The 57,671-nt window shown below is 55.4% G+C and carries 48 protein-coding genes and 1 pseudogene (1 of these 49 running past the window's edge); 10 read left to right on the top strand and 39 right to left on the bottom strand.

Going from position 1 to position 57,671, the window contains the following annotated elements; genetic code table 11:
* From purM to tsaD, 3 genes are all read left to right on the top strand, one after another.
* Positions 1-724: the 3' portion of a phosphoribosylformylglycinamidine cyclo-ligase gene (gene purM, locus BUE18_RS20735; RefSeq protein ID WP_073478110.1), read on the top strand. It extends 320 nt beyond the left edge of the window; only the last 724 of its 1,044 coding nucleotides appear in the window; its start codon lies beyond the left edge, outside the window; its stop codon occupies positions 722-724.
* Between the two features lie 365 nt (positions 725-1,089).
* A complete protein-coding gene (locus BUE18_RS20730) occupies positions 1,090-2,847 on the top strand; it encodes a glycosyl transferase (RefSeq protein ID WP_244549358.1) in 1,758 nt (585 codons plus the stop codon).
* A gap of 10 nt (positions 2,848-2,857) precedes the next feature.
* Complete coding sequence (tsaD, locus tag BUE18_RS20725; RefSeq protein WP_073478091.1) at positions 2,858-3,862, top strand: tRNA (adenosine(37)-N6)-threonylcarbamoyltransferase complex transferase subunit TsaD; 1,005 nt, start codon at positions 2,858-2,860, stop codon at positions 3,860-3,862.
* A gap of 429 nt (positions 3,863-4,291) precedes the next feature.
* Here the strand turns inward: tsaD and betA are convergent, their stop codons facing one another.
* The 11 genes from betA to BUE18_RS20670 form a co-directional block, all read right to left on the bottom strand.
* Complete coding sequence (gene betA / locus BUE18_RS20720) at positions 4,292-5,950, bottom strand: choline dehydrogenase (RefSeq protein ID WP_073478090.1); 1,659 nt, start codon at positions 5,948-5,950, stop codon at positions 4,292-4,294.
* A gap of 27 nt (positions 5,951-5,977) precedes the next feature.
* A complete protein-coding gene (locus BUE18_RS20715) occupies positions 5,978-7,831 on the bottom strand; it encodes an aldehyde ferredoxin oxidoreductase family protein (RefSeq protein WP_073478089.1) in 1,854 nt (617 codons plus the stop codon).
* Positions 7,824-8,276: a 4Fe-4S dicluster domain-containing protein gene (locus BUE18_RS20710; RefSeq protein WP_073478088.1), complete on the bottom strand. Its 453-nt coding sequence runs from the start codon at positions 8,274-8,276 to the stop codon at positions 7,824-7,826. The genes BUE18_RS20715 and BUE18_RS20710 overlap by 8 nt, the downstream gene beginning before the upstream one ends.
* Positions 8,277-8,291: 15 nt before the next feature.
* Entirely contained in the window at positions 8,292-9,512 is a 1,221-nt protein-coding gene (locus tag BUE18_RS20705; protein WP_073478087.1) for an ABC transporter substrate-binding protein, read from the bottom strand.
* A 52-nt stretch (positions 9,513-9,564) separates the two neighbouring features.
* Positions 9,565-10,542 (bottom strand): branched-chain amino acid ABC transporter permease, encoded by a 978-nt coding sequence (locus BUE18_RS20700; RefSeq protein WP_073478086.1) that lies wholly within the window; start codon positions 10,540-10,542, stop codon positions 9,565-9,567.
* A gap of 4 nt (positions 10,543-10,546) precedes the next feature.
* Positions 10,547-11,422, bottom strand: coding sequence for a branched-chain amino acid ABC transporter permease (locus tag BUE18_RS20695; RefSeq protein WP_073478085.1), 876 nt, complete (start codon positions 11,420-11,422; stop codon positions 10,547-10,549).
* A gap of 42 nt (positions 11,423-11,464) precedes the next feature.
* Positions 11,465-12,169 carry an ABC transporter ATP-binding protein gene (locus BUE18_RS20690; RefSeq protein WP_073478084.1) on the bottom strand — a complete coding sequence of 235 codons (705 nt, stop codon included), beginning with the start codon at positions 12,167-12,169 and terminating at the stop codon, positions 11,465-11,467.
* Positions 12,153-12,872, bottom strand: a complete 720-nt coding sequence (locus BUE18_RS20685; RefSeq protein ID WP_170868424.1) for an ABC transporter ATP-binding protein — start codon at positions 12,870-12,872, stop codon at positions 12,153-12,155. Before BUE18_RS20685 ends, BUE18_RS20690 begins: the two co-directional genes overlap by 17 nt.
* A 43-nt stretch (positions 12,873-12,915) precedes the next feature.
* Positions 12,916-13,713, bottom strand: a complete 798-nt coding sequence (locus tag BUE18_RS28660; protein WP_073478082.1) for a FadR/GntR family transcriptional regulator — start codon at positions 13,711-13,713, stop codon at positions 12,916-12,918.
* Between the two features lie 825 nt (positions 13,714-14,538).
* On the bottom strand, positions 14,539-16,203 hold the full coding sequence (locus BUE18_RS20675; protein ID WP_073478081.1) for a long-chain-fatty-acid--CoA ligase: 1,665 nt from the start codon (positions 16,201-16,203) through the stop codon (positions 14,539-14,541).
* A gap of 48 nt (positions 16,204-16,251) precedes the next feature.
* Complete coding sequence (locus tag BUE18_RS20670) at positions 16,252-18,477, bottom strand: molybdopterin-dependent oxidoreductase (protein WP_073478080.1); 2,226 nt, start codon at positions 18,475-18,477, stop codon at positions 16,252-16,254.
* 651 nt (positions 18,478-19,128) lie between these two features.
* Here BUE18_RS20670 and BUE18_RS20665 point away from each other — a divergent pair.
* From BUE18_RS20665 to BUE18_RS20655, 3 genes are all read left to right on the top strand, one after another.
* Positions 19,129-20,850, top strand: coding sequence for an amidase (locus BUE18_RS20665; protein WP_073478109.1), 1,722 nt, complete (start codon positions 19,129-19,131; stop codon positions 20,848-20,850).
* Positions 20,851-20,882: 32 nt separating this feature from the next.
* Positions 20,883-21,392 (top strand): IS1096 element passenger TnpR family protein, encoded by a 510-nt coding sequence (locus BUE18_RS20660; RefSeq protein ID WP_073478079.1) that lies wholly within the window; start codon positions 20,883-20,885, stop codon positions 21,390-21,392.
* Positions 21,393-21,474: 82 nt separating this feature from the next.
* A complete protein-coding gene (locus BUE18_RS20655) occupies positions 21,475-22,113 on the top strand; it encodes a macro domain-containing protein (protein WP_073478078.1) in 639 nt (212 codons plus the stop codon).
* Positions 22,114-22,162: 49 nt separating this feature from the next.
* On the opposite strand, the gene BUE18_RS20650 is transcribed toward BUE18_RS20655, so the two are convergent.
* Complete coding sequence (locus BUE18_RS20650) at positions 22,163-23,782, bottom strand: metallophosphoesterase (RefSeq protein ID WP_073478077.1); 1,620 nt, start codon at positions 23,780-23,782, stop codon at positions 22,163-22,165.
* A gap of 319 nt (positions 23,783-24,101) precedes the next feature.
* Here BUE18_RS20650 and BUE18_RS20645 point away from each other — a divergent pair, with 319 nt between their 5' ends.
* Positions 24,102-24,701, top strand: a complete 600-nt coding sequence (locus BUE18_RS20645) for a flavodoxin family protein (RefSeq protein ID WP_073478076.1) — start codon at positions 24,102-24,104, stop codon at positions 24,699-24,701.
* Positions 24,702-25,073: 372 nt separating this feature from the next.
* Here the strand turns inward: BUE18_RS20645 and BUE18_RS27635 are convergent, their stop codons facing one another.
* The 14 genes from BUE18_RS27635 to gatB form a co-directional block, all read right to left on the bottom strand.
* Positions 25,074-25,253 carry a hypothetical protein gene (locus BUE18_RS27635; protein ID WP_139264829.1) on the bottom strand — a complete coding sequence of 60 codons (180 nt, stop codon included), beginning with the start codon at positions 25,251-25,253 and terminating at the stop codon, positions 25,074-25,076.
* Positions 25,228-25,611 (bottom strand): hypothetical protein, encoded by a 384-nt coding sequence (locus tag BUE18_RS20640; protein WP_073478075.1) that lies wholly within the window; start codon positions 25,609-25,611, stop codon positions 25,228-25,230. Before BUE18_RS20640 ends, BUE18_RS27635 begins: the two co-directional genes overlap by 26 nt.
* Before the next feature lie 43 nt (positions 25,612-25,654).
* Complete coding sequence (locus BUE18_RS20635) at positions 25,655-26,197, bottom strand: carboxymuconolactone decarboxylase family protein (protein WP_073478074.1); 543 nt, start codon at positions 26,195-26,197, stop codon at positions 25,655-25,657.
* 36 nt (positions 26,198-26,233) lie between these two features.
* A complete protein-coding gene (thiL, locus tag BUE18_RS20630; protein WP_073478073.1) occupies positions 26,234-27,238 on the bottom strand; it encodes a thiamine-phosphate kinase in 1,005 nt (334 codons plus the stop codon).
* A 114-nt stretch (positions 27,239-27,352) separates the two neighbouring features.
* Complete coding sequence (gene thiM / locus BUE18_RS20625) at positions 27,353-28,159, bottom strand: hydroxyethylthiazole kinase (protein WP_073478072.1); 807 nt, start codon at positions 28,157-28,159, stop codon at positions 27,353-27,355.
* 25 nt (positions 28,160-28,184) lie between these two features.
* Positions 28,185-28,799: a DUF3786 domain-containing protein gene (locus BUE18_RS20620; RefSeq protein WP_073478071.1), complete on the bottom strand. Its 615-nt coding sequence runs from the start codon at positions 28,797-28,799 to the stop codon at positions 28,185-28,187.
* A 186-nt stretch (positions 28,800-28,985) separates the two neighbouring features.
* Positions 28,986-29,867, bottom strand: a complete 882-nt coding sequence (locus BUE18_RS20615) for a dihydropteroate synthase (RefSeq protein WP_073478070.1) — start codon at positions 29,865-29,867, stop codon at positions 28,986-28,988.
* Between the two features lie 12 nt (positions 29,868-29,879).
* The gene (acsC, locus tag BUE18_RS20610; protein WP_073478069.1) at positions 29,880-31,220 is read right to left on the bottom strand and encodes an acetyl-CoA decarbonylase/synthase complex subunit gamma; all 1,341 of its coding nucleotides are present in this window, start codon (positions 31,218-31,220) and stop codon (positions 29,880-29,882) included.
* 100 nt (positions 31,221-31,320) lie between these two features.
* Positions 31,321-33,531, bottom strand: a complete 2,211-nt coding sequence (gene acsB, locus BUE18_RS20605; RefSeq protein ID WP_073478068.1) for an acetyl-CoA decarbonylase/synthase complex subunit alpha/beta — start codon at positions 33,529-33,531, stop codon at positions 31,321-31,323.
* Positions 33,532-33,572: 41 nt separating this feature from the next.
* Complete coding sequence (gene cooS, locus BUE18_RS20600; RefSeq protein ID WP_073478067.1) at positions 33,573-35,594, bottom strand: anaerobic carbon-monoxide dehydrogenase catalytic subunit; 2,022 nt, start codon at positions 35,592-35,594, stop codon at positions 33,573-33,575.
* Between the two features lie 85 nt (positions 35,595-35,679).
* Positions 35,680-37,236, bottom strand: coding sequence for an acetyl-CoA decarbonylase/synthase complex subunit delta (locus tag BUE18_RS20595; protein WP_073478066.1), 1,557 nt, complete (start codon positions 37,234-37,236; stop codon positions 35,680-35,682).
* 351 nt (positions 37,237-37,587) lie between these two features.
* Complete coding sequence (locus BUE18_RS20590; RefSeq protein WP_073478065.1) at positions 37,588-39,549, bottom strand: ASKHA domain-containing protein; 1,962 nt, start codon at positions 39,547-39,549, stop codon at positions 37,588-37,590.
* A gap of 39 nt (positions 39,550-39,588) precedes the next feature.
* Positions 39,589-40,236: a radical SAM protein gene (locus tag BUE18_RS20585; RefSeq protein ID WP_139264828.1), complete on the bottom strand. Its 648-nt coding sequence runs from the start codon at positions 40,234-40,236 to the stop codon at positions 39,589-39,591.
* Between the two features lie 65 nt (positions 40,237-40,301).
* Positions 40,302-41,729, bottom strand: coding sequence for an Asp-tRNA(Asn)/Glu-tRNA(Gln) amidotransferase subunit GatB (gatB, locus tag BUE18_RS20580; RefSeq protein WP_073478063.1), 1,428 nt, complete (start codon positions 41,727-41,729; stop codon positions 40,302-40,304).
* A gap of 213 nt (positions 41,730-41,942) precedes the next feature.
* On the opposite strand from gatB, the gene BUE18_RS28555 reads away from it, so the two are divergent.
* The 3 genes from BUE18_RS28555 to BUE18_RS27630 all read left to right on the top strand — a co-directional run bounded on the left by BUE18_RS28555 (position 41,943) and on the right by BUE18_RS27630 (position 44,295).
* Positions 41,943-42,302: a DUF2065 domain-containing protein gene (locus BUE18_RS28555; RefSeq protein ID WP_244549357.1), complete on the top strand. Its 360-nt coding sequence runs from the start codon at positions 41,943-41,945 to the stop codon at positions 42,300-42,302.
* The gene (gene hflX / locus BUE18_RS20570; RefSeq protein WP_073478061.1) at positions 42,299-43,933 is read left to right on the top strand and encodes a GTPase HflX; all 1,635 of its coding nucleotides are present in this window, start codon (positions 42,299-42,301) and stop codon (positions 43,931-43,933) included. Before BUE18_RS28555 ends, hflX begins: the two co-directional genes overlap by 4 nt.
* Positions 43,934-44,049: 116 nt before the next feature.
* Positions 44,050-44,295: a hypothetical protein gene (locus BUE18_RS27630; protein WP_139264827.1), complete on the top strand. Its 246-nt coding sequence runs from the start codon at positions 44,050-44,052 to the stop codon at positions 44,293-44,295.
* 18 nt (positions 44,296-44,313) lie between these two features.
* Here the strand turns inward: BUE18_RS27630 and BUE18_RS20565 are convergent, their stop codons facing one another.
* The 13 genes and pseudogenes from BUE18_RS20565 to BUE18_RS28550 form a co-directional block, all read right to left on the bottom strand.
* Positions 44,314-44,922, bottom strand: coding sequence for a MotE family protein (locus tag BUE18_RS20565; RefSeq protein WP_073478060.1), 609 nt, complete (start codon positions 44,920-44,922; stop codon positions 44,314-44,316).
* A 2-nt stretch (positions 44,923-44,924) separates the two neighbouring features.
* Positions 44,925-45,374, bottom strand: a complete 450-nt coding sequence (gene fliJ, locus BUE18_RS20560; protein WP_073478059.1) for a flagellar export protein FliJ — start codon at positions 45,372-45,374, stop codon at positions 44,925-44,927.
* 98 nt (positions 45,375-45,472) lie between these two features.
* Positions 45,473-46,801: a FliI/YscN family ATPase gene (locus BUE18_RS20555; protein ID WP_073478058.1), complete on the bottom strand. Its 1,329-nt coding sequence runs from the start codon at positions 46,799-46,801 to the stop codon at positions 45,473-45,475.
* A gap of 11 nt (positions 46,802-46,812) precedes the next feature.
* The gene (locus BUE18_RS20550) at positions 46,813-47,502 is read right to left on the bottom strand and encodes a FliH/SctL family protein (RefSeq protein ID WP_170868423.1); all 690 of its coding nucleotides are present in this window, start codon (positions 47,500-47,502) and stop codon (positions 46,813-46,815) included.
* 28 nt (positions 47,503-47,530) lie between these two features.
* Positions 47,531-48,550, bottom strand: coding sequence for a flagellar motor switch protein FliG (gene fliG, locus BUE18_RS20545; RefSeq protein ID WP_073478056.1), 1,020 nt, complete (start codon positions 48,548-48,550; stop codon positions 47,531-47,533).
* Positions 48,547-50,109, bottom strand: coding sequence for a flagellar basal-body MS-ring/collar protein FliF (gene fliF / locus BUE18_RS20540; protein ID WP_073478055.1), 1,563 nt, complete (start codon positions 50,107-50,109; stop codon positions 48,547-48,549). The genes fliG and fliF overlap by 4 nt, the downstream gene beginning before the upstream one ends.
* A 25-nt stretch (positions 50,110-50,134) precedes the next feature.
* Positions 50,135-50,425: a flagellar hook-basal body complex protein FliE gene (fliE, locus tag BUE18_RS20535; RefSeq protein ID WP_073478054.1), complete on the bottom strand. Its 291-nt coding sequence runs from the start codon at positions 50,423-50,425 to the stop codon at positions 50,135-50,137.
* A gap of 50 nt (positions 50,426-50,475) precedes the next feature.
* Positions 50,476-50,904, bottom strand: a complete 429-nt coding sequence (gene flgC, locus BUE18_RS20530; protein WP_012609809.1) for a flagellar basal body rod protein FlgC — start codon at positions 50,902-50,904, stop codon at positions 50,476-50,478.
* Entirely contained in the window at positions 50,904-51,287 is a 384-nt protein-coding gene (gene flgB, locus BUE18_RS20525) for a flagellar basal body rod protein FlgB (RefSeq protein ID WP_073478108.1), read from the bottom strand. The genes flgC and flgB overlap by 1 nt, the downstream gene beginning before the upstream one ends.
* A gap of 132 nt (positions 51,288-51,419) precedes the next feature.
* Complete coding sequence (locus BUE18_RS20520; protein WP_073478053.1) at positions 51,420-52,751, bottom strand: sigma-54-dependent transcriptional regulator; 1,332 nt, start codon at positions 52,749-52,751, stop codon at positions 51,420-51,422.
* An 81-nt stretch (positions 52,752-52,832) separates the two neighbouring features.
* Positions 52,833-55,460 (bottom strand): tetratricopeptide repeat protein, encoded by a 2,628-nt coding sequence (locus BUE18_RS20515; protein WP_073478052.1) that lies wholly within the window; start codon positions 55,458-55,460, stop codon positions 52,833-52,835.
* A 300-nt stretch (positions 55,461-55,760) separates the two neighbouring features.
* Positions 55,761-57,155: a sigma-54-dependent transcriptional regulator gene (locus tag BUE18_RS20510; RefSeq protein WP_073478051.1), complete on the bottom strand. Its 1,395-nt coding sequence runs from the start codon at positions 57,153-57,155 to the stop codon at positions 55,761-55,763.
* A 380-nt stretch (positions 57,156-57,535) separates the two neighbouring features.
* Positions 57,536-57,671, bottom strand: a pseudogene (locus BUE18_RS28550) (IS1182-like element ISCARN109 family transposase); the annotation flags it as partial.

Here is a 57,671-nt window from a genome sequence, read left to right as displayed (position 1 = left end):
CCTGTCCATGGGAAAACTGAACGAAAACACCGCCGCAGATATCATCGAGGGAGTGGCCGAAGGATGCCGCCAGGCCAACTGCGCCCTGATTGGCGGGGAAACCGCGGAAATGCCCGGCATGTATGAAGACGGCGACTACGATCTGGCGGGCTTCGCCGTAGGCATCGCCGACAATTTCAAGATCGTGGACGGTTCGGACGTGGGCCAGGGCAACGTGCTTTTGGGCATCGCCTCCACCGGGCTTCATTCCAACGGGTATTCCCTGGCCAGAAAGGTGTTTTTCGATCACCTGGGCCTGAAAGTGGACTCCTATGTGGAGGACCTGGGGATGACCGTGGGCGAGGCCATGCTCGAACCCACCAAAATCTACGCGGAAATAGTCCGGAACCTTATCCGGGACATCCATGTAAACGGAATGGCTCATATTACCGGCGGCGGCATCATCGACAACCTGCCCCGAACCATTCCCCAGTCCTGCAAGGCCGTCATCCGGGAAGGCTCCTGGGAGTACCCGGCCGTGTTCCCGTTCATGAAAAAAGCCGGGGACATCGACGAAATGGAAATGATGCGCACTTTCAACAACGGCATCGGGCTGGTCGCCGTCATCCCCGAACCCCAGGTCCAGGAAGCCCTGGAACTGATGCAGGCCATGGGCGAAAAAGCCTATGTCATAGGCGAAATTGCAGCCCGCGGCGAAAATGACGATCGCATAGAATGGAAATAAAAAAATCAGGCGAATCCTGCCGGATTCCAGGTCCAAAAGTCAAGCCCAAGAGCTTTTTAGGACGGTTTTTTGCCTGGATCGCCAAGGGGGCGGAAAATCAGACCTGCGCCTCCTGAGGCCCCAGAAGATCCGGCGCCGGGCAGGCGCCCAGGAAACCAAGATAAGTAGCATTTGATGAATCATGCTGCGATGCGCCCTTTTCGACATAAGGGCGCGTCCTATACCAATAGCGCGGCGTCTTATTCGGCCATGGGGTTAGGCCTAACCAAAAATTCCTATTTGAAATCATAACAAAAATGCTCGCACTATATTATCCCCTCGCCGCTTTTCTGATTTGCCTTGCAGCCACCCCTGCAGTTCAATGGATGGCGCACAAAAGGGATTGGCTCGCCCATCCCACGGCGGACAGATGGCACCAAAAGCCCACCGCCCTCATGGGGGGCATCGCCATTTACACGGGCATCAGCATTCCTTTATACATTCTTTCGGATTTCACCCTGGAAAAGAGCTTTGTCCCGGGCATCGCCCCCATGCACGCCGGCCCCCATGCAGGCGCCGTGCTGTGGCTTGGGGTCACCTTGCTCTTCACCCTGGGACTGGTGGACGATTTTCTGAAAATCAAGCCCCAAAGCAAATTGCTGGGCCAGATTCTGGTGGCTTTGATGGCGACCTTTTTCGGATACAGGCTTTGCTGGTTCGAGTCCATGACCCTGGACACCATGATTTCCGTCTTTTGGATTGTGGGCATAACAAACGCCTTGAATCTCTTGGATAATATGGACGGGCTTTGCGCCGGAGTCGGGGCCGTTGCTTCGTTTTTCCTGGCCATGCTGTTGTGGGACACCAACTTTCTGCTGGCGGTCATGAGCCTGATTTTGTGCGGGTCTTTGGCGGCCTTTCTGGTGTTCAACTTCAATCCGGCCTCCATTTTCATGGGGGACTGCGGCAGCCTGGTGATTGGCTTCACCCTGGCTTTCTTGAGCATCTGCTACGCCGGGTTTTCGGCGCCCCCCCACGGCATCGCGAAATACGCTTGCCCCATCATGGTGATGATGGTCCCCATATTCGACACCTCTCTGGTGACATTCATCCGGCTGCTATCAGGGCGAAAAGCCTCCATGGGGGGCAAGGACCACACCTCGCACCGGCTGGTGCTCATCGGGTTATCGGAAAAAAAGGCGGCCCTGGCCTTGTACGCCATCGCCTCCATTTCGGGACTGGCGGCCATGTTCGTGGACCGGCACGACACCTTGAGCACGCCCCTGGTATTGGTCCCTTTGGCATTGGCCATCCTGCTCATGGGCGTGTACCTGGCGCAGTTGCGGGTGTATCCGGAAAAGGAGTTCTCCGTACTGCGGGACAAAACCTTTACGCCGGTTCTGATGGAACTGACCTACAAGCGCCAACTGGCATTGGTGGTTCTGGATTTCTGGCTCATCGCCTTTTCCTATTACATGTCATACCGCCTGCGCTTTAACATTGACGACTTCAAATTCTACTTCGAGGTTTTCCTCCAAAGCCTGCCCATCATCATCGGATGCAAAATAACGGCCTTTTACGCCATGGGCGTGTATCGCGGCGTGTGGGACTCGTTCAGCTTCAATGATATCTACGTGCACATTAAAGCCACCATGCTGGGCACGCTCTTGAGCGTGGTTTTAATCACCTATGTGTTCCGGTTTCAGGACTTTTCCAAGGGCTTGTTCGTGATCGACTGGCTGGGCCTCACAGGATTGGTCCTCCTTACCCGGGGCTCCTTTCGCTTGTTCATGGACGCCATGAAGCGCAGCAGCCTCAAAGGCGACCGGGTGCTTTTGTACGGAGCCGGAAGGGGGGGAGAAATTCTCCTGCGGGAGATCATGAACAACAAGCACAGGCGCCTTGTGCCGGCGGGCTTTCTGGACGACGATCCCATGAAGGCGGGCAAGCGGCTCCAGGGATACCCGGTGCACGCCGCCAAGGAAGACCTTGACGCCCTGCTCGCCAAAGAGGAGGTTCGGGGGATAGTCATCGCCTATATCAATCCTTCGGAGCAAAAAATGGCGAGGCTCAAGGAGATCTGCCGAAAGAACCAATTATTCTTAAAAAAATTCAGCGTTTGCATAGAGGACGTTGAAGTATAGCTTAAAGCCCATGAAAACAATCCTCGGAATCGAATCATCCTGCGACGAAACCGCCGCCGCCGTGGTTAGCCGCGGAACGGAAATCCTGTCCTCGGTGGTCGCTTCGCAAATCAAGGTGCACGCCCCCTTCGGCGGAGTGGTGCCTGAACTGGCCTCCCGCAAGCACTTGGAAAGCATCGCTCCGGTGGTTGAACAGGCTCTGGAAGATGCCGGAATATCAAGGGATCAGATAGACGGCGTGGCCGTAACGCGCGGCCCCGGACTGGTGGGCGCCTTGCTGGTGGGATTCTCCTTCGCCAAAGCCTACGCCTTTGCTTTAGACGTGCCCTGGGTGGGGGTGAATCATCTTCTGGGGCATATCCACTCGGTCCTTATGTCGCCCTCCCCCCCTGAATTCCCATTCGCCGCGCTGCTGGTTTCCGGCGGGCACACCAGCATCTATAAGGTAAGCTCCCGCACGGACATGGAAGTCATGGGCCAGACCCGGGACGACGCCGCGGGCGAGGCTTTTGACAAGGTGTCCAAGGCCATGGGCCTGGGGTATCCGGGCGGCGAGATTATCAGCAAGCTGGCGGAAAGCGGTGATCCCCATAAAATTTCCTTCCCAAGATCCTGGCTGGACAAGAAAAAATTCGACTTTTCCTTTTCCGGCATCAAAACCGCGGTTGGCCGCTATATGCAGGTCCATGAAGATTCCTGGCACGACGAAAAAGCGGACATCGCCGCAAGTTTTCAGGAAGCCGTGGTGGAGGTTTTGGCGACCAAGTTGATCAATGCCGCGAAAAGCATCGGCTGTCCCAGGGTGGCCGTGGCGGGAGGCGTGGCCGCCAACGCCTGCTTGAGAGACCGGGTGACCCAATTGGCGGCCAAGGCAGGCATGAGCGTGCACTTGCCGGATATCTCCCTGTGCGGAGACAACGCCGCCATGATCGCCGCCGCAGGCTATTACAAACTCGCAGCCGGAGAACGCTCCCCCCTGAATATGGACGTGTTTTCCCGAATGGAAAAGCTCTGATTCATTGGCTGTAAAATCTGGGCGCAAATAGAAGATAACAAGCCCCCGGCGGAATCATCGCCGGGGGCTTTATTCTTTTTGGATGTGGACAGGAAGGACGCTTGGTCTCCGTTTTCGGGACTGCCGGAGCTTTCAGGCCTAGTCATGTTGGGTTTCGCAAGCTCTACCCAACCTACGTCTTTTCGAGTAAAAAATAGTAGGTTGGATTAAAAAGTTCGATTTTTTCGAGTCACGCTAACGGCAATGCTATTGGACTTCGAGCCAAAAAACAAATAGCGACGCATCCATACGGCTGAAATTTCCAAGCGCCATAAAAAACCGTCATTCCCGCAAGGGCGATCCGTTTTTCGGGATCGCACGCAAGCGGGAACCCAGCGTCCTTCTTATTCAGCGCCTTAAGCGGCATAGTTGTTTAAATACAACAAGGGGCTATGCTTCCGCCTCATCCTGCGCCTTGGTATAGTAGGGAACCTCCACCGGCGGCGCGGGGGTGTTGCCCAAAATCAGATCCGCGGCTTTTTCCGCGATCATCATGGTCGGCGCGTAGATGTTGCCGTTGGTGACGTAAGGCATGATGGACGCATCCACCACCCGAAGGTTTTCGATGCCGTGCACCCTGAGCTCGGGATCCACAACCGCCATATCGTCCGTGCCCATCTTGCATGTGCAGCTCGGATGATAGGCGCTTTCCCCTTCCCTGGCGATGAAGTCAAGGATTTCCTCATCGGTCTGGCACTGAGGCCCGGGCGCCAGTTCGTCGCCGCGCAATCCATCGAAGGCCGGCTGAGTCATGATTTCCCGGGTTTTGTGGATGGCTTCCACCCAGTTTTTCCGCTCCTGCTCGGTGGAGAGATAATTGAACTGGATGGCCGGGTATTCCCTGGGATCGGCGGACTTGATCTTGACCGTACCGCGCACGTCCGTGTTCATGGGGCCCACATGCACCTGGTATCCATGCCCTTCCTGGGCCACGGACCCGTCGTAGCGGATGGCGATGGGCAGGAAGTGGTATTGGAGGTTGGGATATTCCACTTCATCGTTGCTGCGGATAAATCCGCCCGCCTCAAAATGGTTGCTGGCGCCAATGCCCTTGCGCATGAACAGCCACTGGAAGCCGATCCAGGGCTGCCTCCACCACTTGAGCGCGGGGGCGATGCTCACGGGCTGTTTGCAGCCGTACTGAACGTAGACTTCCAGGTGGTCCTGGAGGTTTTCGCCCACGCCGGGGAGGTCGTGCACCACGTTGATGCCCAGTTTTTGCAGTTCCTCGCCGTTGCCGATTCCCGAAACCTGCAGCAGTTGGGGGGATGCAATGGAGCCGCCGCAGCAGATGATCTCGCCGCCGAATGCCTGGTTCAGGGTCTTGCCCTTCATGTATTCCACGCCAATGGCTTTTTTACCCTTGAACAGAATGCGGGTAGTCGTGGCCTGAGTCCGCACTTTCAGGTTTTCGCGATGCTTGACCGGATGCACGTAAGCCCTGGCTGCGTTCCAGCGGCGTCCCCGATAGCAGGTTCTGTCAAAGCCGGAAAAGCCTTCCTGCTGGAAGCCGTTCACGTCTTCGGTGATGGGGTATCCGGCTTCCTGGACCGCCCGGAAAAAGGCGGTGAAGAGCGGATTGTCCAGGTCGGGCGAGGTAAGGTACAGGGGACCGCCTACGCCGTGATAGGCGTCCGCGCCCATGCACCGGGATTCAAAGCGCTGGAAATACGGCAGGCAATGGGCGTAATCCCAATTTTCCAGGCCGTCTTCCTTGGCCCATTTCTGGTAGTCCAGGGCGTTGCCGCGGATGTAGATCATGCCGTTGATGCAACTGGACCCGCCCAGCACCTTGCCCTTGGGCTGGTAAACCCGGCGATTGTGCATGTATGGCTCGGGCTCGGACTCGTACCACCAATTATACGTCTTGCCCGCCAGCGGAAAGGTCAGGGCCGCGGGCATATGAATGCGGAAGTCCATTTTATAATCCGGCCTGCCCGCCTCCAGGACCAGCACCTTGTTGGACGGATTGACGCTCAGGCGGTTGGCCAGGACGCTGCCTGCGGAACCGCCGCCTATGATGATGTAGTCGTAATAGTTGCGTGCCATAATTGCTCCTGCTTCATTTTTTCAGGCCTAAGGCCTTTCCATAAAAACCGGCGCCTTGTCCAGGTCCAGTTTTTGTAATGTCTTTTTTTCAGGACGGCCTTCTTCGTCCCAGCCTCGTGTTTTATAATAATCCCGGCGCATATAATCCATGTCGGCCTCGCTCACGCAATGTCCTTTGTGAGGGCCGTCGGGAAGGACTTGTTTGACGAAACGCTTTGGCAGCGTATCGTCCTTTGCCAAAAAGCCTTCCCGGACATTGAACAGCCGGGTTTGATTCCAAATTCGTTCGCCCAGAAGGTCAAAATAATCTTCGTCAACCTGTCTGCCGGTTGCCGCTGACAGCATGGCCGCGAAGCTTTCGGGGGAGACGCCGCATTGGCTGAAGTCGCATTTGACCAGGGCGTCAGTCCCTGCAAGGTAATTCTGCAACTCGATCAGAATGCCGGCGCGGCCTTTGGTTTGATACATCTCCACAGGCACGCCGTTGTATTCGTCGCCTACATCGTAGCCGATCATAAACCCCCGCTGATGGCATCCGCCGCGATCGGCGGTCATGTAGGCCAACCCCATGCCGGGCGTACCTCGCGGCCCCCAGGCCGGGCATTCCAGGCCCTTGACGTGCATGGCGTAGTCCATGGTCTGCTTGCCCAGAACGGCGCTTGCCCGTTTGACCCCCTGGGAAAGCAGCCTGCCCAGGTCCTCTTCCTGAAAGGCCATGGACCTGATCAGGTATTCCGCGCCTTGGACGTTTCCAAAGGCCAGGGTAATGCCTTCGGGCGCTTCAATGACGCCTTTTTCGGCAGCTTCAAACGCAAAACCGATGACGCCGCCGGCGCTCATGCTGTCCAGACCGTATTCGTCGCAGAGCTTGGTCAGGTGGGCCACGGCCCTGGGATCGTGGATGTCCAGGTTGGAGCCTAGCAAAGCCGCGGATTCGTATTCCACAATATCCGTAATGAAATTGGAGTATTTGCCGGTGCGGACCGCTCCCATCTGGCTGCAACGAATGGGGCAGCCAAAGCATGCGGCTTTGCCTAAAAACAGGTGCTTCTTCTGCCCCTCGTCGCCTATCTTGTCGGCCTGGGGGTCGGATTGGGTGTAGTAGTTTTTGTACGGTAGAGTTCCGATTTCGTTGGACCAGGGCACGGCCGAACTTGTGCCTCCGTCCGTGTAAACGGCGCATTCCGTGCTCAGGGAGATTTCCTCGCAGGCGCCCTGGCAGGCCTTGTCAAAGGCTTCCGGATCGTGCACTTTAACCAACCGGCTTCCTTTGATAGCCACGGCCTTGAGGTTTTTGGAGCCCATGACCGCCCCGGCCCCTCCCCTGCCCGCCTGGCGGTTGTATTCGCAACAGATGAGTGCAAACAGAACCTGGTTCTCGCCCGCCTGGCCGATGGTGGCCAGCATGGCTTCGGGCTCTTTGATTTCGTCTTTGATGAGGGCGTTGGCCTCCAAGGCGCTCGTCCCCCAGATATCGCCTGCGGGCCGGATTTCCACCTGATCGTCGTTGATCCAAAGGTAAACCGGTTTGGGGGCCTTGCCGAAAATAATGATGCCGTCGTATCCCGCGTACTTGATTTCAGGCCCCAGCCTGCCGCCGAAAAAGGAATCCAGATAGGTTCCCGTAAGCGGCGACTTGGTGACGGCGCAGGCCCGCATGCTTGGAGCGGCCGTGGCAGTCAGAGGCCCGGGAAAGAACATAAGCGCGTTTTCAGGCGACAATGCGTCCACGCCTTTGGGAACGAGGTCGTAAAGCAGTTTGGCGCCGAATCCCTTGCCTCCCACAAACTGATCCTTTAACCATTGCGGCGTGGGAACCGGGCGGGAGGCCTCATTGGTCAGATCCACAAGCAGGAATTTTCCCATATAGGAATCAGCCATTGGGCGCCTCCTCTTCCCGGTCCGGGACCATGCGCCAGGCCAGTTCCAAAGCGCCTGTGGGGCAGACTTTCACGCAGGCGGGATCGCCGCCGCACAAGTCGCACTTGACCGATTTTTTCAGGTCCGGATCCACGCCCGCCATTTCAATGGGGCAATACTTATGGCACAGGTTGCAGCCCACGCATTTTTCGTGGTCCACCACCAGGGCGCGGGTTTCGGGATCGCGGCTGATGGCCTTGACCGGGCAGACGTTGGCGCAATAGGCGTTTTCGCATTGATTGCAAACCGTGGGAAAGTGGTAGAGATTCTCCGTCTTGTGGGTAATGCGGAGCAACGCCCTGTGCGGGTTGTAGCCCCCCAAGAGGCGCTGGGAGCAGGCCAGTTGGCAGAGGCTGCAACCCGTGCACAGGTCAAAGTTAGTCTTGATAAAAAAGGTTTTGGCCATATACCGATAAAATTCCTATTTACACCACCTGGGCGTCTGGAATTTGAAGTCCTTGTAGGGCTTGACCGGAGGATCGGTGAAGATGGTCACCAACTCGCCGCCCTGCACCTGATAATGTCCGATGGGCACATCCCCGCCAGCGCGCATGACGTTGCTCTCATCCCATTTCCACCAGCCGGTTTCGCCTTTGTAGCCCTTGGTGGAGATGTACTTGCATACGGCTGCGTGGTCTTTTGCGTCGCCCACTGCTTCCACGGCTGCAGCCCAGGCTTTGACGCCGCTATAGGCCGCCCAGGAGCCGGCCTGAGGCTGATGGCCCCAGATTTTCTTGAAGTTTTCCACCCAGGCCTGTGCTTCAGGCGTCGGCGCGATGGGGGTGGGCATGGCCGTGGGAACTTCGCCGATGATGCCGTCGGCTTCCGTGCCCATGGTCTGGACCACTTCCCTGGGGACGATGGAGTAGCCGTAGCTCAGGATGGATTTTGTCGGGGATTCCATGAACTGGCGGAAAAAGGTGATGACTTCCTGGGCGCTGACGATTTCCAAATGAATGATAGCGGGTTTGGCTTTGCGAATCCGGGTGAGGATAGGTCCCCATTCACGGGTGCCGTAAGGCACTTCTTCGTGCAGGGCCACTTTCCAGCCTTCCTTCTTGAAGTTTTTGGCCAGGGTTTCGCCCACGCCGGTTCCCCAGGCGTCGTCCGCGGTGATGATGGCGACTTTCTTGTTGGGGTATTCGTAAGGCAAAGCCATCAAAACCCGGAACATGCTGGAAGCCTGGTTGATGTCCGTATCCGTAAGCTGATAGATGTTGGAGTATTTCTTGGGATCCTGGTTGAATACGTCCACTGCGGACTGGGAGCCGTCGTCAGCGAAGAAAGGAGCGGTATACTTGCCGTAGGCGCGCACGTCCTGGCCCCAACCGGCCCATCCCGCATGCACGGAATCGACTTTCATTTTGCCGCACAGATAGTCGGCGCCCTGCATAACCCTTTCCGGGGCGAATTCCTGGGTGTCGAACCGCACGGGCTCGAGCTGCTTGCCCAACAGCCCCCCGGACGCATTGATTTCGTCGATGGCAATCTTGATGCCCTTCCAGTAATTGTCTCCGGTGTCCGTGTAGGCGCCCGTCATAGCCAGGGGCACGCCCACCTTAATGGTGTCTGCGGCCATGGCCGGAACGGCCAACGCCAAGGCTGCCGTAATCGTCAGAATCAAACTTACCAGCTTTTTCAATGGAACCTCCTTGGTTATAATTAGTGTTGCGGTGAAGAGGACAGACGTCCTGTCAAGCCTCCGCTTCCCGGGTTTTGCGTTTTCCGCCAAAAATGCGGCGTAAAAGGCCGATCACTCCGTCGGGCAGCAAAAGCACCAGGACCACCACCAGCCCCCCCAGGATCAAAGGCCTGTATGGCCCAAGAGGAGACAGCATTTCGTTTAGTGTAACCGTGACTATGGCGCCCAGAATAGCGCCGGGAAACTGCCCTATTCCGCCGATGACCAGCATGATCATGAGGGTGACGAACAGGTCTATGCCCAGCATTCTTGTGGACAGCATGCCCACGTAATGGGCGTAAAAGCCGCCCACCATGCCGGTGAGGAAACTGGTCAGGGCGAACACGGCCAGCTTGTATTTGAAGGCGCTGACTCCCAGGCTGGCGGAAAAATCCTCGCTATCCTTCAGCGCCAGAAAGGCCGTGCCCCAAAAGGAGCGGATGACCATGAGGATAATCACGGAGCAAATCACGGCCAGAACCAGGGTCAGATAAAACACCGCCACTTTGTTGTCCGGCGTGAATGCGTATCCGAAAATATTAATGGGCGGTATGGTCAGGATGCCCCGGGAGCCGCCCGTGCCGATGGCCCGGCCCATGTGTCCCTTCAGGAAAGGTTCCAGGATCATGTGCACGGCGAAGGTCACCAAAGCCACGTAGGCGCCTTTCAGGCGCAAACACGGCAGACCGACCAGGACGCCCAGTATTGCTGCTATGCCGCCCGCGATGAATATGGAAAAAAACGGCGGAATGCCGAACTTGTTGGATACGATAGCCGAGGCGTAAGCCCCGATCACGAAAAAAGCCACCTGGCCGAAGCTGAAAATGCCCGCAAAACCCATGATCAGATCCCAGCACGAGGCCACCACGGCCCAGATCAGAATCATGATCAGGATGTGCATCATGTAATCCACGCCGCCGACAAATAGAGGCATAATCGCCAGCCCGCCGTATATTATGGCCATAAGGCCGCCCATGCGCTGCCAACTCATAATACTACCCCCATTTGCCCATCAGCCCCTGGGGCCTGACCGCCAGGGTGGCTAAAAGAACTGCAAACAATGCAAAAAGAACCCAGGTCATGCCGAACCAATAGCCCACAAAGGCTTCCAGCATGCCCAGGATGAAGGCGGCGTACAGGCCGCCCTGGATGGAGCCCATGCCGCCGAAAGCGGTGATGACCCAGGACTTAACCAGGATGTCCCATCCTCCGGTGGGGGAGACGAAATATTTCTGGGCCAGCAAGACCCCGCCCGCGCCCACCATCACCGTGGAAATGGCGAAGGTGGCGGCGAAAACGCGGTCCTTGGGGATGCCCACAATCCGGGCGCCTTCCGGGTTCTGGGCCACGGCCCGAACCGCCATGCCGATGCGGGTGTTATTGAGAATCCAGCGAAAAGCCAGAATGCCGCTGACCGACAGCACCAGGATGACGATGTCCTGATAGGAAATCACGATATCCCCGAGATCCCAAACCCCATCCACGATGGGCGGCAGGGACTTCATCCGGGATCCGAAAGCCACCTGGTAGAAATTGTCCATGAACAAGGCCAGGCCCAGGGTGATCATCATGACTTTGATTTCCCAGTCAGAGCGGCTTCGTAAAGGCGCGACAATGAGCTTTTCCGTCACGTAGCCGAAGGCCATGAGCAGCGGCAGGGCGATGATGAACACCGAGATGTATCCGCCCCATATTCCGATGCCGGCCAAAAGCACCCAGGCCAGGTATCCGCCCAGACTGTAAAAGGAGCCGTAGGCGAAGTTAAAGGCCTTGGACACGCCGTAGACCAGGGTGAGGCCCACGGCCATGAGGGCGTAGACCGAGCCGTTGGTCAGCCCGCTTATGAATACGTCCGCATATTCGATAAGCATTTTAGGCCCTTGCTTTCATTTTATAAAATGACGTTTTCATCATTACATCCCCAAGAAAATTTCCTTTAAATGTTCGTTTTCCCCGGCTTCCTGGGCCGTGCCTTCAAAGGTGATCCGGCCTTCCTCCAGCATGTAAATGCGGTCGGCAAGCTCAGCAATCTGGGGAATATTCTGCTCCACCAACAGGATGGATTTGCCCTGCTTGTTGATTTCTTTAATAATATTGAAGACTTCCACCCGTAAATTGGGCTGGAGCCCCAGGGATGGCTCGTCAATGCACATAAAGTCCGCGTTGCTCATGAGCCCCCGGGCGATGGCCAGCATGCGGGCTTCGCCGCCGCTCAGGGTGCTGGCAAGCTGTTTTTTCCGCTCTTCCAGCCTGGGAAAAAGCTCCAGAACCTTGGCCAGGTTTTTCTTTTCAAACGGCCGGGCGTTTTTGGAATAGGCGCCCAGCTTGAGGTTTTCCAGCACGCTCATTTCGGGAAACAATTCCCGGTTTTCCGCAATATAAATGACGCCGTCATTGACCAGCTTTTCCGCGGGCCTGCCTGTTATGTCCCGGCCCTTGTAGGAGATGGCGCCCTGCACCTGATCCACCAACCCGCAGATGGATTTCAGCAAGGTGCTTTTGCCGTGGCCGTTGGGGCCCAGGATTGCCGCCACCTCCTGCTCCCGGACGTGGATGGAGACGTCGTGAAGCACGTGAAACTGGCCGTAAAAGGCGTTAAGTTCAGTTGTCTGAAGCATAGGCGTCCCCCAGGTAGCATTCCACCACCTGCTCATTGCTGGTGACCTTTTCAGGATCTCCGCTGGCGATTTTTGCACCGGACTCGATGATGAGCAGGGTTTCCGTCAACTCGGTCAACACCTTCATAAAATGCTCGATGATGATGATGGTGACGCCCATTTCCTCGTTAATCCGGCGGATAAAATCCATCAGTTCCTGGATTTCATGGGCGTTGGAGCCCGCCATGGGCTCGTCCAGCATAAGGAGTTTGGGCCGGGTGGCCAGGGCGGCGCCCATCATGAGCTTTTTTTTGCCCAAAAGGTCCAGGGCGCCGGTGTTACGGGAGCGCTCCTCTTCGAAATCCAGGAAATGCAGCAAAAAATCCACGTATTCGGAATCAAAGCCCTTGTCGTCCCCAAAGCGCGAGCCCACGCTCAACGCCTCCTCCACAGTGAGGGAGGGAAATGTGCGGGGGACCTGAAAGGTGCGGGCTATGCCCATTTTTGCTATTTGGTGGGGCTTCTTGCCGGCGATGTTTTTTCCGTTGAAAAGGAGCTTGCCCTCAAAGGGGTAAAATCCGGTGATGAGGTTGTATACGGTGGATTTTCCTGCGCCGTTGGGGCCGGCGATGCCGAAAATCTGGTTTTCGTCCACCTTGAAGCTCAAGTCGTTGACGGCAACCAGTTCCCCAAATTTTTTGGTGAGATGGATTGCTTCTAGCACAATATACCTTCCTCGCCCGGTTTAACGGGCTGACGCCCTATTCTTAGGGCCCGGGGATGTCGGGCGTGGACGCCCAAAAATCCGCGTCCTGTCCCTCGGCCCTCTGGTTGTCTTCCTGGACTTCCCTATCCTCCAGGCATTTTTGCAGCATGACGTAATGGTACCCTATATAAGACAACGCCTTTAGGGGCTCGTTGTCGGCAATGGCCTGGGCGGTCTCCCGCCAGTTGCCCGCCGTCCTGGAGCGGTACTCGTCGTCTTCATACAAAACCGCATCATGGGAGCTTAACCCCAACTGCACGGCCCGCATAATCCATTCAAAAACCGGATTCTTGGTCATCCTGGCCAGCCTGATGTTCAGCCTCCGGTCCAGTTCATGGACCGCATCCATGTCCGGATCATCCTTGTTGAGAAGGTTTCCCAGTTGGATGGCGCCCTCCAGAAGCTCTTGCTTCTCTGCGGCTTCGGCTCTGGTGATGGCCAGGGTAGTGATGGTCCGGTCCATGCTTTCGCGGAACTCAATCAAGGATTGGGCGCTGATGCGTTGGAGCTTGAGGAACAAGCCCAACGATTCGCTGGCGTTATGTAGCTCCGCCTCTTTAATGAAGGCGCCGCCCTTGGCGCCTTTCTTGATTTCAATGAGCCCTTTTTGCTTGAGCGCCCGAAGGGCCTCCCGCACCACGCCCCGGCTGGCGCCGAACTGGACGTGCAAATCCCGTTCGCTGGGCAGGCGTTCTCCGGGTTTCACCCGGCCGTCCATGATGGCCGCTTCAATTTGCAAGGCTACGTCTTCGCCGGCCCTGCCCACCCTGACGGGGGAGAACATGGGGTTTTCATTCATAAATTCGGGTTCCTATCGGTAGAACCATTTATCCCAAAAGGTCCTACATTTAAAAAAGACCAAATTCTCGAAAACAACTTTGCCATGGAAAAATATAACTTGTATTTTATTGAAGTTATACCCGCACGGCAAGACATTTTCACACAAGAACGGAGAAAGCCTCCTCCTGAATGGTCCTGCCATTCAACACTGACACAAGACCGGCGCCTTGTCAAGTCGCCTTGACAGAAAGGCTTGCCAGACGAGTATTATTTTAATATTATGTATTAAAACGGATAATTAACGAGTAAATTGGACGGTAGTTTCGTGGTTTTTTAATGGTCGGACCGAAAAAATATTCAAAGACCCAAAAAACCCGCTCCCCAATATAGGAAAGCGGGTTTTTTATATATGGCGCTATTGCGGCACTTGCCGGGACGCCGCGGAAAGGTTTTTTAACGGGTTGACGTCATTCAAGCAAATTGAAAGCCACTTTTGAACAAGCAACACTCGAAGCCCCACAGCGTTTTTAACAAGACGCTGGGTCCCCGTTTCCGGGAAGGCGTCATGATGATTGCTAAACAACCGCAATCATCCCGCCGCCTCCCTCCACGGGGATGACGGGGAGCGGAGGCGCTTGCAGCGAATTGGTTTTAAGGGCTTTTCCTGGTTGCAGCCTTTGTCGGCTATCCTCCCCAGAATTATTCATAACCCAAGGAGATCGTCATCCCCGCAAGGGCCGGTCCGATTTTCAGGATCGGCCCGCAAGCGGGGACCCAGTGTCGTTCAGAGTATGGTTTGATAGGATGCCTACTGGCTTCCTACATATTCAGGCGTAGCTCAGCCCTACTGATTCTTCTTGGCTTCGTGCTCGGCGCGAAGCACCTTGCGGAGCAGCTTGCCAACGGCGGACTTGGGCAGTTCCTCCCGGAATTCCACCATCTTGGGTTGCTTGTAAGGGGCCAGTTTTTCCTTGCTGAAGGCGATGATGTCCTGCTCGGTCAATTCCTGGCCTGGTTTGGGCACCACGTAGGCCTTGACGGTCTCGCCGCGGTATTCATCCGGGATGCCCACGGTCACGACTTCCGCCACCTTGGGATGGGTGGACAGGACTTCGTCGATTTCCCGGGGATAGATGTTGTATCCGCCGGCGATGATCATGTCCTTGGTGCGGTCCACGATGGAGAGGTAGCCTTCCTCGTCCTGGATGGCCACGTCGCCGGTGTGGAGCCAGCCGTCCTTAAGCTGTCCGGCGGTTTCCTCGGGGTTGTTCCAGTATTCCTTCATGACCACGGGGCCCTTGATCAAAAGCTCGCCCTTCTGGCCCGGACCCACTTCGGTAACGCCGTCTTCGGGGTCGATGAGCTTGATTTCCATGTTGGAAATGGGGATGCCCACGGAGCCGGGCTTGGTGGTCCCTTGGACCGGGGTGCCCAGGCCCACAGACGTTGTTTCGCTCATGCCCCAGCCTTCGGACATGTTCACGCCCAGGTCGCGGCCTTGTTCGAGCAGGCTCACCGCGATGGGAGCGCCGCCGCTGTTCAGGAAGGTGAACCGGCGGTCCAGCTCCAGTTCCTTGGCCTTGGGATGGTTCAGGATCGCGTTGATCATGGTGGGGACCGCGGGCAGGAACATGGGGTTTTCCATGAGGCCGATGATGCCCATGATTTCCTCGATGTCAAAGCGCGGAACCACAATCTGGGTGGCGCCGGTCATGATGGACATGTTCATGGCCACCACGTCTCCGTATACATGGAAGAAAGGCAGGACGGACAGGGTGTAGCGCTTGTCCACGGACAGCATTTCCCAGGCCGGATCGCACCAGAACTTAAGGTTGAAGCAGGCGGCGATCAGGTTGTTATGGGTCAGGACCGCGCCCTTGGGCAGGCCGGTGGTGCCGCCGGTAAACTGAATGAGGGCGGCGTCTTCGCCGTCGATCCGGGGCCTGTTGGGGGTTGTATCCGTGCAATCGGCCAGGAACCGGGAAAAATGGAACCATTCCTTTTCCAGCTTCAACTCTTCGGGCGTGCTCTGGGGCATGCCGTTGATGAAATCCGTAACCTTGGTGATGATGACCCGTTCGATATTCGCGGCTTTGGCCACTTCCTGGATCAGGGGCACAACCATATCAAAGGAAATGAGCGTGCTGACGCCGGTGTTGCTGCACAGGGCGGTCAATTCTTCCGGGGTGTACATGGGGTTCAGGTTGACCACGATGGCGCCCAGGCTCAAGGCTCCGTAATAGGCGATGATGTACTGGGGGCTGTTGGGCAGGTGCAGGCCCACCCGATCTCCCTTTTTAACGCCCGCATTTTTCAAGGCGTTTGCAAAACGGGAGGACATTCTTTTCAGTTCGATGAACGTGGTTTCGGTCCCGAAAAAAGAAGTCGCTACTTTATTGGGGCAGGAAAAAGCCGTCATGGACAAAATCTCATGGGCTCCAACCTTGGGATAGTTAATGAAAGCGGGTACGCCGGGATCATAACTTTTGTGCCAAAATTTTTCTTCCATCTTGCAGTCCTTTCCAAATCTGGGTCTTGGGGGATTTGGGAGGAGGCCCTAATCCAGGGCGCGCACCTCCACAGGTATACCATTCAGAACAGAATTGTTGGAGACCGGGTCAAAAGCCTGGTCGTCCGTCAAAAAGTTGCTGTTGATGCCTCCGTAGGCGCGCGCCGCCTTCATGCGGACGCCCGGAAGGTCGTGTCCCCAGCCGTGGGGCAGACTGACCACCCCTTGCCTGAGGTTCTCCGTTATCTCCACCGGGACGGTCAATTTGCCGACCCGGCTTTCTATCTCCGCCATGCCTCCCTGCTTGAGTCCGAGCCTATCCGCGTCCTGGGGATTGACCTGCAAGACGCTGCGCGGGGGGCCTTTCAGCAAAGAAGGTATGTTGGGCAGCCAGGAATTATTGGTGCGGATATGGCGCCGTCCAACCAGAACCATCTCATCCTGGGGGGAGGCCAGGGCCTGCGCCAGGCGTTCCACATCCTTGACCAAAACCTCCGGGGCCAGTTCCACCTTGGCCGAGGGAGTCTTTAATATCCCAGGCAAACGGGGCTCCAAATGCCCCAGGTCCAGGCCGTGGGGGTTTTCCAAAAGCGTCTCCAGGCTTAGCCCTTGGGGATTCAGGCCGAACCCGTCGCCGCGGCAGCCGGTCCTGAGCATAAAATCCAGCATGCGCTCCATGCCTTTGTATTGGCTCAAGGCCTGGAGGATTTCATCCTGCTTGCCGAAAAGCGGCGAACCTTCCCGCTTGCAGGCGCCGCCCACCATCATGGATATGATGAACTCGTCCATGGCCGCCGGATCCCCGGCCGCGCCCTGGCCGCTGAAAATCATGGCCAGCTTGTAAAGAATCTCCCATTTATCCAGTTCATTTTCCGGCTTGGGGATGACCGGCGGGGAGTAATTGGCGATATTGTGGACGGACAGGCCGTAAAAGCCGAAATCGTATTGTCCGGTGGACAATGGCCCGGTCGGAGGCAGAATCACGTTAGCGTGGCGGGTTGAAGCGGTTACGTACCAATCCACGGACACCATGAAATCCAGATTCTCCAGGCATCTTTCCATGCGGGCCGTATTGGGCAGGGCAATGACCGGGTTGGAAGCCACGGTGATGAGCGCCCGGATTTGCCCGTCGCCCGGAGTTTCCATCTCATCGCACAAGGTGCATACAGGGAGTTCGCCCATGACCTCGTGCAAGCCTTTCACCCGGCTTTTCCAACGGCCCAGACTCCACCCTTTGCCGCCCGCCTTGGTCTTTTTGGGCGCATGGGCCGGGGTGGCGAACATGGCGCCGCCGGGCTTGTCCAGGTTGCCGGTCAACGCATTGACCACGTCCACCAGCCAACTGGTGAGAGCGCCGAAAGGCACCGTGCAGGTTCCCATGCGGCCATATACCACGGCGGATTCGGCGGCGGCCAATTCCCGGGTCAGGCTGCGGATTTGATCCGCCGCCAGGCCGGTGCGGTCAGAGACGGCCTCGGGCGTAAAAGGCTGACACAAGACCTTGATTTCCTCCACGCCGTTCAAAACGTCGTCCAGGCCGCCCAGGTCCACCAGGTTTTCCTCAAATAAAACCCGAACCATGGCCATGAGCAAAAAGGCGTCTCCGCCGGGCTTAATGGCAAGATGCTCGTGCGCCAGTTCCGCTGTACGGGTCTTGATGGGGTCGATCACAATCAGTCGCCCGCCCCTGTCCTTGATATCCCGCAGCCTGCCCGGCCAGTTGGGGGCCGTGGCCAGGGAGCCGTTGGATTCCAGAGGATTTGCGCCCAGTATCAACAAAAAATGGGTGCGTTCAATGTCAGGAAGAGCAACGTTCGCCACAGACCCGAACATAAGCCCGCTGGAAACCTGCTTGGGAATTTGATCCACCGTGCTGGCGGAAAACATGTTCTTGCTGCCCAAAGCCTTGAGCATGGGGCGCAAGGCCAAAATCCCGGCCATGGTATGCACGCAAGGATTGCCAAGGTAGGCGCCCACTGCGTCGCGGCCGTATTTTTCCATCAGGGGCAAGAGCCCGGCTTCCACCGCTTCAAAGGCCTCCTGCCATGAAACTTCCACAAACTCGCCGTTCTTCTTCACCAAAGGACGGCGCAAGCGATCGGGATCATTATGCAATTCATGCAACGCCGCGCCCTTTGGGCACAGGTATCCTTTGGAAAACACGTCCTGTTTGTCTCCGCGAACCTTGACGGCGACGCCGTCCTTCACATCGATTTCCAGCCCGCAAGTCGCCTCGCAGAGAGGGCACGTCCTGATAGCGGTGTATTCGCTCATGAAGCCTTCCTTTCCTTTGCCGCCTGCAATTCAAGTGCGTGTTTAACGCTGGCGCCAATTCAGGCAAATCGTTTTGGGGGATTCGAATTATGGCGTTTTTCCGGCCCCGCCGCCGTCCAAACGGTCTCAAGAGGGAAGGTGAATTATACTGAACGGTATATTTATGTCAACCGAATAATTCGGCTGACAAAGGACCTGTTCCATTTCAGACGGACTTAAATTAATCCCCCGCCAGCCTGCTGAAATGATTTATAGCGTTGAGCTATACTATATAAAATTCTTAGTCAGAGGGGGGGAAAAGGTCAAGGCAAAATATTCATTGGCTATACGGTCCCGATTTCGGATTGACCGGGATTTTTAAAAGGTGTTGAAATTATGCGGTATCATAAGGCGAGTTCTTGAAGGCCTTGGCAATTCATAAAATCCGGCGTTACGATTCTAATTTACCGATAGAGGAAAACGGCAATATTCCAAAGAATAACCTCTTCCTGGCCGTTTTTTCAGCGGCAAAATCTTAACTTGAAAAATTGGGAGTAAGTTTAGGCTAATATTCTGAAATCAAAGGAATATCAAAAGGAGGCCTGGACATTGGGAGCCAAAGGGGTTATAGGAAAAGGCAAATTTTCATTTTTTTCTTCCAGGGGGCTCGCCATGAAGCCTGACAACGTCGCAAGTAAAGGAGTGAATCGCCGCTGTTTTCTAGCTGTGTGCTCGGGTTTGGGGCTTGCCTCTACAGGCTTGCCTGCTGCTTTGGCGGCGGTGGCGCCGGACGGAGAAGCCGTTACATTATCAATGATGGAACAAGCCGAAGCCCTGGCGGGGTTGTCCTTTACGGTTGAGGAGCGCCGGGAGATCGTTGAACGGCTGAGTTATCAAAGAAAAATTTTCAAGGCTCTCAGGGAATTGCGATTGGGCAACCAGACGCCCTATTCTCTGCAGTTTAATCCCCTGCCGATTGGCCAAGGGCTTCCCAATATAAAAGAGGACGCCTCCCCTGCCTCGGCGCCCCGTGTTACAGACATCAAAAGCATTGAAGACGCGGCGTTTTTGCCGGCGTCTGAATTATCGGTCCTGTTGGCTAAGCAAAAAATTTCTTCCCTGGACCTTACCAGGATGTATCTGGCCCGCCTTAAAAAGCACGATCCCACTTTAAAATGCGTTGTAACCCTGACCGAGGATCTGGCCATGGAACAGGCGAAGCGGGCGGACGGCGAAATAGCAGCCGGGAAACATCGCGGGCCTTTGCACGGAGTTCCCTGGGGCGTGAAGGACTTGTTTGCAACCAAAGGGATTCCCACCTCATGGGGCATGGAGGCGTTCAAGGATCGGATCATCCATGAAAACGCGGCTGCGGTGGAACGGCTGGAAAAGGCGGGCGCCGTGCTTGTGGCCAAGCTGTCTTTGGGCGAGCTTGCCACCGGAGATCGCTGGTTCGGAGGCAGAACCCGCAATCCATGGAACCCGAAAACCGGATCGGGAGGCTCCTCGGCGGGTTCAGCAAGCGCCGTCGCCGCCGGCCTGGTCGGGTTCGCTCTCGGCACGGAAACCAACAACTCCCTGGTGGGGCCGGCCATGGTTTGCGGCAATACGGGACTGCGTCCCACCTTCGGCAGGGTCAGCCGCTACGGCGTCATGACCGTGGCCTGGAGCTTCGATAAAATCGGCCCTTTGTGCCGCTCAGCGGAAGACTGCGCATTGGTCTTAAACGCCATCGCCGGCCCTGACGACCGGGACCACTCCACAGTGGATCTGCCTTGCGGCTTTGATCGATGCCCGGACGTCAAAAACATGAAAGTCGGCTACGTCAGGGAACTGCTCAGCATGCCTCCCCAGAATCAATACATGGCGGATATTTTAGAAGCGCACAAGACCGCCCTGAACGCCATTGGGGATTTGGGGGCTCAACTGGTCCCCCTGCCGGCATTCGATCCTGGGCGGCTTGATAAACTGGTATATTCCGCATCCATATGCATGGCGGCGGAAGCCGCGGCAGCCCACGAGGACTTGATGCAGGATCTTGGCCCCGAGGCTTTTCAGCACAGCAACTGGCCGGAAAGGCTTCGGGCGGCCCGATTCATCCCCGCCGTGGAATACGTCCAGGCCAGCCGGGCCAGATCCGTGCTCATGCAGATGGTGGAGGACAAAATGGGCGGCGTGGACGTGTTGCTTGGCAGAATGACCGTTTCCTCCTTGCAAGGCAACCTGACAGGCCACCCGGAACTGGTCATGCCGTACGGCCAGAACGCCCAAGGCATACCTGTGAGCATCATCCTGACCGGAAATCTGTATGAGGAATCCAAGCTCATCGCCTTGGGCCGGGCGCTCCAGAACAACACGAGACATCATTTAGGGCGGCCCAGGGACTTTACATGACCGGTAATCAAAGAAAGACAGGAACAGCATCCATGCCGAACGACACTGCGCGAAAAGGGAGATGGGTCAAGACCGACCCTCGAATTTTTGTTTTGGATGTCTGCATTTTTCAAGGTCCCATGACCGAGGCATTCATGGAAAAGAATCCGTCCATTTGCCGAACCATTGAAATGCGCGGCGACCAGGCCTTGGAAGAACTGCACTTTGCCATTTTCAAGGCTTTCAACCGCAAGGAAGAGCATATGTACGAATTCCAGCTTAACGGAGAAGGGCCGATGGACCCCAAAGCCGACAGATACGTCCTGCCCACGGAGCACGACATGGACTATGGAGGCGGAAAACCGGCCGGAACCGTCCTCCAAGCCGTTGGCTCCCTGGACTTGAAAAAGGATGACATTTTCGGCTATTGGTTCGATTTTGGAGATGACTGGTTTCATCAAATCAATGTCCTGGAAATCAAACCCAAGCCGGGCCGCGGAAAATATCCAAGAATCACGGACCGGATCGGGGCAAGCCCGCCCCAGTACACGGATTGGGACTAGGCGTTTTGACGCAAGAGTAATGATTTTTTCGAGGGCTTATGCCCAACCTTCCTTTGCATAAATGCAATAATCTGGAGAAGTCATGCAAAAATTGACCCTTTGCGGATTAAATAATGAACTCGTCTCAGCATGGGAAGAACTCTGTGGAGACCTGGATTTTGTAGAAGTCTTTCAAGGCTCCATTCTCGACGTGGATTGCGACGCCGTGGTAAGCCCGGCCAATAGTTTCGGGTTTATGGACGGGGGAATCGACGCCCTTTACATGAAGCGCTTTGGCCCTGATTTGCAAATGACCGTGAGAAGGCAAATTTACGAGCATCATGCCGGTGAGCTTATTGTAGGAAATGCCGACATTGTTGAGACAGGCGCTTCTTACATTCCGTTTTTGATTATCGCCCCCACTATGCGAGTCCCCATGATCCTGAAAGACACAGTGCATCCCTATTTGGCGGCCAGAGCAACCTTTCTGTTGCTGCTTAAAGGGAGTTTTGTATCAGGAAATTTTCACGGCGAAAAGGTGTCCGATCATGTTAAATCGGTTGCCATTCCAGGCCTTGGCACAGGAGTCGGTCGCGTTTCCCCATTTATTTGTGCAAAACAGGTCAGGAAGGCTATTGATCACGCCTTTTTTGGACCTTGCAAGATGCCTGAATCCTGGGCGGAAGCCAGTGAGGAGCATCAATTGCTGTACTCGGACAAAGCCGCTGATCTACAATATTAACGATTTCTTTACCTAAGGGAGCTTTCGGAGCAGTTAACCCCTGAGACAATCAATGGGAAACAATTCCAAGAATTGCCAGGACTTCCTCCAAACCCAGCATGGCGTCTCCATTCACGTCCACGTCCACATCCAGATCAATGGCGTCTTCTTGTGGAAATCCGGAGAGAATCCGTAAAACAAGGATGGCGTCCGGGAGGTTGGTTCGGCCGTCGGAATTGACGTCGCAGGACCCCGAGTTGGAGCTTAGGGTAATGCTCACTTCGGAGGAAGCGGGAACAAAGGCCTCCACATACACGGTTTTTACGGCCCCTGCTATGGCAGCCTGGGTGATGGTTCCATAGGACGTTTGAATTTCCACGGCGCTGGCGGGCGTTAGGAATTTAACCAGGCAATGCTCCAAATCCAGGGAAAGGTTGTTGACTATGGTCGCGGTGTTGGAGTAGCGGGTCCCGTCGTTAGGCTGGGAGTAGGACAAGGTAAGATTTTGACCGGCGCTTCCTGCCTGGCATGTCTCCTGGGGAATCAATGCGCCGTCTTGCACTTTGATCAGTCTATAAGATCTTCCGCCGTCGCACACTTTGGCGGTGGCCAGGTTGAAGGGCCTGGCCGATTCGCTTCCGCTGTCGGCATGGATGTGACCCCACAAAGCGCCGTCCACGCCCAGGACTTCAAGATTTATCTGGCTGGAAAAATCATAATGATAAAACAGGACTTTACTGCTTTCGGAGGTTCCGCACTCCGTAATCAGCCAGTTCATCTGGGGGATTGTAAAGCTGAAATCGCCGAAAACGTCAGGCTGAAAGTTCTCGTAATTTTCATAGGCTTCCAGACCGATGAACTTCACGCCATTATATACAAACGAATAGTTTTGCGTCCGATAGGGATACAAGCCGTTGGGGTTTTTCAGGATATCCCACCCGAAAAAGCTGTACCAGTTGTTGCGGGCGGTTCCGTCGGGCGGCGGCGTGGCGTCCCATCCTCCGATGTCGTTGCTGCCGGAAACCAGATAAATGGGAACGTTCAACAGCTGCATGGCGTTTTTGGCAGCCGAAAAATAGCCCATGTTCTGAAAGTCCTCCAACTCGCCTTCATTGACAACATCCCCGGTATGGAGCACGAACTTCGGATTGATGATGTTGATATCGTCAATCACGGCTTCAAAATCATCCAGTTCGGTCATGTCGTTAAAATATCCGCTTTCGTAGGAATACCTGTGCGTAGTCAGGTGGGTGTCGGTAATATGAATGAAACACCATGAGGCGCCTGTTTCAGGCTCAATCCGGACCGCATTGACGGCCGTGTCAGCCTCTACTCCGCCAGCCAGCACAACCAGGTCGAACAATTCATAAAAATCCGGGGTCGGCGTCTGCACTGTCAGGATGTGCCAGCCCGTCGTCTCGTCATAAACGCTTTGCGTAACAGGCAGGTCAATGGAGTACTCTTGGTATTGCAAAAAAGCCTGCCAGCCTGTGGTTTCCTCGGGCGCAGACGCCCGGATTTCAAAAGATTGTCCCGGAAAGGTCAATTGCGGGATGGAGTGGATGGGGCGTTGGATGACGGTCAGTTTGTCTCCCGGGACAAAATTCCCCCTGCATTCAGAAGCGCAGTACGAGCCCCAAAAAAATGCAACAAATAGCAGGCACAAAAATTTTCCGGCAAAACAGCGCATGAAACAAAATTTCCCTCGATAAGCATGGGGACCTAACTCAAGATTGAAACGCCCCTGAATACTTAAGTATAGAGCGGTTTTTTTTACAAGCAGTATATTTCTTGTTTGAATTCAGCAAGGAGACCAATCGCTTAGAAAACCTATAAATCATGTTAAAATACAATATGTTATAAATAAGTAAACCAATGAGTGCATTTTTACCTGTCCGGACTTGCCAAGCTGGAAATCCTGGCTATTTTGTACATAAGCGCTTTGGGGAGGGATGCACGCAAACGGCGTCTGCCGATAAAAACAACCCAACTAGACAGGAGCTAATACTATGTACGCATTGGCCGTGAACGGAAGCCCCAGAAGAAGCGGAAATACGGAAACCCTTTTAAAACACGCCCTAACGCCTTTGGATGCCGCTGGCTGGGAAACGGAGTTGGTTCAACTGGGAGGAAGGCCTATCCGGGGCTGCATGGCTTGCGAAAAATGCGGTCAAAGGCAAAATCTTCGATGCGTTTTCGAGGACGACGTTTTTAACGATATCATGGAGAAAATGCTCAAGGCCGACGCCATTATTTTAGGCTCCCCCACTTATTTCACGGACGTTTCCGCCGAAATGAAAGCACTGATCGACCGGTCGGGTTACGTGGCCCTGGCCAACGGCGGCGCATTCGCCGGAAAGATCGGCGCGGCGGTTGTCGCCGTCAGAAGAGCCGGCGCGGTGCATGTATACGACACCATCAACCACATGTATCTCATGAACCGCATGATCGTTCCCGGCTCCATTTATTGGAATTTGGGCCTGGGCCTGGAGAAAGGCGACGTAAAATCCGACGAGGAAGGCCTTTGGAACATGAAGAACCTGGGGGAAACCATTGCCTGGCTGGGCGCAGCCATGAAACCCAATATGGAGAGTTTTCCCAAGTTTTAATTGGATTTTAAACCCATTTGTTGGGTTTCGCGAGATAAAGTGAGCGCTTTATAAAGCGTAGTATAAGGCGCTTTTTTCCATGGCTAATAAAAGGCTTAACAACGCTCTACCCAACCTACGATTTATCTGAAAAGACAGTAGGTTGGGTAGAGTTAGCACGGATCTCAAAAGGCTGTTTGGGTGAATCTGTTCTTTAGGAAAATCAAAACCCGGAAGGATTCCAACGAAACCCAACATAAAGCGTATGACCGGCAGAAGATCCTAAATCCAAGCAGGGCAAGCCCTGGAACTACATTGCGCCTACAAGCCGCCCGGTTTTAAATCATTTTTTTAGAGACAGGAGGCCCCCGTGCCTGGCATTTGTTGGGCGAATCAAGCTATACGGCCATTTTTTCTCCTGCGGATTTCATCTATAGCATCCAAAGCTGGATGAACATTTCCCGCTCGAATTTGCTGGTTCCCCAACTCAAGAATTCTTAATAAGGCCTGGGTTTCTGGTGGATACCCATCAAGGAGTATATTTTGCTTATCGGACGTTACCTTGTCCTTCATTTTCATCCTCCGAGTAAACGCTCTTTGGAAAAATAACGGGTATGCTAAAGCGTATTTTACTCACATTGCTTTCTTCATTAGCTCCTTCAACCTTACCCGAGATTCCTACATCCAAAACCTGAATTCCCGCCTTGCCTGAACCTTGTACCTTGTTCCCCGCACTAACAGCTATTTCAAATTCAACAGCTTGGGCGATTCTTGAGGTCTTTTTATGCTTAGCAACTGCCATTTCAATTTTTTTGTAATCCAACCCTGTGGGGTTCACTTGACCACCCAGGCTCTTGTATTTTTCTTGCGCCTTTTTAATTCCAGAAGCTATATCCACAAGAGCATTTTCTATGAAATCATCCAATTTCATGTTCTATCCTCCGTAGCTGTCCATGTAAGTTGAGTTAACCGATCTAATCCTCCCGTTTCACACCGGGCTCAAGTTCGACCCCCAGGGACTCCAGGATGCGGGAGACGGCGCCGTAATAGGCGATGGTCAGGGTAAGCTCCACGGCCACGCGATCGCCGAACAGGTCTTTAATCCGGGCGAATTTCTCGTCTGAGGCCCGGATGTTCAGGTTCACGTCGTCCGTGTAATCCAGGATGGCTTTCTCTTCATCAGTAAATATCGTGGAATTTTTCCAATCTTTGACCGCCTGGATTTGCTCGTCCGTCACCCCAACTTGTTTGCCGATGCGCACATGCTGGGTAAATTCGTAATGAGCCTTGTTGACGTACCCTATGCGGAGAATGGCAAGCTCCCGCAAGATGGGATCCAAGTCGCCTTTGGTAAGGATTGCCGTGCCCAGGCGCAGAAAATCCCGGCCCATTTTGGGGCTGTGAGCCACGGCCTTAAACAGATTGAGGACGGGGAATCCGCCTTTTTCGGTTCTCTCGTAGAGTTCCTGCATGATGGGGTCTGCCTGGTCTTTTTCCAACAGGGGAATGCGGGCCATGGGTCCTCCTTATAATTTTGAAAGTGGAAATTCTGCTTAAAAATGCGTCCAACCAGTGGATTTGGGATTCCAGGCGGAGCCGCCGGCGTCCAGAATTCGAACCTTGGGGTCGCCCTCTTCCATCCGGCCGATGATGGTCATGGAAAAACCGGCCTTTTTTAAAACTTCTTGGACGGCCGGCTGATTTTCTTCCGAAAATGTGAATAGCAGTTCGTAGTCCTCGCCTCCGAACAAGGCGTATTCCAAAGGATTCTTGCCGCAGGCTTTTCCGGCCTCCATGCAGGCCCGGGACACAGGAACTTTTTCCGCCCACAAAACCGCACCCAGATTGGACTCCTCGCAAATATGCCCTAAATCCTGGGCGGCGCCATCGCTCACGTCGCAAGCAGCGTTAATCAGGCCGGAAGCGGATAAAACGAGCCCGAACTCCACCCTTGGTGCGGGAGTAAAGTGGGCTTTAAGGACCGACTTTCGAACCTCTTCGGCCACCCGGACCTCGGGCGCCAGAAGCAGGGCCAGGCCTGCTGCGGAATCCCCCAAAGGACCGCTTACCGCCGCCAGGTCCCCGGGCTTTGCATTGGATCGATAAAGCGCCCTGCCCTTTTCCACCTGTCCTAATAACGTGATGTCTATGAAAATGCGCTCCGGGCAGTTGGCCATGTTGCCGCCAATGATGGAAGCGCCGAAACGGTCGCACTCCTTTTTGAAACCTTGATACAAACCGTCCACAAAGGAAACCGGCGTGGTTTTCGGCATGCCCAAGGAAACAAGCATGAATGTGGGCTGGGCGCCCATGGCGGCGATATCGCTGATGTTGATGGCGGCGGCTTTGCGGCCGATTTGCTCCGGAGTCATGGATTCCGGGAGGAAGTGCACGCCCTCCACCTGGGCGTCGCAGGTGATGGCAATCTCCCAGCCGGGAGGGCCTTCAAACACGGCGGCGTCGTCGCCTATGCCTTTAACAAGCCCGGCTGCCGGAGTTTTAAGATGTTCGGCGATGCGGCGAATGAGTCCGAACTCGCCCAATTGGGATATGTCCATGGACCGCCTCCACCAGGAGTTCATGTGAAACGTATGGAAATGAAAACAGCTGCGGGCAGACGCGGGGCCTGCCCCTATACTACTTACAATACATTAACAGGCCGATGCATGGAATCAGGAAACTTCCCTTACTCTGCCGCCCTTTTCGATTTGCTCGGCGTTGAGATTGTACAGGGCGTCGTAAAAAGCGGCCTTAAAGCTGGCGGGCCCTTTGGCCTGGGGCGCTGCGATTTCCGCAGCCAGGCCGTAGCACATGAGCGCGCAGGCCGCGGCAGTGACCGGAATTCGTTCCACGGCGGAAAAAGCAGCGACCGCCGTGGTGGAGCTGCATCCGGTGCCCGTCAGTGTGGTCAGCCACTCGTGGCCGTTATCCACCAACACGGTGCGGGTTCCATCAGAGATGACGTCCTCCTTGCCGGTGATGGATACCGTGCAATGCTGCCTGCCCGCCAAAGCCTTGGCGACTTCCACGGCGTCTCCGCCGGCGGACACGGACTCCACGCCTTTAACTTCGCCGCCCAGGCCGGCCAGGATGGAAACCTCGCCCAGGTTGCCGCGAATGACGGAAACGGAAAGCTCTTCCAGCAAACGGTGGCAGGTTTCGGTGCGGTACGACGTGGCGCCGGCGCCTACCGGATCCAATATGATGGGAATGCCCTTGTCGTTGGCGGTCTTGCCGGCTTTGAACATGGCCTCGATCCAATGCTTGGACAAGGTGCCGATATTTATAACCAAAGCGCCGGCGATGGAAGTCATTTCCTCCATTTCCTCTACGGCGTGAGCCATGACGGGAAGCGCGCCGATGTGCAGAGTCACGTTAGCGGTGTCGTTCATCACCACCAGATTGGTGATGTGATGGACCAGAGGCTTGGAATTCCTGACCATGTCGAGAATTTTGGCGCCGTGTGCGTTCCAGTTCATATTTTCTCCTTTGGAAGATAAATAATTATCTGGCAAGGGCCATAAGGCGATAGACGATCATGCCCGCCAGCCAGGCAAGGTCTTCGGGAGACAGAATGTCCCCGGCGCTGCTGTCAAACAGGATATTGGCTTCCGACGGAAACTCGTCATCGCCCACATACAGGATCATGCGGACCGGAACCCGGGGAAATGGTTTGAACTCATATCCGGCGTCGCCGAAATCCAATTCCGAGGCTTCCAAAATCTGTGCGCCTTTATCCAGGCCTTCCAGGTTATGCTCGAAGACGTTTTTAAGGGGGTCGATAGCCCTTTTGCAAAAGGCGGAAAAATAGAAGGTCGCTCCTGGGATTTCGCGATAAGCCACCCAGTCGTCGGAAGGCTGGGCGGTTTTATCGCCCATCATATAATGCAGGATGAGCACCTGCTCCTGAATGGGGACTTCCTTTTCCGGGTCGTCCTGATCCGTAAAATCGAAGGAAGGGAAAACCATTTTATAGGTTCTGTTCAAAAAGGGGACTGTGAGGGTATTTTCAGCAGGGCTTTGAAAACCGGAGCTTGCGGCCAGATCTTCAAAGGATTCCTTGCTTAATGATTCCACGGCGATTTTCTTTGCATTAAAATAATCGTCGACACGCGCCATAACGCACCTCCTGGAGCGGCCAAGCCGCCGCCGTTTTTCAATATATTAAAGCCGGAACCGCCTTATTTTAGGCGAAAACCCGTTGCAATGCCTCCCAGGCAGCCTGGGACGCATTGCAGCAGGGCCTAAAAAAAGAAAGGCCCCTCCCCCGCAAGGAGGGAAGGGCCTTGATTGAGCATGGTTCGATTATATTTCGAGCCAGGAGTCGGAGTACAGGGACTCGCCAAGGATGACCTTGGTGGTCTTCACGTAGTCCTGGAGCTCCTTGGACAGGCTGCCCATATCGGGAGCATTGCCGTCCATGACCGCGTAGATCACGTCTACGATGTCCTGACGTTTGCCCTTGGCGATGTCAGTGAGCAGGGTGTCCCTGGGGTCGGAAATAACGGATTCCATACCATGTTTCTGAAGCATGACCATGTAGGTCTGATTCAGGATGGGACGCAGATTGTCCGGGGGGCCGTTGGAGATGTTGGACAGGCCGCAGGTGCTGCGTGCGCCGGGCGCCATATCCGGAATCATAGCCTGGAAATTCATGAGGCTGATAGCCTGGGGCTGCTGAATGTTCACAGGAGTTACAATACCGTCCACCCAGATTTTTTCGTTGGGAATGCCAGCTTCATTGGCGAAGTAAAGAAGCTCAACGCACAGGGCCGCACGTTCGTTCTCGTCCCTGGGAAGTCCGTCGGGACCCCACATAAGGGCGATGAAGTCAGCATTGTGTTCCACAGCCAGAGGCACCATTTTTTCGTAGCGCTCGGGCCGGGCCATGATGGAGTTGATGATGGGGGTCAGCTTGCAGACGGGCAGAGCCGCAGCAATAGCATCGATGTTGGAGGTATCCAGAACCAGCGGAACATCGTCCACAACTTCCTGAACCATTTCAACAACCCAAGGCATCAGTTCATGGCCGTCTTTCTTAGCAGGACCCAAGTTGATGTCAATGTAGTCCATACCGGCTTCTTTTTGAAATACGGCTTCTTCTTGGATAGGGCCCTTGTCCCTTTCCTTGAAAGCCTTGCCGATTTTTTTGGAAATAACATTCAAGCTTTCGCCAATGAGTAACATAATCGCCTCCCTTTACCTATTTTTTAAGAAGCCCGGAATATGAGCTGCTTCGCGGGGGCCGACAGTGATGGTCCAGCCCGGCAGTTCTTCTTCCACATCGCCGGCGATTGCGGCAGCGTATCCCGGAATGATGAGTTCTTGATGCTTGACCTTGTCCATGATACCGCATTTTTTCACGAACATGCCCACATCGTCGCCAGCAAATTTTCCGGCGGCCCAAGCAGTCAGAACGGACAGGCCTTCGGAGTCCTTGATCAGCAGCCAGCAAGGCACCTTGGATCCTTCGATTTCGCCGGAGACGATGAAGTAGGTCAGTGCAAAGTTGGTGGTGACCAGGATGGGGGAATTCTCGTCGGGATTGTTGATCTCGTAGATTCCCTCGGTAACGGTCATAGGACGTTGCGGATCGGTGAAGATGTTCAACCTTTCCAGCAGCAAGGGGAAGATGCTTTCGCCCTTGAGTTCGCTCAAAACGACCATTCCGCCGTATTTGGCGATGAAAGTGGCGGCGAACATGGTTTCCACGGCCAGGTTGTCAGCCATTTCGCAGGGGAAGGTGATCGTGGGGAAGCCCAGGCTCCGGTTGCCGGATTTGAGTGCGGCCCTGCGGATAACCACCTGATCTTCGAAGGCCTGCTTGATTTCCCGTGCGCCGGAATCGATGACGATGTCCTTGATGCCCATGCCGGTCAGCTTGTCAGTCAGAGCGATCAGGGCTTCCACGCCGTCAGCCTTCACGCCGATGGGCAGGCCCATATCTTTGGCCAGAGCGCCCATGGCGTCTACGTTGTCTGCATTAGCGCCGCAGAGCAGAGGCCTCTTGGCGGCGCAGGCTTCGGCGCCAGCCTTCATCACGTCGGCATTCTCGGTGAGAAGGACAACGCAGAATTCGGAAGTCTCGGCGATGGTCTTGGCTACTTTCGCGAAAGCAGCGGCGTCGCCGTTGACGTCTTTAACAGCCAGGTATTCGGGGCGCAGGTTCAAACCAACGCGCTCATACTGGAATGCATTGTATTCCTTGAGCATTTTTTCCAGGTCGGCGTCGGCGATATCCGAAGCAACCAGGGCGCCCAGGGCTGTGGGATTATAAAAGGTCTTTTCGTGACGATACAGGACTGTTTCACCGCCCACGGTAAAAGCGCGGACGCCGTTACCAATTTTGACAGGCCTGATGGGGGGAGCAGAGGCTTCCGCCAATTGTTCCCGGGCTTCGTCGGAAACGTAAGGGCACTGGTCCAGTTCCGCCTTTCCGGATGCCAGGTTCATGGCAAAGGCAAGACATGTGGGGACGCCGCATTCCTTACAGTTTGTTTTCGGAAGCAGTTTGAAAATCTGAATTCCGGTTAATGCCATTTTAGTCTCCTTTTTCTATCATAGAAACGGCTTGGCTGCGGGAGGGCCTCGCAGGAGGACCCTCCCGTTTTATTAAGCCGCACGTAAAGGCTCGGCGCCCTTATCCAACAATGGGGTCCATTTCAAGGGCGGGATGGCCGACCTTTTGGAGGAATTCGTACACTTCCTCTTCGGTGGTTCCCACAGTCTCATCAGCAATCATATCGTAGAAGTTGGGGATTCCAATTTCTTCGCCGCGCTTGATGAGTCTGTCCTTGATTTCTTCCTTGAATATTTTGGGCATCCATACGAGACGTTTGATGCCGCCGTCGCCCGCGATGAACTTCCTCTGGGTTACGTTGTACTTGGAGTGACCCACAAAGCCCGGGGAGGAAGCGCCGCCGCCCATGACGCCAGCCAGGGTGGTGAACTTCATGCCGCAGGGGGTTTCGCCCATGTAGTCGCGGTTGACCGTCATGATGCCGTTGCACATAGGCAGCATGGCCGCGATAGCTTCGCAGCAACCGCAGGTGGTCATGGGATCATGAACCATGGAGTAGAAGTTGTAATGGGTGACGTTGCCGCGAGAGGCTTTGTATACGAAATCGTTGACGCCCTTCCACTGGCCCAGGACAGGATCCAGGCACTCGCCCTTTTCAATGGGCTGGTTGGGGCCGGTGGGGTTGATTTCGTAAGAAGCCTTGCAGTCCATCCAGTTGTAAGCGCCGCACAGGCCGGTGCGTTCCGGGGAGACGGTGCAAACATGGTTGGGAGCAAAAGACTGGCACAGGGTGCAGGAGTAGTAGATTTCGACGGATTCGTCGGTCATCTTCTCGACGCGCTCGTCGCGGGTCTTGTACTCATCGCGGGCTGTGGCGGTCAGCTTGTCCACGTCTTCTTTTTTGGTGTACAGGGTGACTTCCACCTTGTCAGCAATCTTGGTGAAGTCCTGGTGGAACTTGGCATGGAGAACCTTGCCGATGTGCTCCAGGGAGAAGCCCTTATCCACGGCAGCCTTGCTCACGCGGACCCAGGCGATGTCGCGCTGTCCGATATGCATGACGCCCTGGATGTAGTTGGTCAGATGGTGGATCTGACGTTCCAGGATGGGCTCGAAGTCAGGCTGGAATTCGCGGCCTGCGACCTGGACGAAAATCGCCAGGGGGTAGGCTTTGCCTTCCTGGCAGTCCTTGATGTCGGGACCGACGACGGTGACCTTACCGTCTTCGATTTCGTTCATCTCGGCCATCTTCACCAACTCGGTGCACTGTTCCTTGGCGCCGAACTGGCAATACAGGTCGTCCTTGCGAACGCGCTCGCCCTCGAAGGCCGGGCCGTAGGACAGGGGGATGTCGATCTCGGAAACCGTGACCTTGAGGCCGCGGGTTTCGATGGATTTCTGCACGATTTCGTCGTGGGGGACATTTCCCACAACGTGCTCGTAAGTACAGATACCCGTGGGAAGGATTTCCGGGATGTCGGTGTCGGCGATGGTGGGGAAGCCCCAGTTGACGCAGCCGGCGGCCGCGACAGCCCATTCCGCGTTAACGTCGCCAAGGGCGTTGACGAAAGCGAAAATCCTGTCCTTATTGTAAAGCAGCATGCGTTTGTAATCGCCGGCTTCGATGCCGCCGAACGCCATGGCGGCGCGGTTGGCGAAACCAAGGGCGAAAATGGCGGAAGAAATATCGGGGCCGAAGGGCACGATACGGGTGTTCCAGCCGATCTGCACGCCAGCTTCGATAAGCTGTTCTGCGCAGGTGGTGCCATTCTGGTTGGCGGCCAGGAAGATGTACAGGTTTCTCTTCTGATAATCTTCTATGATGTCCTTGGCGATTTCCGGCGTGGGTGCGGCGCCGACGATGGCGGCGAAGCCCGGAGCGGAGCCGTCCACGAATTCCACGCCCCTTTTACGGAACACGGTGTCGTCGGCGGCGCCCAGCCAGATTTTGCCGTTGTCCAGGTCCACTTCTTCCTGAGGCAGGTAGAAGTCGGGCTCCCTGACGTAACGGAGAGCTTCCTGAATTTCAAACGCGAACAGAGCGGCCATACCAGCGTCCAGCAATGGGCCGAGGTAAGGAAGATGGTTCACCCTCTTGACGTGGGCGGGCAGAAGTTTCCTGGCGATTTCCAGGGGTTTCCGCATATCTTCGATGGTCTGCACCTTGATTCCGGTCAAGGAGTAGATGACGGGCAGATAGTAGGCGGTGTTCGGAAACTCCACCTTGGTGGAAGCATCGTAGGTCGCCAGAGCCTGCTTGAGCTCACCTTCTGCTTTGGAAACGATATTGTAGCCGCCTTGAATAGCAGCGAAAGCAACCAGCTTAGACATATTCTTTCCTCCTTCGTTGAGGATTTGTGGTTCTTTTTAACTTAGGCGACGTCCAGCTTCTGCCTGTCAGCCATGTCCATCAGGACCCTTTCCCTTGCCTTGTCAATGCCAAGAGCCTTGCGCTTCTTGTCAATGTGGGCGATCATCTTGTGAGCGTGCTTGATCGGATCAGGCTCGAAATCCCACATGCCGCCGTACATTTTTTCGAAATCCTCGAAGAGGTATTTCTGGAAGACGGGAGCGCCGGAGGTCGGGAAGGTGGTTCCAAACACAGTGTAAACGCCGGAAGCAACCACGTACTGGCCAATGGAGATGGCCTTTTCACTCATCCACTCAGGAGCGGAGCCAGCGGCGGGAACGTCGCTGATGTCTTTGCCAAGGCCGCCAGCCTTCACAACTTCGGTGGCTGCCAAAAGGATGCGGCTGTTGTCAACGCAGGAGCCCACATGCAGGACAGGCGGGATGCCGACGGTTTCACAGACTTCAGCCAGACCGGGGCCGCAGAACACCTGAGCGGTTTCAGGGGTCAAGAGACCTTCCATGCCGCAAGCAATGGCGTTGCAGCCGGTGGTCAGAACGATAACGTCGTTCTTGATGAGTTCTTTGACAACGGTCAAGTGGGCTTCGTTGTGACGGGTGCGGACGTTGTTGCAACCGACGACGGCGCCGATGCCGCGGATACGGCCGTTGATGATGTTGTCGTTCAGGGTGTAGTAGGAGCCGCGGAAAGAGCCGCCCAGGTGATATTCAATGGATTCCACGCCGAAGCCCGCGATGACGGGGTTCTTGTGCTGAGGAATCACAACGTCTTCGCCGCGATTCTTGAAGTTGTCGATAGCCAGCTTAACGATGCGTTTGGCGTCTTCGACAGCATGGTGTTCATCAAACTCAATGTGCAGAACGTTGTCCTGCTCCATCTTGGCGATGGGATGAGTGGTGATGAGTTTGGTATGGAAGCACTTGGCTACGTTAGCCAGGTTCTGGAAGATGCACTGGATGTCCACGACCATAGCATCGCAAGCGCCGGTGATGATGGCCAGTTCCTGTTGCAGGAAGGTGCCTGCCAGAGGCACGCCGTGGCGTTGCAGAATTTCGTTGGCCGTACAGCAGATGCCGCCCATCTGAATGCCCTTGGCGCCAGCTTGTTTGGCGTAGTCGATCATTTCCTGGCTCTGGGCCACTGCCACGATCATTTCGGACAGGACAGGCTCATGGCCGTGGATGATGATGTTGACATGGTCTTTTTTCATGATGCCCAGGTTGGCCTCGCTTTGCAGCGGGTAAGGCGTGCCGAACAGAACGTCCTGGAGATCGGTGGCCAGCATGGAGCCGCCCCAACCATCAGCCAGAGCGCAGCGGGTGCCCTGCTTCATGAGGTTTTTATAGTCCTGGTCCACGCCAATGTGGGTGCGGTGCATGATCTCCACCACTTCGCGGTCGATGTTCCTGGGCAGGACGCCGAATTTCTTCCACAGTTCGTAGCGCGGCGCGGGAGCGCGTTTCAGGTACTTCAATTCGCCTTCGGCCTTGCCCCATTCGTTCAGGGCGACTTCGGCAACTTCCAGGGCGATTTCGTCGATATCGCGGTCCAGCACTTCGCCGTCTCTTTCCACGGTGATGGCAACGTCCAGGCGGGGAGCAATCTGGAGAAGTTTCTGGATGTCTTTGATCTGATAGGCGTCGGTTTCCTTCCGGGCTGCGGACATGAAAACCTCGGCCACGCAACGTCCGTGGTCGGAGTGCGCGGAAGCGCCGGCGGCGACCATACGGATGAAGTTACGAGCTGCGATGGTGTTGGCGGTGGCGCCGCAGATGCCTTTGCGGTCATCGCCGTCTTCCACTCCGCCCTTGGGCAGAGGCAGGCGGCAGGGACCCATGCCGCAGTTCTTGCAGCAGGTGCCCTGGTTGCCGATGTTACAGGGTTTGAGGGTGACAGCACGATCAAAACAGGTTTCAACGCCCAAGTCCTGGGCGCGCTTGATCATTTCCTGAGTTGCGACATCATAAGACGCTGCAACGGGATCAGCCACTTTCGGGGCCTTGGCTTTTTTTTCTTCCGCCATACGAGGTTCCTCCTCATAATTATAAAAAGAATCAATAGTATATTCTGCGGCCTGCCAAGTTGGTCCAGGCCGTTAAGTCCTTTGCCTATTTCCGCAAATTGGCCCAGTCGATCTTGTCAAGCAACTTGTCCAGGTTGGTTTTCTGGACCGCGGCGGCTGTGTGGCTGATCTCAACTTCGTGACCAGCGGCTCTTTCAGCGTCGCGTTTTTCCTTCTCTGCAGCGCGTTTCTGACGAAGTTCGTCTTCCTCAGCTTCGCGGGCGGCCACTTCCTTGGCGCGGGCTTCAGCTTCCGCTTTTGCCTTGGCTTCGGCTTCTGCTTTGGCTTTGGCTTCGGCATCAGCCTTGGCTTTGGCTTCGGCGGCTTCCTTGGCGGCGGCGTCGGCGGCAGCCTTGGCGGCGGCGTCAGCAGCAGCCTTGGCGGCGGCGGCTTCAGCATCTACCGCCGGAGCGGCGGGAGCAGCCGGGGCGGCTTCGGGAGCCGGGGCCGGAGCGGCTTCAGCCTTGGGAGCGGCGGCCTTGGGAGCAGCAGCCTTGGGAGCGGCGGCTTTGGGAGCCTCTTTCTTGGGAGCGGCTTTCTTGGGAGCCTCTTCCTTTTTGGCTTCTTCCATGGTCAGGTCCGGAGCAGGCGCCAGAGCAGCCAGGTCGGCTTCATAGGCGTCCAGCTTCTTGGAGATGCCGGCGATGGAGGATGCGCCGCCGTCCGCCAGCAGGTCGATGTAGCCCTTGACCATGCGAACGGCTTCGGGGTGACGCATGATAAGCAGGTTGCCGCCAGCCAGCAGGTAGGTCACTGCAGCGGTGGCTTCCATCATGATGCCGCGGCTTTCGGGATCGCCCAGGGTCGGGGCTTCGTCGCCGGTCTGTTTGGCTTCTTTACACTTCCACACTTCCTGGCCCAGGTTGTTCACCATGGGCATCTGGAGCTTGTCGTCGCCCTGAGACAGAGCGGCCATGGTCAAGCGCTCCATAACGGAGTAGGTGTATTCCAGGCCGTAGCCCAAGCCGCCGGTGGTGGGGTCGATAAGGACCTTGCTCATGGGCATGCCCAGGTTTTCAAGAAGAATGTTAACCTGTTTGGCCAAGTTAACGTCGATGGGAGAAGAGGAAACCACGCTTTGTTTGAAGCCCAGGGCGGCTGCGCCGATGCCCTTGTGGTTCTTATCTTCAACAGGCCCGATGATCAAATCCATGCCCGTGCACTCTTCTGCGACCTTTTTCAGAACTTCTTCGTCCTTAGCAGGATTGGCAACGCCCCAAACCATCAGGGGTACGTCAATTGCTTCGCCTACCGCCTTGACGGTGGCCACTGCGGAAGCAGCGTCAGCATTCTTGTCATTGGGGTCCGTGCTTTTGAGTTGGAGAACGATCATGTCAGCGCCATATTCTTCGACGCATTTCTTAGCCCAAGCTGCAGGGTTGTCAAGAACGTCGGCAAAAGGCGCCTTGACCGCTTCCGGCCATTCCGGGGGAACCATGTCCCACACTTCCATGGCAATAACGGGCTTGTTGGGCATAGCGCCTTCGAACAGATAGAAGGGGTAACAATTTTCCCCTCCGACCTTGACAGCCTTGTCCCCTTTGCCCAGGGTAACTTCCTTAATGCTGCCTGTGTACGATTCTTTGTAAACTTCAAATGCCATTGCATCCTCCTTGAATGCTGCTGTTGATGGTTCCGATGCAAATAACCGCTGCAGCGCCATGGGGCGCTTCGAGTTATTTTATTTGTCTCGGCCTTGCCCGGCCTAACTTCTTTTAAAAAAATCAAAACCTATATTTGCAAGACCTCCCGGGCCCCCACCCGGGCTGCAGGGCTCATGAAAGCCTTGCGGGCCTTTTGATTAGAATAAACGTTGCCGTATTACCAAATGGAGCATTTTTGTCAATAATAATTCCCAACAAATGCTACTTTTTACCCCGTTGGTCCGGTTTTTACCCATACGGGGGCGCTCCATTTATTTCACGGACGGCGGAAAAAGAAGAAAAATATTAAGCTAACTATCTGATTTTCCTTCCCTCCATGCCTGTCTGGCTTCCAAACGGCCTTTGAGTTTGGGAAACAGGCCCATTTCCGTATGCGGAAGGAACAAGGCCGCCATGTAATGGTCCATGTACGACGGTGTTTCCGAAAGCTCAAAATTGGTCATTTTATTAGTAACATCCACCACATCCTGCCTGAGTTTATTGGTCAGAACTGTCATTCTGGCGCCAAGCAGGGATCCGTTGCCTACAAATGTCACTTTTTCCGGATCCAGCTCCGGCAAAAGACCGATAGTCATGGCGCTGGACAGATCAATGTAAGACCCAAACCCGCCAGCCAGGATAATTCTGTCCAAAGACTGCATGTCCATGCCCACTTCGTTGAGCAGGGTGTGGCAGCCGGAGTATATGGCGCCTTTGGCCCGGATCAGGTTGTCTATGTCCACTTCCGTAAACACGATGTCCCGGTCGATCTGGGTTTCGTCCGCCCAGGCCACCACGTATTCCCAAATGCCGTCTTTTTCGCGGATTCTTTTTGTTTCCAGGTTCCGGTTGAATTTGCCCTGGTTGTCTATGAGGCCCATTTCGAACATGGAGGCCAGCATGATGATCAGGCCGGAGCCGCAAATGCCCTTGGGCTTGGTGTTGCCTATGGTGAGGCTCATGGGTTCAAAGGTGATCGGATCCAGGGAGAAATCTTCGATGGCGCCCTTGGAGGCCCGCATGCCGTGCTCCACGCCGCCGCCTTCAAAGGCCGGTCCGGCGCTGCAAGCCGCGCACATCATCCAATCCTTGTTGCCCACCACGATTTCCGCGTTGGTTCCTATATCAATAAACAAAGTGGTTTCGTCGGTCAGATACATGCCCGACCCCATGACGCCGGACACAATGTCCCCTCCCACGTAACTGGAGATGCAGGGATAAACCAGCGCCGTCACGTGAGGCGCCAGATTAAGGCCGATCTCCTGGGCCTTGATGGGCGGATACAGCGTGGAGGTCGGGACGTAAGGCGAAAGCCTCAGGTACTTGGTTTTGATCTTGAGCAAAAGCTGGGTCATGGTGGTGTTGCCGGCCAAAGCCACTGCGGATATGTCGTCCACGTCGATCTTGGACCGCTTGATCAGCCGTGCAATGATATTATTGATGGTGTCGATGACCGCCTGGTGCAGCTTGTCCAGGCCTCCGGCCTTGTCGGCGTACATGATGCGGGTGATCACGTCTTCGCCGAAGCTGATCTGGCGGTTGAACTCCCCGTATTGCGCCAAAATCTCGCCGGTGAGGCAGTTGACCACCTCTCCGTAAACCGTGGTGGTGCCTATATCGATGGCCAGGGCGAAGTTCCTGTCTGAGGTGTTTCCGGGTTGTACATTAATAATGCGCGTTTTGCCGCATTCGGCCCGAACCGGGCGCGCCAGGGTGAGGGTGGCGTTGAAATTCTCCGCACGCAATGCGTCCGGCAGCTTGCGCAGAACGGAAAGATTCACCTCCAGGCCGTGCTCGTTCTCCTGCATGCGCAGGTGATTGATCAAGCGGGTCATGTCGCATACATTGTCCCCATGCGTCGGGGGGGTAAGCTCCAGGTGCTTTTTCTCCACGGGAGGAATGAACAGGCCCCGTTCCTTAAGGTACTCCATGTCCATTTCCTGAATGCTGGCTGTCTTCCTGGGAGTGGAAGCCATATTGAGAACCGCTGAATCCACGGAGCTTTCCACGGGAACCAGAACCGTAAGGTCTTCGTTGACCAAGGATTTACAGGCCAGGCGGTAGCCTTTTTCCCAATCTTCCGGACGGAGCTTTTCTTTGCCGCCTCCTTCCACTTCGCCTTCTTCAATGTGCACCCGGCATTTTCCGCACGCACCTTCCCCGCCGCAAGATGCATTGATGTGCACCCCCGCCTCCATGGCGGCTCTCAGCAGGATGGTTCCGGGCTCCACCTTGATTTCCTTTTCGTGAGGGAGAAAACGAATTGTGACCATAAGGTATTAACCTCCTTAAACGAACACCGTTTGGGATGTTCACGAAAAAACTGCGTCTGCCGCTCCTTGCAGGCGTTTTATCTTGTCATCCGTGTAAGGCGTCAGGTCCTTCATGTCCGGGTCCAGGGTTTCTCCGGGTACGAATCCATGGAGAGCCAGCCTGGAAAAACCCAATTCTTTGAGTTGCGAAGCCATGAGGAGAATTTCCTGCTCGCCGCAAATGTCAGGCGCCACTGTAGTACGGAGAATCCGGCCTGTCTCCATTTTTTTTATAATAATCAAACTTTCCTTGATTATACTTGCAGGAATGGGGACTCCCGCAGCCATGGAGTAGGCCTCATCTTCAATCGGCGCTTTAAGATCGAACAAAATCCTATTTAAAAATCCGCTAGTTATAACATAGTTCAATAAGTGAGGCTGCGTGCCGTTCGTCTCCACGCACGTCTCCAAGCCCATGGCGCGCACTCGACGGAGCAAGTCCGGCAAGCCCCGATGCATGGTGGGTTCGCCCCCTGTAAAACAAACTGCTTTCAGTTCCGGATGATTGTTTTTTATGGTTTGAAGTTCGTCAAACAAATCCTCGGGAGAAATATTTTCTTTGGTCTGCGGCCCCACTACCAACTCGCCGGCATTGCACCACGGACAACGTAAGTTGCAGAACGCCAAAAAGACATTTACGCACGGCATATCCGACCAATGGCCGGATTCTTGAAATTCGACGCCCTTAACGGGGGGATCAAGTGGGTCCACTATTAATCCAATTTCTCCTTAAGCAGTTGGTTGACGGTTTGGGGATTGGCTTTTCCCTTGGTCTTTTTCATGATCTGGCCCACAAAAAAGCCCATGAGCTTTTTCTTGCCGCCTCGGTAGGCTTCCACTTCCTCGGGGCAGGCGTCCAGAACTTCCTGAACCATGCTTTCTATCTCCCCTGAATCGGAAACCTGCACCAGGCCCTTTTCCTGGACAATGGCCTCCGGGTCGCGTTCGTCGGTTTCCATGTACTCGAAAACCGTTTTGGCGATCTTGCCGGAAATGACGCCGTCCTTGATGAGCTTGAGCAAGGCGGCCAGGCGCTTTGCGCTGATGGGCGACTCCGTCACGCTGACGCCCTTGGCGTTCAGCAAGGCGGCCAGGGCGCCCGTCACCCAGTTGCACACCTGTTTGGGATCGTGGAAGATTTCCACGCACGCTTCATAATAATCGGCCATTTCCCGGGCGCTTGTCAGGAACACGGCGTCGTCCTGGGCAAGCCCGTATTGCTCCAAAAAGCGGGCTTTGCGCTCTTCGGGCAGTTCGGGCAAAAGCCCCCTGACCTGCTCGATCCATGCTTCGTCAATGACCAGAGGCACCAGGTCGGGATCCGGAAAGTATCGGTAATCGTGGGCTTCTTCTTTGCTGCGCATGGAAAAAGTGCGACTTTTTTCAGCGTCCCATAGCCGGGTTTCCTGGATCACTTCCCCGCCCTCTTCCACCAGCGTGGACTGGCGGTCGATTTCGTAAGCGATGGCTCTTTCCACGTTGCGGAAAGAGTTCATGTTCTTGATTTCCGCCCGGACGCCGAACTCTTCCTGGCCCCTGGGGCGCACGCTCACGTTGGCGTCGCAACGGAAAGAGCCTTCCTCCATGTTGCCGTCGCAGATGTCCAGATACCGCAAAATGGCGTGAAGCTGCTTGAGATAGGCCGAAGCCTCCAAAGGCGATCTCATGTCCGGCTCGCTGACGATTTCGATCAAGGGTGTGCCGGTGCGGTTCAGGTCCACCCGGGATACGGGGCGATGGGAGTCGTGGGTCAGCTTGCCCGCATCCTCTTCCATATGGATTCGGGTGATGCCGATCCTCTTTTTGCCCTGGGCCGTATCCACCATCAAGTGGCCGTGTTCGGCGATGGGCAGTTCGTACTGGGAAATCTGATACCCCTTGGGCAGGTCGGGGTAAAAATAGTTCTTGCGGGCGAACCTGCTGTAAGGAGAAATGGAGCATTTGGTGGCCAGAGCCATGCGCATGGCGTAATCCACCACCTTTTTATTGAGGACAGGCAGCGATCCCGGCATACCCAGGCACACAGGGCATGTGTGGGTGTTGGGGGAAGCGCCGAAAGCTGTGGAACAGCCGCAAAAAATCTTTGATTCGGTCTTTAGTTGCGCATGCACTTCCAGTCCGATCACCGCCTCAAATTCCATGGTAAATATCTCCGCTTTTTCAGTTCGCAAAATTATCAAACAGGGATCATACAACAAGCCAACCGCTCAGGAAAAGTTAATTGATAATAAATATCGTTTAACACATAACGCCTCTCTGGGCGGCAAACGCGTCGGCTTGCTTTCCTGTCAGGTTTATTCGCATCCCATGTTCCCGCCCAATAAGCTGACAAACATCTTGGGCCTTTTTAAATCATGCATATTGCCATTGCCTTTTTTAGTTCAACCACCGAGGATGTCAAGCATGGATTGCAGCTTATAACCCATGGTAAGCAAATTGTTTTGACAAATGGAGGAGTCGCGATTAATTTCCCAAATCAATGGACGCCGTTTGGCGAAACAGCCTCCGATAATGAAAAAGAGGGTTTCATGAAATTCTTGCTCTGCGTTTTGGGAGTCGCCATGTTCATAGAAGGCGTTCCCTGGTTCGCCAATCCTGATAAATACCGGGAGTTTTTACTTCAACTAACTGAAATGCCTCCGGCCAATCTCCGCAAAATGGGCCTGGCTTTAATGGCGGGAGGCTTGCTTTTGGCCTACTTGGGAAGAATGTGAAAAAGGTATACGGATATACCAAAGGGTTGAAAACCGCCCAGTTGAAGCATTTGGAAAAATTCTACAACAGGAAGGTTGCGCCCGATCTGATCGTTTCCCAGGAGCTGGCCCTGGACATGGGCAGGCTGTCGGCGGAGATCCGCCGTCAGATCGGCATTCTGGTGGACAGGCTGGGAAGAATCCGGTTTGTGATGGTGGGGGACGGCGTCCAGATCAACATCCCCAGCCTTCATGACTACCGGGCCGCCATGGGGCGCCTGAACGGCCTGCGCCTGATCCACACCCACTTGAAAAACGAGCCCCTGACCGACGAGGACCTGACGGACCTTGCCTTATTGCGGCTGGATCTCATCGCCGCCGTCACCCTTGACGAAACAGGCGCGCCCCATCGTTTTCACGCTGCGCACCTGATCCCCAGCAAGCCCGGCGAAACGCCTTATGAAGTTTTGCCTCCCATGGATCCCGGCGCCCGGGACATCAGCTTTCGGGCCTTTGTCAGGGAACTGGAGGCGGAGCTTGTCCGTTCCTCCGGGGTGACCAAGTCCCAAAAGCAGCAAGCCAGCGCCTTTTTGGTGAGCGTCACCAACGCGCCCAGGCGCGAGGCTGCGGATTCCATGACGGAGTTGAAGGAGCTCTGCAGGACCAACGACATTTTCGTGGCCGCGGAAATGATTCAGCACCGGACCAGGATGGACGCCCGGTTTCTTATGGGCAAGGGCAAAATCCGCGAGCTGACTATCGCAGCCATGCAATACGGCGTGGACCTGGTCATCTTCGATCAGGACCTGAACCCGTCCCAGATTCAAGCCATAACCAATCAGGTGGAACTGCCGGTAATTGACCGCACCCAGCTTATCCTGGACATCTTCGCCCAACGGGCCATGACCTCCGAAGGCAAGCTCCAGGTGGAACTGGCCCAGTTGAAATACATGCTGCCCAGGCTGCTCGGCCGGGGCACGGCCATGTCGCGCCTTATGGGCGGCATTGGCGGCCGCGGCCCCGGGGAAACCAAGCTGGAGGTGGACCGCCGCCGGGTGCGGGAACGCATCACCCGCTTGGAAAAATCCCTGAAAAACGTCTCCAAACGCCGGCAGACGCAAAAATCCGCCAGGGAGCGCAAAGGGCTGCCCATCGTGTCCATTGTGGGATACACCAACGCGGGAAAGTCCACCCTGCTGAACACCCTGACCCAGGCGGAAGTATTGGCGGAAAGCAAGCTGTTCGCCACCCTGGACCCGACAAGCCGGCGCTTGCGCTTTCCCGAAGACAAGGAAATCATCATTACCGACACCGTGGGGTTTATCCGGGATCTGCCCAAGGATCTGGTGACCGCCTTCGCAGCCACCCTGGAGGAATTGAAGAGCGCCGACCTTTTGCTGCACGTCATCGACGCCAGCAACCCCAGAATGGCCGAGCAGGTGGAGTCGGTGGACAAAATCCTGGAGGACATCGGGGTATCGGCCATTCCCACCATCCGCGTTTTGAACAAGGCCGACAAGGTGGAGCCCGAGGAAATGGAGCGACTGTGCAGGAGCCTGGAAGGGATGCCCATCAGCGCTTTGGACCGCCCCAGCCTGAGGCCTTTGACCGAAACCATCATGGAAAGACTTTTTGAGGAGAGCTCCGAATAAAAAACGGTATAAATGAATTGACCGGAAGACCGTTTATTGATACCCTGAATTATTTGCTGGAACGCTGCACCGCACCCTAGACGCCTTAAGTCCATATAGAAAGACCGGTAAATTTGATGACCAACGGGATCAGGAACCTCCCCAGCGTCTACCAACCAAGAACGACGCCCAGAATTGAACCAGCTAAACGGCTGAACAACAGAGAACCGGACTCTTCGCGCTCCGACCGTTCCCCCCGATCCTTTCGTTCTGAAAAAACCAACGAAAATCCCATCCCCCTGCGTCTTGTGGAAATCCGCTCCCACGAAGCAGCCTATGCGGATCCCGCCGGTAAGGGCCGGATTGTCGACCTTTTTGCATAATATCCATTAAAATCGCGATCATTGCCGGCTCGCCAGCTTTTCGCCGATCTCCGCGGCCTTGACAGGCTCCAGGTACGGCAGGATGGAGGCTACTTTGTCGCTTTTCATCTTGGCGAATAATTTGACCACCAGATCAATTTCCAGCTTGTCGATCATGGGAGCGCTTTTTTTGGCCGGCATTTCGGAGAGTATTTTGATCAGGTGCTTCTCCCGCGCATTAAAGGCCCCTTCCAGTTGCTCCAACTGGGCGTAAATCTCTTTTTGAATGGCTTCCAGTTCCGCGATCTTTCCTTCCACTTCCGTACGCAAAAGCTCCAATTCCTTACGCTCCCTTTCCAGCTTGTGGGCTTCCATTTCCTCGGGAGTCAAGGCCATATTGGAGTCCTCGGCCGCGGCTTCGCTCTCACCCATGGCGGCGGCGGGAGCCGTGGAATCCCGCCCCTCTTGATTGGCTGGATCAGCGGCGGCATCCTCCTCCGGAGTTTGAGCCATGGCCATGCCAGGCTCCAGGTTGACCTGCAGGTCGGGCTGGGCCATAAGCACCAGGGATATCCCCAGTTTGGCCAGGATGATCGCCGCAACCAGAATAAAAATGGGGGCGCCTTTGAGATTGCGCTTGTTTTTCATGATTACAACCGCTCCTGCGTGGATCTGTGGAGGCTGGCCATTTCGTCAGTCTCCTTTTGCTCCATCCTGCCCGTTTCCAGCTTATATTGGGTGAAGCGTTCCTCCCGGAGGAGTTCCATGGATTTCCGGCTAGCCGATGCTTGCACCAATTCCCGCCTGCGTTTTTCCACCACGCCTTTTAAGCGAGCTTCATTTTCCAAAGCCCGTGCGGTCTGGGCTTTCAGTCCCCGAAGATGGTCCGCGTGCATCCTGAACTCATTTTCCCACATTCCTTTTTCCAGACCTGCATCCCAATTCCGCTGGGCGCTTATTTCCTGCAGCCTTGACTGCTCCAAGAACGCCTGAGCTTCCTGGAGCGCAGCCAGGGCTTTGGCCAACTCCATTTGAGCTGTGCGTTCTTTGTATTTGCGGAGCTTTAAAACCGGCTCCAGACGAAATTGAAACTTTTTCATTCAGGGGGCCTTTCAAACAGACCTTATAAATCCTGCTGCGTAAAACCGTGTTCCAACAACGATCTCTTTCAAGTTTCCTGCCAACATGTTTCAGTCGGTTACTTTTTTTTAGTTTTTTCCACGGTCCCGAACAAGGCGGTCAATTGTTGCACGCATTCCTCGTATGAAACCCCCTCCATCATGTCCTGGCGCAAAAACTGCTTCATCTTGCCAATCATGGACTTGGCGTAGTCCACGTCGGGATCGCTGCCGTCCACATAAGCGCCGATGGATATGAGGTCCTCCACGTTCTGGTAAGCGGCCAAGACTTCCCGAAAGCGTTGGGCCATCCGGGTGTGCTCGGCGGACACCGTGGCGCGCATGACGCGGCTGACCGAGGCCAGTACGTCCACCGCCGGATAATGGCCCTGATTGGCCAGCTTGCGGGAAAGGACGATGTGTCCGTCCACTATGGATCGCACGGCGTCGCCCACGGGGTCGTTCATGTCGTCCCCTTCCACCAAAACCGTATAAATGCCCGTGATGCTGCCTTTGCCTTGCACGCTGCCGGCGCGCTCCAGCAGCTTGGGCAATTTCACGAAAAAGGAAGGCGTGTAGCCTTTCACCGTGGGAGGCTCTCCCGCGGCCAGGCCCACGTCCCGGGAGGACATGGCGAAGCGGGTGACGGAGTCCATCATGAGGATGACGTTTTTGCCCTGATCCCGAAAATACTCGGCCAAGGTGGTCGCCAGATAGGCCCCGCGCATACGGACAAGAGGGGATGTGTCGGAAGTGGCGGCCACCACAATGGATCGGCCCATGCCGTCCGGCCCCAGAATTTCGTCCACAAAATCCTTTACCTCCCTGCCCCGCTCCCCAATCAGAGCCACGATGCACACGTCCGAAGCCATGTGGCGGCTGATCATGCCCATGAGCACGCTTTTCCCCACGCCGGAGCCAGCCATGATGGCCACCCGCTGTCCCTGTCCCACGGTGATGAATGAGTTGATCACCCGGACGCCCACGTCGGAAACCTGATTGACGGACCTGCGATGCAGGGCGTTTACCACGTCTGCGTAGAGGGGGTACATGTCCGTGGCGGGGATGGGGCCCTTGTCGTCCATGGGCTGGCCCAGGCCGTCGATGACCCGGCCGAGGTACGCGTCGCCCACGGGCGCCAGGGGCTGCTGCTGGCGAGGCACAATGCGGCATCCCAACTGGATGCCCTGCATCTCGCCGTAAGGCATGAGGAGCATGCGTTTTTCCTTGAACCCCACCACTTCGGCCGGAATGCGCCTGCCCTGAGTGGTCACAAGATCGCACACGGCGCCCACGCTCATCTGGGGGCCGTAGCCCTCCACAATCAAGCCCACCACCTGATCCACCTTGCCTTCCGGCAAGACGGGCTGGGAGGTTTGAATCGCTTCCTGATATGCTGAAAAATCCATGAAGACGCGCCTTATCGCCTGGAGTAGTAAACGTCCATGATAGCCTGGGAGACCTTGTCCAGGCGGGACTCTATGCTGGCGTCCACCTCTCCGAAATCGGAGCTGACAATGCAGCCGCCTTTTTCCACGGAGGAGTCGGGCACGATATTGATGGAGCGGAGGGATGCGACCTTTTCAAAAAATTCCGGCCGCATTTCATCCAGGAACTCAAAATCCGAAGGGTCTACGCGAACCGTCACCTCCTGCCAGTCCGAGACCACGGAGAGGGCCTCCATGACCGCATTTTTGACGGTTTCAGGCTCCAGATCCACCTGAGCCTTGATCACCTTGGCTGCAATGGCCGACACCAGGGATAATATTTCCTTTTCGTGCTTTTGAACAAAGGTTTCGTGATAGGAATCCAGATCCCGGGAAATCTGTTCGATGCGGTCCAGGATTTTTTCCAACTTCATGGATCCTATTTCCTGCCCGTCCTTCTCCCCTTGCTTAAAGCCCTGCTCATAGGCTTCCCGCTCCACTTCCTCGGCCTGCTTGCGGGCATCCTCCAAGATTTCCTGGGCCTGCTGATGAATGCGCTCCAGATCCGGTGCGTCCCCCCCTTCGCGGTCCTCTTCCTCTTGCATGGCATGCCTGGGAGGCTTGGCAGGCTTTGGGGGCTCGGGCTTGGCCAGTTCGTTCAACAAAAACGGCTGATATTGCATACTTTTCTCTTGTTCCCGATTATCCATATCAGACCAGGACGTCCTCGGAGCCGCGGGCTATAACCACCTTGCCCTCGGCCTCCAACTGCCGTGCAATGCGTATGACGCCCTGCTGGGCGGCTTCCACTTCGGCCAGACGCGTGGGGCCCATGACTTCCATGTCTTCCCGCAGCATTTCTGCAGCGCGCTGGGAAAGGTTTCCGAAAACCTTGTCCTTCATGGCCTCGGAGGCGGACTTGAGGGCCACAACCAGTTCGCTGGTGTCCACCTGCTTGAGGATCTCGCGCATGCCCTTGTCGTCCACCTTGAGCAAGTCTTCGAACACGAACATGAGCTGGCGGACCTTTTCCGCAATCTCGGTGCGCTCTTCTTCCATGGTGGTCATGACGGTTTCTTCCGTGGCCTTATCCACCTCGTTGAGAATGTTGGCCAGGGCTTCAGCGCCGCCTATCTCTCTGCCGCCGGAGTCGGAAATGGTGAGGACCTCCTTTTGCAGGGAGGAATCCACCTCGTGGATGATTTCTATGGGAACCTGATTGATATCCGCAACGCGCATGGCGATATCGGCCTGCACCTCCTTGGGCATGCCCGCCAGCACGGCCGCAGCCTGGCCGGGCTTCATATGGGCCAGGACCAGGGCCACCGTCTGGGGATGCTCGCCGGAAAGAATGCGGATGAGGGCCTGGGGGTCGATTTTTTCAATGTAAGCAAAGGGCTCTTCCCTTTCCTCGGCGTCCAGATCCTGAAAAATCTCCTTGATCGTGATTTCGTCAAAAGTGGAATGCACCACCTTTTTCACGAACTGGTCGCCCTGAATCATCAACTCGTCCTTGCGCTCGACTTTATCCACGAATTCCTCGTAGACCTTGGTCAGCACGCTGGAGGGAACGAACTGGATTTCCTTCATGTGGTTGGCGATTCGATTAACTTCCTTAGGGGCCATGTTTTTCATGACCTTGGAGGCGTAGTCCTCGCCCATGGCCAGGAGAAAAATAGCCGCTTTTTCAGGCCCCGTCAGTTTTTCAGGATCTAATGTCTTGCCGCTCATTGCTCCACCTCTCCCAGCCAGCCTCTGACAAGCTGCTCCGCTTTTTCAAACTCGTCCAGCGCAAGCTGCCTGGCCCGCAACGAGATGTCAATTTCCTCCGGGGCCTCGGGCAGGAGAGCCATTTCTTCATGCTCCAGGGCCTGGGTTTCTTCCTTTTCGGGTTCGGGAGGCTTGACGCTTTTGAGGATAGGCCGCACCACAAACACGAAGGTGAGAAGCATAAGCAGCGCCAGCAAAGCCCATTTGCCGTACATGTTCAGGTATTTTGTTACGGCGCTGGGAGCTTCGGCTGCGGCCATGTCCGCTCCAGGCAAAGAGGTGAACTGGAAAGAGGAGACCGTCACCTGATCTTCCCGGTCTTCGGAATAGCCCATGGCGTTCTTGACAATGCCCTCAAACTGCTTGAGCTCTTCGGCGGTTCTGGGAACGAACTGGGCGGTGCTGACTCCGTCCTGATTTTCAACGGTTTTGTATGTGCCGTCCAGGACGGCGGCGACGGACAACCGGGTGATGGTGGGCAGCATTTTGGTGACCCGCCTCTGAACCCGGTTGATTTCGTTGTTGGTGACTTCATCCTGTTTTTGGGTGCGGGACTGCCCCAAAGCGGCCCCGCTGGCCATTCCAGGCTGGTTATTCATGGTATTGACCGCGGTTCCGCCGGGAATTTCCTTCACGGTGTCCTCCGTGCGCTTTTGCTGGCTGCGGACAACCACGGAATCAGGATCGTAAGTCTCTTCCGAATACTCCTCCTGGTCGAAATCCATTTCAGCGCGAACGCGCACAATGGCTTTGCCCGGGCCGACTATCTGCTCCAACATGGATTGGACGTGCTTGGCAAGACGATCTTCGGTCTGCTGCTGCATTTCCAGGCGGTTGTTGGCCGCCAGGGCGGCGTCGTCCCCTTCGCCGGCGCCCTTGAACCAGACCTTGCCCGTGGTGTCGACCACGGTCACCTGCTCGGTTCCCAGGCCCTCCACGGCATTGGCCACCAGATTCACGATGCCGCTAACCTGCCCGGAGGATAAGGGACGGGCCAAGTCCAGCAAAACAGAGGCCGTGGCCGGGGATGTGGTTTCCACAAACACCGTGTCCTTGGCGGGGACGATGAGCACCTTGGCGGAACGGACTTCGTTGAACTGCCCGATAGTCCGGGACAACTCGCCTTGCAGGGCGCGTTGGTAGTTCAGCTTTTGGACGAATTCGGTGGTGGAAAAGCTGGACTCGTCAAAAATTTCAAAGCCCACGCTTCCGCCCTTGGGAAGCCCCTCGGCAGCCAGGGAAAGACGCAATTCATACACCTGCTCTCCGGGAACCAAGACTGCGGTCCCGCCCTGGGCTAGCTGGTAGGGAATCCTCTGCTCCTGGAGCTTGGACACGATTTTTCCCGCATCCTCCTGGCTCAACTGGGAGAACAAGACCTGGTACTCGGGGGTTCCCGCCCAGAAAAACATGGCCGCAAATGCTGCGATCAAACCGGCCAGGACCACCACCAGGGCGACTCTGCGCCCCGGAGTCATGGACTGGAATATTTGCGCTATCCGCTGAAGAAGATCGTTCATTTAAACCGTGCTTATCCGTAAGAGATTAAAAGGGCATGCGCATGATTTCGCGATAAGCGTCCAGTGCTTTGTTACGCACCTGCAGGAGAAACCGTATGTTGATGTCCGCTTCCTGCAGGGCGATCATGGCTTCATGAATGCCGGTCTTGCCGTCCAGGTTCTGGGCCACCGTATCGTCGGCCTTGATCTGGGATTCGTTTACGGAATCGACCATCTTTTTCAAAACAGACCCGAACGAACCGTCTTCTCCGGCCGCCGCTTTTTTCACTTCCTGGGCGATTACGTTCTGGCCCCCTACTCCGGTTACTCCGTTCATAACTTGCTCCTATGTTTGTCCGGCCCGTTGCAGGCCGCAAATTTCAGGTTTTACTTGCCGATTTCAAGGGCCTTGAGAGCCATGGAACGGGCCGTACTCAAAGCCGCGGCATTGGAGTCGTACACCCTTTTAGCCATGAGCATGTTGGCCATTTCGGTGACCACATTGACATTGGGCAACTGAAGGTTGCCGTTTTCGTCCGCATCAGGATGCTCGGGCCGGTACACCATGGGAAAGGGGCTTTGATCGGCGACAATATCCACCAGCTTGACTCCTTCCACCACCTGCTCCCCTACGGAAAGATTTTCATGCTCCTTGACCGGGGCCGGGGACACAACCAGGAACTTACGCTGATACGGCTGCCCGTTGGCGGTGCGCGTGGTGTTTGCGTTGGCCAGGTTTTCGGAAACCACGTTCATTTGAGCCCGGCTGACCGACAATGCGCTGGCGCTGGCGTGCATGGCGTTTAACAGGTCCATTATTTGCCTCCCTCATTGATGGTGTATTTGATCAATGCGAATTTTCTTAACAGGGATTCCACGCTGGAGCGGTACATCAGGTTGTTTTCCGCCAGATTGGCCATTTCCTGGTCGATATCCACTCCGGCGGCGGCGGCGGTGGTGATTTCCGGGCCGCCTCCCTCCATCACATTGTAATGCCTGGAATGAGTCCGGGAGAGATCCTTGGAGCTGCCTTGCATGGCTTTTTGCAAACTTTCCCGAAAGTCGAGATCCTTGGCGTGATAATCCGGCGTTTCGATGTTGGCCAGGTTGCCTGAAATCAATCCCTGGCGCTTTCTGGAAATGTCCAGGCTGCGCACCAGATCCTGAATGGTTTTCCCTATGATTCTTGCATCCGGCATGTTTTTCCCCTTTTTGCGTTGCAATCCGTAGTTGTTCCTGGATAGAGCAAATTCCATGCCTGTTTTAGCGGCTTGCCCCTGCACTTTACGAATTTTGGCCTAAACGCATAAAATTTTAGTTGAAAATCGGCATCAGGCCTTGGCCTGGTATTCGTTCAGCTTGTTACGCAGGGTGCGTACGCTGATGCCCAGGATTTGCGCGGCATGGGTCCTGTTGCCTTCGGTCTGGTCAAGAGCCTGATAGATCATCTGCTCCTCCATTTCGCGCAAGGTAGTGGAAACGCTGGGTATAGAGTCCTGCCTGGGCAGGGCTTTGGGGGGCGGAGGCTCCATAAAAAGGTCGTTATGATCAATGTGATCGCCTTTACACAGGAGCACGGCGCGTTCGATGGTGTTTTCCAATTCCCGGACATTGCCGGGCCAGTCAAGGTTCAGGAGAGTGTTTTGGGCGTTTTTCGTCAAACCCTTGACGTTCTTCCCGTCCCGGGCGTTATACTTCCTGATAAAATGCTCGGCCAGCAGGATCACATCGCTGGAACGCTCCCTCAAAGGGGGCAGCTTGAGGGGAATGACCGCCAGCCGATAGTAAAGGTCCGAACGGAATTTGCCGTCTGCGATGGCTTGTTCCACGTCCCGGTTGGTGGTGGCGACCACCCTTACGTCCACGTTGACGGGCGAAGTCCCCCCTACCCGGTCCACTTCGGACTCCTGAAGCACCCGAAGGAGTTTGGCCTGAAGGCCGATGTCCATCTCCGTGATTTCATCCAGCAGCAGAGTGCCGCCGTTGGCCAGTTCGAACTTGCCGATTTTGCGGTTGATGGCGCCGGTGAAAGCGCCTTTTTCGTGCCCGAAGAGTTCGCTTTCCAGAAGGGTTTCGGGCAAGGCGGCGACGTTGACTGCCACAAAATTCTTGTCCTTGCGGGAACTGCTGTAATGAATCTGTCTGGCGAAAAGCTCTTTGCCTGTTCCGGACTCGCCGGAAATAAGCACCGCAGCCTTGCTGTCAGCCACGGAATCCACAACCTCCAGGCAGCGCTTCATGCGGTCGTCCTGGGTGATGATTTTGACCGGAGACTTGCCTCCAGCCCTGGGAGTTCCGTTGGATTTGGAAACGCCCAGAGCGCGGCCCACAACCGCCCCGAGAATCTGCGCGCTGACCGGTTTAAGCAGAAAATCCCGGGCGCCGGATTTCATGGCCTCCACGGCCTGGTCCACGCTGGCGTCGGACGAAACGAGGATTACGGGAACTTTGCCGTCCATTTTGCGGACGATGTCCGATCCGCTCAGGCCAGGCGCCTGGTCATTGGCGATAATCAGCTTGTACTCTTGGCTTTTCAGCCGTTCCAGGGCCAGAGCGCCGTCGCCCACCGCTTGGATGTGGTACCCCCGGTTTTCCAGAAAATCGGACCAGGCCAGCCTGTCCTGATATTCATGTTCAACCAATAATATGCTGTCTTTTTCCATATTTCTTTCGCCGCCTGGGATGCTTTCGTCTATGAAAGGCGGCCCTTTTCGACTCGCCCGAAATCGTTTGAAAAAACCTGATCAGCCGGTCTTATCCCAGGCCCCTTTCACCTGCACCTGCTCCAGTTTGGCTTTGGCCGCCTTAGCCCAGATATTCTCGCCGGACTGGGCCAAGGACTCCAATATTTCCGTCGCCCTGGCCGCCTCGCCTAAAGAGGCGTAACATCGGGCCAGCTTGAATTCCAAAGCAGGATAGGAGTTGGGGCCTCCGGACAGTTTCAAGGCCTGTTCAAAGTGCGTTACGGCTTTGCTTGTCAGCTCCATTTCCTCGTATAAGTCGCCGATGCCCTCCTGAATATCCACCGCCGCCTGGGTGTTGGGGGGATCGCTTTTCATTACAAGATCCACGGCCTTGTTGAAGGCTTCTGCTGCGTCTTGATATTCGCCTTTATTTTTCAACAATTTGGCGTATTGGAACATCAGGTTGAAATCGCCGCTGTATGGAGTCCCGGGGCGCAGGCAGACGCGAAGGGCCTGAATGGCGGGATCGGTTTCCCCGCGCTCCAGATAAATGTCCGCCAACTGATAATAGGCTTCTACAAACCGGGGTTCGTTCGGATATTGCAGGACAAAGGTTTCAAAAAGCCTGCGGGCGTTTTCGATTTCTCCGACCTTTTTGTTGCAATCCGCCATGATGAACATGATGTCGGCGGGCTTGGGGTCGTCATAGAACCGGGAGACCTTTTCCAGTTGGGTCAAGGCCCAGGAGCACATTCCCGTCTCCCTGTAGGCGTTGGCTACGATGAACATAAGCTGGGGCATTTCTTCAAAGGGGACCACGTCCCGAACCTTGTCATAGTATTCCACAATATGGGCGAAATCTTTATCCCTGTGATCCCTGGTGAAAATGGCCTCCAAAGAAGCCAGAAGAGCCTCTCGCACGTCGTCATGGAGCTTGGTGAATGGATGGCGGGCAAGCAGCCCCAACAGTATGGAAACTGAATCCTCGTATCGTTTTTCATCATGAGCCAGACGGGCCAATTTGATCATGGACACCTGAGCCAGGGGATGGTCGGGATTATTGCGGACGATCTCCTGGTGAATGTCTTTGGGCCTTTTGTCCTCCATGATGTCCGAATCAGGATTTTCCTCAATATAATCCGCCAGGCGAACAAGGCTGATCAGCCTTCCGTCGCTGCCGGGAAAATTGCTGATCACCATCTTATAAATCATGGCGGCCTTGTCCGGCATGCCCTGGCCCTTGAAGGAATCCCCGATTTTCGTATAAAGAATGTCTTTATCCGGAGTGTCCGGAAAAGTATTCACCGTTTGGAAAAACAACTCCCTGGCTTTGGGATTGGCCTTTAATTGGTAGTAGTTTTCCCCCATATACCGGGCGAGGTCAGGATATACAAACCGGGCCTGAGGATCCTTTTTTTCTATGTCCTGAAGCATTTCCAAAGATTTTTTATACGCTCTCTCCTCGTGCAGGACCTTGGCTTTTTCCAGGAGGGCCGCTTCCACGAATTCGGAGTCGGGGTAGTAGCCCAAAAGCATGTCAAAGACGCCCAGGGCCTGTTCCTTTTGCCCGTTGGCCAGTAAGGCCTGACCGCGCAAAAGCATAAAATCCGGGCTTATGGCCCGGTCCTTATATCTATCCCAGACCAAGTCGGCATAGGCCGCAGCCTCGGGGTAATTGCCTACTTTTTTGTACATCTGCACCAAATAAACAATGGCCTGGGGCGCAAAGCGGGAATTGGGAAATTGTTTAACGGCGCGGCGATATTTTTCAGCCACGTCCACAAACCGCTTTGTCAGGTTTGCGCCGTACAATCCGTGATAGGCCCTGGCGGTAAGAAAGGCCGCCGGTTCAATTTTTTCGGAAAGAGGATAGCTCTGCTCCAAGATCGAAAAGTCACGAATTGCGTCCTGCCACTGGCCGGTTTTGTATTCCTCCACGGCCTTGGAGAAAAGGTCCTGGTCAGGAGTCCCCGAACCGTCAGCCTCGCTCAGCAAAGGGCCGTCGTAGGAGAAGTCATGCCCCGCCGTGGCCGGGTTCAAAGGCCGCTTGATGGGATAGCGCGAATCCCCAGGCGGCTTGACTACAGGAGGCGGCGTTTCCTCTACCTTGACCGGCTCGGGCGTCGGTTCGGGCTTGGGAGCCGATTCCGGCCTGATAATTGTCGGTTTGCCCTCGATATCATAGCGGCCGCTGGCTATAACCGTCCCTCCGGTGGATGTCAGGGGCGCGGCCGGCGGCTGCACGGCAGGCGGCGCAGGCGCGGCGGCGGGTTTTGGCGCCGAAGGCGCAGGGGAGCTTCCCGCCATTTCCAAAGTCAGCCTGGTTTTCGCTTGGTCGAGGGAATAATCCAGGGTTACGGCCGGCTCTTTGAGCAGCGCCAAAATGGAAACCACGTCCTGGCGCTTTTGGGAAACGGACAGGTCCTTAATCAGGGAGTCCTTGGCCCAAAAGGGCTTGTTGGCGCCCGGCGCCAGGGAGGAGTTCTGAAAGGCCAAAAGCACTTCGTTCTTAGAAAGCCTGATTACCGTGTATGAGGACGGGTCGGACAGGGAAACGAGCATTTGCGTTTTTCCGTCAACGAGCCGAGCTTCCACTTTGCGGACCTGCCCCTGAGCCAGGACGGACGAAGCCAGGGCGAAGAACGCCAGAATCAGTAAGCAGCCTATTTTTAGTTTGAAATTTTGCATATAGCGACAGTTGCACCGGCCTTGGGTTTTCCGCCTCATTAAGCCTGCCAGGTATTTCCGCAACGGCATGGGCCAGAGGCTTGGTCTCGTGCATAGGTGATAAGGCAAGGAATGTGCCATGGATTAGGAGCGCAGAAAGATCAAAATAACAAACTGAAATAATGGAATAAATAACGGCGAAAAAGTTAAGAAAAAAGAATGGAGGCGTGAATGAACGCCTCCATGACGGGTGCGGAAGGAATTGTCGTCATATTTTTGACAAAGAAAAACCGGCGGCGAAAAGCTGCCGTTGCAGGCCCTTTAGTTGGGCCCCCGGATGTTTTTCCGCTTCATCTTCTCCACCAGAGTGGTCCGGTTGATGTGGAGCAGCTTGGCGGCCTGGGTCTTGACCCAGTTGGCTTCTTCAAGGGCCTGGACGATAAGGTTCTTCTCGTACTCTTCCACGGCGTGGTCAAAGCGTATGCCGCCGGAGGGGAGTTTAAGACCCGCCTCGGGCTCTTTGGAATCCAGGCCGAGGATGGTTGCCGGAAGGTCTTCCTTGTCGATGGTGTCTCCGCTGGAAAGGATGAGAACCCGTTCCACCACGTTTTCCAGTTCCCGCACATTGCCCGGCCAGTGGTGGGCCATGAGGGCGTTCATGGCGGCCTGGCTGATGCGCTTGACGGGCCTTTCCTTTTCGGCGGCCAGTTTGTTGATGAAAAAATCGATGAGCAGGGGAATGTCGGACTTTCTGTCCCTGAGGGGCGGCACCTCGATGGGGATGACGTTCAAACGATAATAGAGGTCCTCCCTGAATTCCTTTTTTTCCACCGCTTCCATCAAATCCTTGTTGGTGGCGGCCAGAATTCTGATGTCCACGTGCATGGTGCGGGTGCTGCCGATGCGTTCAAAAGCCTGCTCCTGGATCACCCGAAGGAGCTTGACCTGGAGATTGGGGCTCATGTCGCCGATTTCATCCAGGAAGATGGTGCCGCCGTTGGCCACTTCAAAGCGGCCTATGCGGGTTTTATGGGCGCCGGTGAAAGCGCCTTTCTCGTGTCCGAACAGTTCGCTTTCCAAAAGCTCTTCGGGAATGGCGCCGCAGTTGATGATCACCAGGGGATCGTCCCGCCGGGGGCTGTTGTAATGAATGGCCCGGGCGATCAGCTCCTTGCCGGTTCCGGACTCGCCGGTGATCAGGACCGTGCTGTCGGTGTCGGCGACTTTTTCAATCAGCTCGAAAACCCGCTGGATCTGGGTGCTGTCGCCCACAAAGTTTTCAAAACGGTATTTCTTTTTCAGCTGTTTTTTCAGGATGGTGTTTTCCCGCTCCAGGCGCTTGAACTTGATGGCCGTGGAAACGGAGTGCAGCAATTCGTCGAACTTAACGGGCTTGGTGATGTAGTCAAAGGCGCCCATTTTGATGGCTTCCACGGAATTGCGGATGCTGCCGAAGCCGGTGAGGACCAGACACTGGGTGTCCTGAGAGTGTTTTTGCAGATGCTTAAGCACGCCCATTCCATCCATGCCGGGCATGTTCAGGTCGGTGACCACCACGTCAAAGAACTGTTTATCCAGTTCGGCGACGGCTTCAGCGCCATCCGTCGCTGTATGGGTGCGATAACCGGCATCTGAAAGGACCTCGGTCAATGTAGCGAGAACGCCGGGGTCGTCGTCAACCAACAGGATTTTTTCCATTTTCTTTTTTGTGGCCATGGCAGGATTTTTTCTGGTCCTGGTGAAGGGAATTTCACCTAACTAAAATGAGTTTGTTTAAGCCGCCCCGAGAAAAACCGACAAATAAAAACCGACCAATGGGGCGCACTCGTTATTTCTAATGTCTCAGTATATGACAAAATGGGCGGGAAATCAAGAAAAGGCGCCGATATTAAAGTTTTTTTTTAGAGCCAATTGCAAAAGGTCACGGCGACGACCGTACGCAGACGATCTTAACCGCTTCAAGGGCTTGGACCCTCGGCCGAAAGAGTCTTTGAAGCGGATTTTTCGCATTTTCCATACTTTTCGCCCAACTTTACACGCACCTATCCTGATAACGGCCCAGCCGCCAAAAAAACTCCGCATCCAATACCGCTAACTCACAACGTAAGGCGGAATAACTGCGTCGCTGTGATTACAAGTATTCCAAACATCAGGTGCGCCATCACCTTCTTGGGGCCGCGAACGCGGATATGACGGCCTCCATGGTTGTCCTTGAGCAAGGAAAACACCCTC

It is taken from the genome of Desulfatibacillum alkenivorans DSM 16219 (assembly GCF_900142135.1).
In the GTDB taxonomy this organism is placed as follows: Bacteria; Desulfobacterota; Desulfobacteria; order Desulfobacterales; family Desulfatibacillaceae; genus Desulfatibacillum; species Desulfatibacillum alkenivorans.
The sequence above is the reverse complement of the archived record's forward strand: the minus strand, read 5'-3'. Positions and strand labels throughout refer to the sequence as shown.

What these genes read in the sequence shown, in the direction of transcription:
- BUE18_RS20515 (WP_073478052.1), bottom strand. Translation starts at nt 55,460, where the DNA reads ATGCAAAATTTCAAACTAAAAATAGGCTGCTTACTGATTCTGGCGTTC.
- BUE18_RS20565 (WP_073478060.1), bottom strand. Translation starts at nt 44,922, where the DNA reads ATGAAAAACAAGCGCAATCTCAAAGGCGCCCCCATTTTTATTCTGGTT.
- cooS (WP_073478067.1), bottom strand. Translation starts at nt 35,594, where the DNA reads ATGGCGGAAGAAAAAAAAGCCAAGGCCCCGAAAGTGGCTGATCCCGTT.
- BUE18_RS20670 (WP_073478080.1), bottom strand. Translation starts at nt 18,477, where the DNA reads ATGAGCGAATACACCGCTATCAGGACGTGCCCTCTCTGCGAGGCGACT.
- BUE18_RS28555 (WP_244549357.1), top strand. Translation starts at nt 41,943, where the DNA reads ATGCATATTGCCATTGCCTTTTTTAGTTCAACCACCGAGGATGTCAAG.
- BUE18_RS20655 (WP_073478078.1), top strand. Translation starts at nt 21,475, where the DNA reads ATGCAAAAATTGACCCTTTGCGGATTAAATAATGAACTCGTCTCAGCA.
- BUE18_RS20660 (WP_073478079.1), top strand. Translation starts at nt 20,883, where the DNA reads ATGCCGAACGACACTGCGCGAAAAGGGAGATGGGTCAAGACCGACCCT.
- fliG (WP_073478056.1), bottom strand. Translation starts at nt 48,550, where the DNA reads ATGAGCGGCAAGACATTAGATCCTGAAAAACTGACGGGGCCTGAAAAA.
- tsaD (WP_073478091.1), top strand. Translation starts at nt 2,858, where the DNA reads ATGAAAACAATCCTCGGAATCGAATCATCCTGCGACGAAACCGCCGCC.
- BUE18_RS20555 (WP_073478058.1), bottom strand. Translation starts at nt 46,801, where the DNA reads ATGGATTTTTCAGCATATCAGGAAGCGATTCAAACCTCCCAGCCCGTC.
- BUE18_RS20710 (WP_073478088.1), bottom strand. Translation starts at nt 8,276, where the DNA reads ATGGCCAAAACCTTTTTTATCAAGACTAACTTTGACCTGTGCACGGGT.
- thiM (WP_073478072.1), bottom strand. Translation starts at nt 28,159, where the DNA reads ATGAACTGGAACGCACACGGCGCCAAAATTCTCGACATGGTCAGGAAT.
- BUE18_RS20590 (WP_073478065.1), bottom strand. Translation starts at nt 39,549, where the DNA reads ATGGTCACAATTCGTTTTCTCCCTCACGAAAAGGAAATCAAGGTGGAG.
- BUE18_RS20640 (WP_073478075.1), bottom strand. Translation starts at nt 25,611, where the DNA reads ATGAAATTGGATGATTTCATAGAAAATGCTCTTGTGGATATAGCTTCT.
- BUE18_RS20690 (WP_073478084.1), bottom strand. Translation starts at nt 12,169, where the DNA reads ATGCTTCAGACAACTGAACTTAACGCCTTTTACGGCCAGTTTCACGTG.
- fliJ (WP_073478059.1), bottom strand. Translation starts at nt 45,374, where the DNA reads ATGAAAAAGTTTCAATTTCGTCTGGAGCCGGTTTTAAAGCTCCGCAAA.
- BUE18_RS20615 (WP_073478070.1), bottom strand. Translation starts at nt 29,867, where the DNA reads ATGTTACTCATTGGCGAAAGCTTGAATGTTATTTCCAAAAAAATCGGC.
- flgC (WP_012609809.1), bottom strand. Translation starts at nt 50,904, where the DNA reads ATGGACCTGTTAAACGCCATGCACGCCAGCGCCAGCGCATTGTCGGTC.
- BUE18_RS20700 (WP_073478086.1), bottom strand. Translation starts at nt 10,542, where the DNA reads ATGAGTTGGCAGCGCATGGGCGGCCTTATGGCCATAATATACGGCGGG.
- BUE18_RS20620 (WP_073478071.1), bottom strand. Translation starts at nt 28,799, where the DNA reads ATGGCGCGTGTCGACGATTATTTTAATGCAAAGAAAATCGCCGTGGAA.
- BUE18_RS20650 (WP_073478077.1), bottom strand. Translation starts at nt 23,782, where the DNA reads ATGCGCTGTTTTGCCGGAAAATTTTTGTGCCTGCTATTTGTTGCATTT.
- BUE18_RS20635 (WP_073478074.1), bottom strand. Translation starts at nt 26,197, where the DNA reads ATGGCCCGCATTCCCCTGTTGGAAAAAGACCAGGCAGACCCCATCATG.
- betA (WP_073478090.1), bottom strand. Translation starts at nt 5,950, where the DNA reads ATGGCACGCAACTATTACGACTACATCATCATAGGCGGCGGTTCCGCA.
- gatB (WP_073478063.1), bottom strand. Translation starts at nt 41,729, where the DNA reads ATGGAATTTGAGGCGGTGATCGGACTGGAAGTGCATGCGCAACTAAAG.
- BUE18_RS20675 (WP_073478081.1), bottom strand. Translation starts at nt 16,203, where the DNA reads ATGGAAGAAAAATTTTGGCACAAAAGTTATGATCCCGGCGTACCCGCT.
- acsB (WP_073478068.1), bottom strand. Translation starts at nt 33,531, where the DNA reads ATGTCTAAGCTGGTTGCTTTCGCTGCTATTCAAGGCGGCTACAATATC.
- acsC (WP_073478069.1), bottom strand. Translation starts at nt 31,220, where the DNA reads ATGGCATTAACCGGAATTCAGATTTTCAAACTGCTTCCGAAAACAAAC.
- BUE18_RS20520 (WP_073478053.1), bottom strand. Translation starts at nt 52,751, where the DNA reads ATGGAAAAAGACAGCATATTATTGGTTGAACATGAATATCAGGACAGG.
- BUE18_RS20595 (WP_073478066.1), bottom strand. Translation starts at nt 37,236, where the DNA reads ATGGCATTTGAAGTTTACAAAGAATCGTACACAGGCAGCATTAAGGAA.
- BUE18_RS28660 (WP_073478082.1), bottom strand. Translation starts at nt 13,713, where the DNA reads ATGAATGAAAACCCCATGTTCTCCCCCGTCAGGGTGGGCAGGGCCGGC.
- BUE18_RS20550 (WP_170868423.1), bottom strand. Translation starts at nt 47,502, where the DNA reads ATGCAATATCAGCCGTTTTTGTTGAACGAACTGGCCAAGCCCGAGCCC.
- BUE18_RS20730 (WP_244549358.1), top strand. Translation starts at nt 1,090, where the DNA reads ATGGCGCACAAAAGGGATTGGCTCGCCCATCCCACGGCGGACAGATGG.
- BUE18_RS20665 (WP_073478109.1), top strand. Translation starts at nt 19,129, where the DNA reads ATGAAGCCTGACAACGTCGCAAGTAAAGGAGTGAATCGCCGCTGTTTT.
- BUE18_RS20510 (WP_073478051.1), bottom strand. Translation starts at nt 57,155, where the DNA reads ATGGCCACAAAAAAGAAAATGGAAAAAATCCTGTTGGTTGACGACGAC.
- fliE (WP_073478054.1), bottom strand. Translation starts at nt 50,425, where the DNA reads ATGAACGGAGTAACCGGAGTAGGGGGCCAGAACGTAATCGCCCAGGAA.
- BUE18_RS20645 (WP_073478076.1), top strand. Translation starts at nt 24,102, where the DNA reads ATGTACGCATTGGCCGTGAACGGAAGCCCCAGAAGAAGCGGAAATACG.
- BUE18_RS20585 (WP_139264828.1), bottom strand. Translation starts at nt 40,236, where the DNA reads ATGCCGTGCGTAAATGTCTTTTTGGCGTTCTGCAACTTACGTTGTCCG.
- BUE18_RS20695 (WP_073478085.1), bottom strand. Translation starts at nt 11,422, where the DNA reads ATGCTTATCGAATATGCGGACGTATTCATAAGCGGGCTGACCAACGGC.
- BUE18_RS27630 (WP_139264827.1), top strand. Translation starts at nt 44,050, where the DNA reads ATGACCAACGGGATCAGGAACCTCCCCAGCGTCTACCAACCAAGAACG.
- BUE18_RS27635 (WP_139264829.1), bottom strand. Translation starts at nt 25,253, where the DNA reads ATGAAGGACAAGGTAACGTCCGATAAGCAAAATATACTCCTTGATGGG.
- flgB (WP_073478108.1), bottom strand. Translation starts at nt 51,287, where the DNA reads ATGCCGGATGCAAGAATCATAGGGAAAACCATTCAGGATCTGGTGCGC.
- BUE18_RS20715 (WP_073478089.1), bottom strand. Translation starts at nt 7,831, where the DNA reads ATGGCTGATTCCTATATGGGAAAATTCCTGCTTGTGGATCTGACCAAT.
- fliF (WP_073478055.1), bottom strand. Translation starts at nt 50,109, where the DNA reads ATGAACGATCTTCTTCAGCGGATAGCGCAAATATTCCAGTCCATGACT.
- thiL (WP_073478073.1), bottom strand. Translation starts at nt 27,238, where the DNA reads ATGGACATATCCCAATTGGGCGAGTTCGGACTCATTCGCCGCATCGCC.